The sequence below is a fragment of the Cellulomonas fengjieae genome, assembly GCF_018388465.1.
GTDB lineage: Bacteria > Actinomycetota > Actinomycetes > Actinomycetales > Cellulomonadaceae > Cellulomonas > Cellulomonas fengjieae.
Genome location: NZ_CP074404.1, coordinates 3206182 through 3263417 on the forward strand (window position 1 = coordinate 3206182; position 57236 = coordinate 3263417).

A 57236-nucleotide genomic window follows, 5' to 3' on the forward strand; every position below is an offset into this window, starting at 1 on the left:
CGAGCGCGAGGTCGTCGGGGCCGGATCGCGCTGCGTGCCAGGTCACCACCATCCCCGGGAGTACGGCCAGGGCCGCCACGGAGAGGACGTCCGGACGCCCCAGCCAGGACGTGCCGACGGACGCCACCGCCACCCCCGCGGCCGTGAGCACGACATGCCGCACGGTCGGGCCGACCAGGCGTCGGGCGGGCTGCGGAGGTCGGCCGGCGACCACCCTGCGCAGACGGAGCCGTGCGAGCACCGCGAGCAGGGCGCCGGTCAGGAGCGCGACGCCGAGCACGGCCGGCGGGGCGTGGGGGGCAGTCACCACCCCGGCGACGGCGAGCCCGAGCGTCAGCATCCCCGTGCTGCGCCGCGCGGTCAGCCGGTCGCGCATGATCCAGCCGAACATCAGCGAGTCGGCGGTGAGCTCCTCCTCCTCGTCAGGGACGAGGTGCTTGCGCGCGTGCTTGCGGCGCCAGCGAGGTCCGTGCAGGGCCATGCCGAGCACCGCCACCAGCAGGAAGACTGCGACGAGGTCCCACGGCACGGCGACCTCGTCGGCGCCGAGTGCCTGGACCACCAGGACCAGACCGACGCCCCACAGGGCCGCGAGGGCGGCCCGGAGGGAGAAGAGTGCGCCTTCGACGTCGTCGCGGACCCACCCGCGGTACCGCGCGGGCAGGCGTCGATCGGCGATCCGGTACGCCAGGAGCGCAGGCAGCGGCGGTCGCGTGCGCGCCCTGGTGCGCCACCCCGCGAGCACGAGCCCTGTGGCGGTCCGCGCATCCAGGCGCGTCGCACCGGGATCGGCCAGGTCGGCCAGCACGGCGGTGACCTCGTCGGCCCGCTGCGAGCGCCAGCGCCGCGGGTAGGCGCGGAGCCAGCACTGGACGGAGCGCTCGAAGCGGGGGTCGACGCTCATCGCGCCTCCTGGACCAGTGCCGGCACCAGCTCGGTGTCGTAGCGGTCGACCTCGACCGGTCGGCCCGTCCACGCGACGTGCCGCAGGTCGACGAAGGCGGTGTCGGGCGTCGCACGGGCCCACAGGACGACGGCGGACGGGAGCAGGACCAGGCACGCGGGCGCGGCGACCGCCGAGAGCGACAGGACCCACGCCCCGGTCGCCTCGGCGAGTGCCTCGGTGGCGATGAGGCCGGTCCACAGCGCGATGGCGACGCCGGCGCGGGGCGGCAGGCCGACCAGGTGGCGGGCGGGCTGGCCGGGCCTGTCCGGGAGCCGGCGGGCCAGGCGGCGCGCGACGGCGGCGGCGAGGATGACGCCGGCCAGGAGAGCGCCGGCGAGTACGGCAACCAGGAGCGTCGAGCTCTCCCGATCCTCGGCCACGAGCTCGAAGCACTGCCCCTGTCCCGGGCAGGGCACCACGCCCGTCCGACTGGGCGCGACGACTGCGGCCGCGGACCACGCCAGGGCACCGGCGGCCAGCAGGAGGACGAGAACGCGCGAGCCCGGCTCCGCGGCGATCCGCACGCGCGACGTCCGCACCCAGACGAACTCGCCCAGCGTCCGCGGCCCGCCCGGAGCGGGCCGTGCGTGGTGCTGCAACCTCCTGCGCTCCCCCGCGTCCGAACGGACGCTCAGGCTCATCGCCACGGCCATGACGCCGAATACCGTCCACATCGACAAGAACCCGCGCGGGTCCTGGGTGACCGCGGTGCTGTAGAGCGGCAGGAGAAGCAGCCACGCCCGGCCCATCAGGTTGCGGCGCACGTTTCCCGGCGAGCAGATGTCCCGCCGGACCCACTCGCGGTACTGGGCCGGGACGCGCAGGTCGAACAGCCGGTACGGAAGGTAGTACCGCAGGGGCGGAGTCTGCCGGCAGCGGGCCGCGATCCCGCCACGAAGCAGGCCCAGCGCCGTGCGGGCGTCCAGCCGACGGGCGCCGTCCGGTGCGAGGTCCAGCAGCAGTGCCGTGACCTCCGCACCGCGCTGCTCGCGCCAGGCCGGCGGGTACGCCCGCAGCCAGAAGGCGGCGGACCGTTCGAGACCGCGCATCAGGCGGGTCCGAGCGCTGCGCGCGGCGGCCGGGCGGCGAGCACACGCCTGGCCAGGGAGGCGAGGTCGGTCAGTCGGGCGGTCTCTGCGGCAAGGGCCGCCCGGCCGTCGGGGGTGAGGCGGTAGTAGCGGCGCAGCCGGCCGTCGACGACGAGCTCCCCGGACGCCTCGATGTAACCCGCCTCGACCAGGCGGTCGAGGATGCCGTAGAGCGTGCCCGCGCCGAGCCGGACGCGGCCGTCCGACATCGCCTTGACCGCCTGGACGACGCCGTAGCCGTGGCGGGGCTCCTCCGCGAGCGACAGCAGGACGAAGTACGCCTGCTCGCTCATCCCGAATGCCACTGCCGATATATATCGGCTGGCGACCTATCCGGGCAAGGGTCCCATCGATCTCACGTCCGAGGTCGACGTGCCTGGGCGGGCCAGCCTGTGCACAACCGGAACGCATGTCGGCCGTCGCTCGTACACTTGTTCGATACGACGCGGAGGTGGAACGGATGACGACGGTTCTCGAGCAGGTGCTCGACACGGCATCCCGCCCTGCCTCGCGCGATGCCCGCGACGCAGCGGTGCCGGCATGGCGCGACTCGGGCTGGCGGTCCCGCCCGGCTCGCTCGGACCTCCCCACCACGGTGCCCGATGACGTGCCGGGCGTCCGTGACGCGGTCGGTTCCCAGGACGTCGGCGTGGCGGGCCTGGCTGATCGTCCCGAGCGGTCGGTCGCTGGCGGGGATGTGGGCGTGCTGGCCACGATGCTGGGGTCGGTTCCTGTCGCGGACCTGTCGGACGTGGCGCTGGTCAACGCGGTCGCTGCCTGGGGGCAGGTGATCGCGATGGCGCAGGCGGCGCAGGCGGAGGTGGTTCGCGAGATCGAGGCTCGCACGGTCGATGCTCTGGCACGGGTTCCCGACGAGCTCGCGTGCGCGCTGGTGTGCACCCGCAGGGCCGCGCAGGACCTGTTCCTGCGCGCCTGGGGCGCCGGGCAGCATCCCGCTGTGGCCGACGCGTGGGCGGCCGGCGCCATCGACGCGCGCAAGGTCGACGTGATCCTGGCCGAGGCGGCTCAGGTCGAGGCGGGTGCCGTGCGCGCGGTGGTCGCGGACGCCGTCGAGCAGGCGGTCGAGCTCACCGCTGCCCAGCTGACCCGTCACCTGCGGGCGAGCGTCATCGGCAGCGACCCGGCCGCGGCGGAGAGGCGGCGGGTCACCGAGCGCGAGCGGCGCGGGGTGTTCCTGGACCTGGCCCCCGACGCGATGGCCCGCCTGATCGCCTACCTGCCCGCCGCCGAGGCCACCGCGGCGTTCACCGTGATCGACGCCCTGGCCGGGCACGGCGCCCCGGACGGTGACCCTCGCACGATCGACCAACGCCGCGCCGACGCGTTCGCCGACGTGTTCACCACGATCCTGGACCGCCAGGCCACGCTGGACGGCACCCCGCTGCCGCGCAAGCGTGGCCGCCGCGTGTCCATCCAAGTCACCGTCGCCGCATCGACCCTGGCCGGGGTCGACGAGCTGCCGGCCACGTTGGGGTCGTACGGCCCGATCCCGGCCCAGGTCGCCCGCGAGCTCGCCCAGGACGCCACCTGGCGCCGCGTCCTCACCGATCCCGCCGGACAGGTCTGCGCCGTGGGCACCACCGCCTACCGGCCCGGAGCGGACCTGACCCGCACCGTCATCGCCCGCGACGTCACCTGCACCTTCCCCGGCTGCCGCCAACCCGCCACCCGTTGCGAGCTCGACCACCGCATCCCCTACGACCACGCCCACTCCCAGGCCCGACGCGAGCACGACGCTGACCCGCAGACCTGCTTGGAGAACCTGCACGCGCTGTGCAAGCACCACCACCAGGCCAAGACCACGGGCTGGTGGCAGGTCACCTGGGACAAGAACACCGGCATCTCCACCTGGACCGACCGGCACGGCCTGACCTACGCCCGCCACCCCATCCCCGTACACACCACCCCCACCGCCCCCATCCACCGACCCCCACCACCCCCACCACCCGACCCCGGCGACCCACCCTTCTGACGGTCGGCTGCCCGAGTGCCGAATGCCATGGCATCCATCCACGACCCCGCAGTCGACGCAGCCCAGCCCGTCGCCGCAGCCCCGCCGCCCACCGAGTAAGCGCTCGGTCCGTGTCGGTAGTGGCGGGCATGATGCGCGCATGACTCCTCCCGGCTCGTCGACGCGCGGCTGGATCGGTTCGTACCTGCTGCTCGCGGTGCTGTGGGGGTGCAGCTTCCTGTTCATCGCGACGGCGTTGCAGTCGTTCGCGCCGACGCAGGTGGCGTTCGGTCGCATCGTGGTCGGGTTCGTGCTGCTCGCCGCGATCCTGCTGGTCCGGCGCGAGCGGGTCCGGGTGGAGCGGGCCCGGCTCGGTGACTTCGTGATCGTCGGCACGGTGATGACGGCGATCCCCTTCGTGCTGTTCGCGCTCGCGGAGCAGCGGGTGACGTCGGTCCTCGCGGGACTGGTGAACGCCACGACGCCCCTGTTCACCGCCGTGTTCGTCGCCCTCCTGCTCCCCAGCGAGCGGCCGGACCGCGTGCAGGTGGGCGGGCTGCTGATCGGCTTCGGCGGCATCGCGGTGCTGCTGGGCATCTGGAACTCGGGTGCCATCGACCTGGTGGGCGGGCTCATGCTGCTGGGTGCGACGTTCTGCTACGGCCTCGGCAACGCGTGGAGCCGCCGCCGGCTCACCGACACCGGCCTGACGAACGTGGCGCTGCCTGCCATCCAGCTCGCCGTGGGTGCGGTGGTCATCCTGCCTTTCGCCGTGTCGACCCCCCTGACCGGCGAGCTGGCCCCGGCGCCGGCGCTGGCACTGCTCGCGCTCGGGCTCGGCGGCACCGGGCTGGCGTACGTCCTGTTCTGGCGGGTCCTGGCGATCGCGGGCGCGACCGTCACGGCAAGCGTCACGTACGTGATCCCGCTGGTCTCGACGACGCTCGGCGTCGTCGTGCTCCACGAGGGCCTGCACTGGTACGAGCCTGTGGGCGGTGCGATCGTCCTGGCGGGCGTCGGGCTCACGCAGTGGGGCGCCGCCCGACGCCGGGCGGCGGACGCGGTGCGGGCAGCGGACGCTGCGAGCACCGAGCACGGCCCGACCCCGGTGCTGGCGTCCGGGGTCGACGACGCACCGGTCCCCGCACCGCCGGCCCGCGAGCCGACGACGGAGACGCACCGAGGATAGGGCGGCGTCAGAGGACGACGACCGTCATCCCCGGGCCGCTCGACCCATCGCCCAGTGTCGCGAGCGCGGCAGGGGCCTCGTCGAGCCCGATGGTCCGGCCCACCAGGCGCGACGGGTCGAGCTCGCCGGACGCGATGCGGGCCAGCATCGCCGGGTACTCGTGGGCGGCCATGCCGTGGCTCCCGTACACCTCGAGCTCCCACGCGATGACCCTGCCCATGGGGAGCGGCGGTGAGGTGTCGTCCCCGAGCAGCAGGCCGACCTGCACGTGCCGACCGCGGCGACGCAGCGACAGCACAGAGGCGGTCGCGGTGGCCCGGCTGCCCAGGGCGTCGAGCGACACCGCGGCGCCCCCGCCGGTCAGCTCGTGGACCCGCGCGGCGACGTCGCCGGACCCGTCGAGCACCGCGGTCGCCCCCATCGCGAGCGCCGCGTCCCGCGCGGCCAGGGAGACGTCGACCGCGACCACCCGCGCACCGGCGGCGACGGCGACCATCACCGCCGACAGGCCGACGCCGCCGCAGCCGTGCACCGCCACCCATTCGCCCGCGGCGGCCCGACCGTGCACGGTGACCGCCCGGTAGGCGGTGGCGAACCGGCAGCCCAGGCCCGCGGCGGTGACGGGTGACATGCCGGGCGGCAGCCGCACCAGGTTCACGTCGGCGTGGTGGATCGCGACGCGCTCGGCGAAGGACCCGTCGTCGGTGAACCCCGGCTGGCGCTGGCGCTCGCACACCTGCTGCTCCCCCGCGACGCAGGCGGAGCACGTGCCGCAGGCGCACACGAACGGCACGGTGACCGCGTCGCCCACGGCCCAGGACCGCACGAGGGGCCCCACCTCGGTGACGACGCCCGCCAGCTCGTGACCCGGGACGTGCGGCAGGTGGATGTCGTCGTCGTGCCCCTGCCAGCCGTGCCAGTCCGAGCGGCAGACGCCGGTGGCCGTGACCCGCAGGACCACCCCGTCGTCGGGACACGTCGGCGCGGGGACGTCCTGGACGGTCGGGAGGACGCCGAACGAGGAGATCACCACGGCACGCATGGCGCCCATCCTGGCGGACCGGCCTCAGAAGGTGCGATGCGTCCACCCGCCCGCGACCAGGGTGCCCGCCACGGGCATCCCACGCAGCGGGGCGGTCAGCGGGTCGGCGTCGAGCACGACGAGGTCCGCGGGCCCGTCGACGGTCACGCCGAGCCCGCGGCCGTCGACGGAGGACTCGAGCGCGACCCGGCGGTCGAGCGCCTGCTCGGGGTGCCACGGCTCGCGGCCGTCGCGGGACCGGGTGACCGCGGCGTCGGCGGCGACCCAGGGATCGAGCGGTGCCACGGGCGCGTCCGACCCGAGGGCCAGCCGCACGCCGGCCCGGTGCAGCGCGTCGAACGCGAAGGCGCGCTCCGTGCGTCCGGCCCAGTACTGGTCGGCGACGTCCCGGTCGTCCATCGCGTGCTCGGGCTGCACGCTCGCCACCACCCCGAGCTCCGCGAACCGTTCCACGTCGTCCCAGGTCACCAGCTGCGCGTGCTCGACCGACCCGGTCGCGCCGGACGAGGCGAAGGCGTCGAGGGCCAGGGCGTTCGCGGCGTCCCCGATCGCGTGGACCGCGCAGCGCAGGCCGTGCCGGGTGGCGTGCGCCATCAGGGGCACCAGCCGGGAGGGCGGCACGGTGAGCATGCCGCAGGCGCCGGCACCGGACACGCCGGCGTACGGCTCGTGGCAGTAGGCCGTCCTGGTGTTGAGCGATCCGTCGGTGATCACCTTCAGCGGACCCTGCTCGACCAGGGAGCCGGGGCCGCCCAGGCTGTCGCCCGTGTGCAGGTCCTCGCGCAGCACGCGGTCGAGGAAGTCCTCCCACACCCCGGCGCGCACGCGCAGCCGCGCCGGCGCCTGGGCGGTCCGCCGTCGCCACACCGCCAGGTTGTCGGCGATCTCGAGGTCCACCACACCGACCACGCCTCGCGCGGCGGCGGCGGCGCAGGCGTCGTCGACCAGCGCGTCCGCGATCGCGTCCGGCACCTGGTCGACCGCACCCTGCAGCGGCATCCACTCGGACTCGCGCAGCAGCCCCGTGGGGTGGTCGCCCACCCCGAGGAACCGCAGGCCCGCCGTCGAGGCCCAGGCGCAGTGCAGGTCGGCGGAGACGAGGACGACCGGCACGTCGCCCAGCGCGGCGTCCAGCAGTGCCGCGGTCGGGACGTCGGGCCAGAGCCCGTCGCGGAACCCGAAGCCGACGAGCGCGGTCCCGGCCGTCGGCGGCGGTGCGGCGGCGACGAGCGCGACGGCGTGCGCGGCGGACGTGGCCGCGGAGACGTCGAGCCGGCGCCGCGCGAGCGCCCACTGGGTCAGGTGGACGTGCGCGTCCCACAGGCCCGGCATCACCCAGCGGCCGTCGAGCGCCACCTGCGTGACGCGGTACGGGACACCGTCCGCGAGCCCGGGGCCCACGGCGGAGACCCGCCCGTCGCGCACCAGGATGTCGACAGGGGCGACGCCGTCGACCAGCCTGGCCTCGCGCAGCAGTACGGTCCGCATGTGAGCACCGTAGAGGCCGGGTACGACCCGGCGTTCCTCGGCCCGCCGGTCCCGCTGCCGGTGCCGGCACAGACCGTCCGCGAGCTGCCGTCGACGCACTTCACCGTGCTGCTCGACCCCGAACGCCGCCTCGCCGCGGCGACCGCCGTGAACATCGACGGCGCGCAGCTCGTGGACCTGGAGCGCGGCGACGACTGGCACCTGGACGACCGTGTCCCGGCCTCGGAGCAGGCCGGACCGGAGCTCTACGCGGCCAACGACCTCGACCGCGGGCACCTGGTGCGTCGTCGGGACCCGGTCTGGGGCGACCTCGCCGTCGCGCGGCGGGCCAACTTCGAGACGTTCGCGTACCCCAACGCCGCCCCGCAGGCCTCCGCGTTCAACCAGGGCGAGCTGCTCTGGGTCGGCCTCGAGGACCACGTGCTGGAGTACGCGCGGACGCTGGGCAACCGGCTCTCCGTGTTCACCGGGCCGGTGCTGGCCGACGACGACCCGCTCTACCGTGGCGTACGGATCCCGCGGATGTTCTGGAAGGTCGCCGCCTGGGCCTCGGGGGACGCGCTGCGGGCGACCGGGTTCGTCCTCGACCAGTCGGCCCTGGTCGCGGGGCTCCAGGCCGCCGACGAGGTCCCCGCGCTGGGCCCGTTCCGCACGTTCCAGGTACCGGTCGCGGACGTGGAGGAGCTCACCGGGCTGGACCTCGGCCCGCTGCGTGCCGCGGACGTGCTGGACCGCTGGGTTCCGCTGGCCAGCGTGCGGGACGTCCTTCTCTAGTGCCGGACGTGCGCGTCCCTGCGGGCGGGCACGACCATCGGCGTCCCGGTCTCGGGGTCCGGCACCACCCGACAGGTGAGCCCGAACACGTCCCGGACGCGGTCCTCGGTCACCACGTCGGCCGGGGGCCCCTGCGCGACGACCACGCCGTCCTTCATCGCGATCAGGTGGGTTGCGTACCGGGCGGCCTGGTTGAGGTCGTGCAGCACCGCGACCAGCGTGCGGCCCTCCTCGTGCAGCCGGGCGCACAGGTCCATGACCTCGAACTGGTGGGCGATGTCGAGGAACGTCGTCGGCTCGTCGAGCAGCAGCAGGTCGGTCTGCTGCGCCAGGGCCATGGCCAGCCAGACCCGCTGCCGCTGACCGCCGGACAGGTCGGACACATACCGGTCGCGCAGGTCCGCGACCTCGGTGGCGTCGAGAGCGTCCGCGACGGCGCGGGCGTCGGCGGCGGACCACTGCCGCAGCAGCCCCTGGTGCGGGTACCGTCCCCGCGCCACGAGATCGCCGACGGTGATGGACTCCGGCGCGATCGGGCTCTGCGGCAGGAGCGCGAGCCGCCGGGCCACGTCCTTGCTCTTCATCGAGGCGATGGGGGTGCCTTCCAGCAGCACCCGGCCCGCGCGCGGCTTGAGGGTGCGGCCGAGCGCGCGCAGCAGCGTCGACTTGCCGCAGCCGTTGGGTCCGATGATCACCGTGAAGGACGCCCGCGGGATCTGCACCGACAGGTCCCGGGCGACGACGAGCTGGTCGTAGGCCAGGGTGAGCCCCTCGGCCTGCAGCGGTGAACCGTTCACGCGGGACTCCTCCTCCACTCGCGGACCAGCAGGAACGCGAGGTAGATGCCGCCGAGCGCGGCGGTGACCACTCCCACGGGGTAGACGATGCCGGGGACTGCGTACTGCGCGACCAGGTCCGCGACGACGAGCACCGCGGCGCCGCAGCAGGCGGCGGCGACCATCCCCGGTCCGGTCGAGCGGGTCAGCCGGCGCGCGATCTGTGGCGCGGTGAGCGCCACGAAGGCGATCGGGCCGCTCACGGTCACGGCGGCGGCGGTCAGCAGCACGCCGACGACGACGGCCCATGTGCGGACGCGGTCCGCGTGCACGCCGACGGCGACCGCGACCTCGTCGCCCATCTCGACCAGCTGCAGCGGCCGGGTGAGCGCGAGCGCCGCGGGGAGCAGCACCGCGAGCGCCACGACGATCAGGAGCACCTCCGACCACGACCGCGCCGCCAGGCTGCCGTTGAGGTAGGCGGCGATGACCTGCGCGTCCTCCCGGGTGGCGCGCGCGAGCGCGAGCTGCACGAACGCGAGCGACATCGCACCGACGGCGATGCCGACGACGACCATGCGCAACGGCGCGCGGAAGCCCGCCCCCGAGCCGAGGTAGACCGCGCCGATGGCGATCCCGGCGCCGATCAGCGCACCCACCGGGACCGGCAGCGTGCCCGGCCAGACGAGCCCCGCCGCCGCGGCCCCCGCGGCTGCCCCCGCGCCCAGCCCGATGACGTCCGGACTGCCGAGGGGGTTGCGGGTGACCGACTGGAACATCGCCCCCGAGACGGCGAAGGCCGCCCCTGCGGCGGCGCCCACGAGCAGGCGCGGCAGGCGGTTGGTCCACAGGACCCAGTCCTGCGCCCGGGACCCGTTCCCGGCGACGACCGCCGGCAGCTCGGCGAGGGGGATGCCCAGCCGCCCGACGGTGAGCGTGACCAGCATGGCGCCGAGCGTGAGCGCGACCGCGGCCACGCAGACCACGACCGGGCGTCGGTGCCAGCGCACGACGACGCCGGGCCCGAGCGTCAGCACGGAGGTCACAGGCCCACCCGCCCCTGGCGCACGGCGAGGATGAGGAACGGCGCACCGACGAACGCCGTGACGGCGCCGACCGGGAGCTCACCGGGGCGCGCCACGACCCGGCCGAGGACGTCGGCCACCAGCAGCAGCACCGGGCCGAGCACGAGGCAGTAGGGCAGGAGCCAGCGGTGGTCGGCACCCGTGAACGAGCGCACGACGTGCGGGACGGCCAGGCCCACGAACGCGACCGGTCCGACGGCGGCCACGGCCGCGGCGCACAGCAGGGTCGCCCCGGCGGCACCGAGCAGGCGGGTCCGGCCGGCACGCAGCCCGAGCGAGACCGCGGCCTCGTCCCCGAGCGCCAGCGCGTTCAGCGGCCGGGCGAGGACCAGGCACAGCAGGAGGCCCACGACGACGAACGGCAGCACGGCGTCGACGGTCGACTCGGGCCGGCCCGCGAGCGACCCGACCACCCAGAACCGGTAGGTGTCGAACACGGTGGGGTTGGCCAGGGTGATGGCCTCGACGACCGCCACGAGGACCGCGGAGACGGCCGCGCCGGCGAGCACGAGCCGCACGGGCGTCGCCCGTCGCCCGCCGGAGCCGATGAGGTACACGGCGAAGGCGGCCACCAGGGCACCCGGCACCGCCGCCCACACGGAGCGCCCGGCGGCACCGCCGAGCACGGCGGCCGTGGCGACCAGCGACGCCGACGCCCCCGCGTTGACGCCCAGCAGGCCGGGATCACCCAGGGGGTTGCGGGTCAGCCCCTGGATCACGACCCCCGCGACGGCGAGCGCCGCCCCGACGAGCAGCCCGAGCTGGGTGCGCGGGATCCGCGACGCGACGACCGTCGAGACGTAGGACCCGTCGGGCTGCCGCCAGGCGGACCAGACCTCGCCGAGGGGGACCGGCTTGGCGCCGACGGCGATGCTCAGGCCGACCACGAGCGTCAGCAGCGCGACCGCACCGACGAGCCCCAGGCCGAGCGCGAGCGCGCGCGAGCCCCGCACCCGGGTGGTGTGCGGGGCTCGCGCGACGGCGACGCTCATGGACGGATCAGGCGTCTCAGCCCTGGACGTTCTGGGCGCCGGCCGTGATGAGCGGCAGGTACTCGTCGAGGGCCCACGGGACGCTCAGCGGGGTGGCCACGGAGACGGCCATGCCGAGCTTCGGGTCGAGCATCGGGACGTAGGCGCCGGACGCGAACGCGGGGATCTGGGCCCACAGCGGCTGCGCCTCGGTGGCGGCCTGCTCGTCCGCGTCGTTGAACCACGTGAACAGGAGCTGCGCGTCGTTCAGCTGGTCCGCGTTCTCCAGGCCGAGGGTCGCGACGAACGTCCCGGGCGAGGACGTCAGCGTCGACACCGACGGCGCCAGCTCCAGGCCGAGGCCCGTGAGCAGCTCGACCCGCGGGTCGCCGGGCAGGTACACCGACAGGGCACCCGGCTGGTCACCACCGAAGACGTAGGCGAAGGTCAGCCCCGCCAGCTCGGGGTTGGCGGCGGCGGCGTCGTCGATCGCGGCCTGGCGCTCGGCGAGCAGCAGCTCGGCCTTCTCGGGCACGCCCAGCGCCTCGGCCGCGAGGTTCACCTGGTCCTCGAGCGAGGTCTGCCACGGCTCACCGGGGTAGGCCACGACCGGGACGAAGGCGGCGAGCTGGTCGTACGTCGCCTGGTCGATCCCGGACTGCGGGGCGAGCACCAGGTCCGGCTCGAGCGCGACGACCGCGTCGACGTCGAGCTCGGGGTACATCGCGATGGTCTCGGGCAGCTCGTCGCCTGCGGCCTCGACGGCCTCCCGGAACCACGGCTGGTACCCCTCGGCGTCGCCGCCCCAGGTGTCCGACTCGATGCCGACCGGCGTCGTGCCCAGCGAGAACGCGATGTCGGCGGCGCCCCAGCCGAGCGCCACGACGCGCTCGGGCCTGGCGGGGATCTCCGCGGTGCCGAGAGCCGTCTCGATCGACACGGGGAAGGCGTCGGACGCCGCCGAGGTGTCGGCCGAGGGCTCCGTCGCGGTGTCGTCGGACGAGTCACCGCAGGCGGCGAGGGTGAGTGCGACTGCTGCGGCGGCTGCCACGGCTGTCACGCGACGGGCGATGCGCACGGTGGTGCTCCCATTCGGTCAGGGTGGAATGAGGCAAGCCTAACCTCTCCTCTCCGACGAGAAGCACGCCCCGAAGGGGCGACGCACGTCACACCGACAGGGTCGTCCCGGTGAGCCGCTCGTACGCGTCGAGATAGCGGTCGCGGGTGCGCGCCACGACGTCCGCGGGCAGGGACGGCGGGGTCGCGTCACCGGCCCGGTCCCACCCGGACGCCGGTGAGGTCAGCCAGTCGCGGAGCACCTGCTTGTCGACGCTCGGCTGGGCGCGTCCGGGCCGCCACTCGTCCGCCGGCCAGAACCGGGAGGAGTCCGGCGTCAGCACCTCGTCACCCAGGGTGATCGCCCCGGTCGCGGGGTCGGTGCCGAACTCGAGCTTGGTGTCCGCCAGGATCACGCCGCGCTCGCGCGCGATCGCCTCCGCGCGGCCGTAGACCGCGAGCGTGAGCGACCGCAGGGCCTCCGCGGTGTCGGCCCCGACCAGGGCGACCACCGAGTCGAACGGCACGTTCTCGTCGTGCGCCCCGAGCTCGGCCTTGGTCGCGGGGGTGAAGATCGGCTCGGGCAGCCGGGACCCGTCGACGAGCCCCGCCGGCAGGGCGATCCCGGTGACCGACCCGGACACCCGGTACTCGGCCAGGCCGGACCCGGTGAGGTAGCCGCGCGCGACGCACTCGACCGGGAACATCTCCAGCCGACGGCAGACCATCGCGCGACCGGCGACAGCGGCCGGGACTTCGGTCGACACCACGTGGTTGGGCACCAGGTCCGCCAGCTGCTCGAACCACCACAGGCTCAGCTGCGTGAGGACGACGCCCTTGCCGGGGATGCCCGGGGACAGCACGTGGTCGTAGGCCGACACCCGGTCGCTCGCGACGACGAGGACGACGTCACCGAGCCCGGCAGTCGACGCCGAGCCGTCCGGGACGTAGAGGTCGCGGACCTTTCCGGAGTAGGTGTGGGTCCAGCCCTCGAGCGGCGCGGCGGCAGTCACGGCCCCTAGTGTGCCGGGTCAGACGAGGTCGTCTCCACCGTCGAGCCCGTCGGGGACGGGCAGCCCGACCAGCCGGACGAGCCGCTGCACCGTCTCCTCGACGAACGTGTCCTCGGGCTCGTCGACGTGCTCCTCGGCCAGCAGCCGCCGCACGTGCTTGGCCTCCACGTCGACCGCACCGACCAGCAGCGCCCACTCGGCGAAGGCCTCGGCCTCGGCATCGAGGTCCACGGGGTCGCTCTCGGTCGGGTCGTCGAAGAAGTCCCGCGGCTGGAAGCCGAGGTAGAACCGACCTCGGCCCTCCGGCGCCGGGCGGTAGTCGACGGTGGCGATGTCGCCGTCCTGGACCTCGATGGCCAGGCTCGGGGTGACCGCGACGTCGCCGCCCCAGGTGCCGTCGCCGTACACGAACGTCGTGGTGCTCATCGCGCGATGTCCGATCGGTGGTGGGAGAACGGCAGCTCGATCTGCGCGACGCCCGCGTAGGCCGCGGCCCTGGCGGCGGCCAGGTCCGAGCCGACGCCGACGACCGACAGCACGCGGCCGCCCGCGGAGACGAGGTGCGCACCGTCGATCGCGTCGTCGTCGTCCCCTGCCGCGTTCAGCCGCAGCGCGGTGCCGGCGTGCAGGACGTGCACCCCGGGGAGCGCCTCGGCGTCCTCGATGCCGGTGATCGGGTCCCCCGAGCGGACGGCCCCCGGGTAGCCGCCGGACGCGACGACGACCGTGACGGCCGCGTCGTCGCGCCACTGCAGCGGCGGCAGCGAGCCGAGCGTGCCGGTCGCGCTCGCCAGCAGCACGCCCGCGAGCGGGGTGGCCAGCCGCGCGAGGACGACCTGCGTCTCGGGGTCGCCGAACCGGGCGTTGAACTCGACGACCTTCAGGCCGCCCGACGTGAGGGCGAGGCCGACGTACAGGACTCCCGCGAACGGCGTGCCGCGGCGGGCCATCTCCGCGATCGTCGGCCGCGCGACGCGCTCGACCACCTCGTCGACGAGGTCCGCGGGCGCCCACGGCAGCGGCGAGTACGCGCCCATGCCGCCGGTGTTCGGTCCCGCGTCGCCGTCGAGCGCGCGCTTGAAGTCCTGCGCGGGCACCAGCGGGACGACGTCCACGCCGTCCGACAGCACGAACAGGGAGATCTCGGGTCCGTCGAGGTAGTCCTCGATGACGACGCGCCCGTCGGGCTTGGCCAGGCACGCCCGCGCGTGGGCCAGCGCCTCGGTCCGGTCATCGGTGACGACGACGCCCTTGCCGGCGGCCAGACCGTCGTCCTTGACCACGTAGGGGGCACCGAACGCATCGAGTCCGGCGGCGGCCTCCTCGATCGTCGTCGCCACGCGCGGCTCGGCGGTCGGGACGCCCGCGGCGGCCATGACCTCCTTGGCGAACGCCTTCGAGCCCTCGAGCCGGGCGCCCGCCGCGGACGGACCGAAGGCGGGGATCCCCGCGGCGCGCACGGCGTCGGCGACACCGGCCACCAGCGGCGCCTCGGGGCCGACGACCACGAGGTCGGCGTCCAGGGCCGTGGCCAGCGCGGCGACCGCGGCACCGTCCAGCGGGTCGACCGCGTGCAACGTGGCCAGCCCTCCGATGCCGGGGTTGCCCGGCGCCGCGTGCAGGGCCGTCACCGCGGGGTCGAGGGACAGTGCGCGCACCAGGGCGTGCTCACGAGCGCCGGTGCCGACGACGAGGATCTTCACGGCTCGGGAGCCTACCGGGCGGCCTCCGCGGCCTGCAGACGGGTCCGGAGGGCGTCGAGCTGGTCGACCATCGCCAGCGGAAGCCGGTCGCCGAACTGCGCGAAGAACTCCTCGGTCAGGTCGCACTCGGCGAGCCACGCGGCGGGGTCGACCGCCAGCAGCTCGTCTCTCGCCGCGGGCGGCAGGTCCAGCCCGTCGAGGTCCAGCTCGCCCTCGGCGGGCAGGAGGCCGATCGGCGACTCGACGCCGGGCAGGGACCCGTCGAGCCGCTGCAGCGCCCAGGCCAGCACGCGGGCGTTCTCCCCGAACCCGGGCCACAGGTACGACCCGTCGGCACTCTTGCGGAACCAGTTGACGCCGAAGACCGCGGGCAGCGGGACGCCACGGGCGGCGAGCTGCGCACCGAGCCGGAGCCAGTGGCCCCAGTGGTCGGCCATGTTGTAGCCGCAGAAGGGGAGCATCGCGAACGGGTCGCGACGCAGGGTGCCGACGGGGCCCTCGGCGGCGGCCGTCTGCTCGGAGGCGATCGTCGCGCCGAGGAATACGCCGTGCGCCCAGTCCCTCGCCTGCACCACGAGCGGCACGTTCGTGGCCCGCCGCCCGCCGAACCAGATGGCGTCGATGGGCACACCCTCGGGCGAGTCCCACGCGTCGGCGATGGTGGGGCACTGGTCCGCGGCCACGGTGAACCGGCTGTTCGGGTGGGCCGCCGGCGTGCCCGACGTCGGCGTCCAGTCGTTGCCCTGCCAGTCGGTCAGGTGGTCGGGCGGCGTCTCGGTCAGCCCTTCCCACCACACGTCACCGTCGTCGGTGAGCGCGACGTTGGTGAAGATGACGTCGTGGGCGAGCATCTCGATCGCGGCGGGGTTGGTGCGGACGCCGGTGCCGGGTGCGACGCCGAAGAAGCCCGCCTCCGGGTTGATCGCACGCAGCCGTCCGTCGGTGCCCGGGCCGCCGGGGCGCAGCCAGGCGATGTCGTCACCGATCGTCTCGACCGTCCAGCCCGGGATCGCCGGCCGCAGCATCGCGAGGTTGGTCTTCCCGCACGCCGACGGGAACGCGGCGGCGACGTGCGACACGACGCCCGTCGGCGAGGTGACGCGCAGGACGAGCATGTGCTCGGCCAGCCAGCCCTCGTCGCGCGCCATGACCGACGCGATCCGCAGCGCGAAGCACTTCTTGCCGAGCAGGGCGTTGCCGCCGTAGCCCGAGCCGTACGACCAGATCTCGCGGGTCTCCGGGAAGTGCACGATGTACTTCGTCGGGTTGCACGGCCACGGGACGTCGGCCTGCCCGTCCTGCAGGGGCGCGCCGACCGAGTGGACCGCGGGTACGAAGTCGCCGTCGGCGCCCAGCAGCTCGAGCACCGGCGTGCCCACCCGCGTCATCACCCGCATGCTGACCACCACGTACGGCGAGTCGGTGACCTGTACTCCCAGCTGCGAGATCGGCCCCCCGAGCGGGCCCATCGAGAACGGGACCACGTACATGGTCCGGCCCCGCATCGACCCGGCGAAGACGTCCGCCAGCTCCGTGCGCATGGTGCGCGGCTCGCGCCAGTGGTTGGTGGGACCGGCGTCGTCCGGGTCCGCCGAGCAGATGAACGTCCGGTCCTCGACCCGCGCCACGTCGGACGGGTCGGACCGCGCCAGGTAGGAGCCGGGCCGCAGCTCCTCGTCGAGCCGCAGCAGGGTGCCGGCCTCGACCATGCCCTCGACCAGCGCGTCAGCCTGCTGCGCCGAGCCGTCGACCCAGACGATGTCGTCGGGCTCGGTGAGCGCGGCCACCTCCCGCACCCATGCCAGCAGCGCGCGGTGCGGACCGCGGTCGGACGGGTAGGTGGACGGGTAGCGCAGGGGGTCCAGCTGGGCGAGCGTCATCACGACCTCCGGGAAGGAACCTGTTCCTTCCACCGTGGCCCTCATCGCGCCCGCATTCCATCACCCGGGACCGGAAAGATCCTGGATTCTTGTCATCCCCGCAACTCAGGCGCCATCCAGGGGCAGGGGCAGGGCGTCGAAGTAGATGCGGACGCGTCGACGGCCCTCGGTGTCGCCGGCGGCCTTGCGCTCCTTGGCCCGCCTGACGGCCCCGTCGATGATCGCCTGGACCCCGTGCACCACCTCGCGCATCTCGTCGAGAGTGAGGTCGGCGGTGGACCTGTCGTTCAGCGACGCCTCCTCCCACTGCGGGGTGTCGCCCTCCGCCATCCACCGGCCGAGCACCTGGGCACGCTCGGCGACCACGCCCTGGAGCAGCGCGCTGGCAGCCTCGGCGGTCCGGGGGTCGCGGAGCATGTCCCCGCCGTCGACGCTGTACCCGACCGCACGCCACCACCGGTCCCGTCCGCGCTGGTGGGCGGGGTCGTCCTCGACGAAGCCGTGCTTCTCCAGCTGGCGCAGGTGGTAGCTGGTCTGGCCGCTGCTCTCCCCCAGGTGCCGGGCGAGCTGGCTGGCGGTCGCCGACCCGTGCTCGGCCAGGTAGTCGTACATGGCCATGCGCAGGGGGTGTGCCAGCGCCTTCAGCTCCTCCGGCCCGATCGCGCGGGCCCGGAACGACAGGGGGTTGCTCTCGGACATTCGCAGAGATACCTTTGCAGAGTTGTCTTTGCAGAGTTTCCTCTTTGATCCTACCCGGGAGTGCCCATGCGCGAGCAGGCCGCCACGCGCGAACCGCTCGGCCGCCGGTTCACCGCGCACCTGACGGCGACGGGCCTCGCCAACCTCGGGGACGGCATCGTGCAGATGGGCGTCCCGCTGTACGCGCTGACGCTCACGCGCTCGCCCAGCCAGATCGCCCTGCTCACCGCCGCGGCGTGGCTCCCCTGGCTGGTGCTCGGGTTGGCCGCCGGGGTGGTCGTCGACCGGCGCGACCGCAAGTACACCCAGGTGGTCGGCCTCGCCGCCCGCGCGCTCCTGCTCGGCGCAGCCGTCTGGCTGGTCACCACGGGGCAGATGACGATGGTCGCGCTCACCGTGATCGTGCTCCTGTACGGGGTCACCGACGTCTTCGTCGACCTCGCCGGCTCCGCGCTCGTGCCGGACCTCGTGCCCCGCTCCCGCCTCGAGGCCGCGAACGGCCGCACGCTCGCCGCGCAGCAGGTCATGGCCACGTTCGTCGGCGGACCCGTCGCCGGCGCGATGCTCGCGCTCGGTACGGGCTGGGTGTTCGGCGTGCCGGCCGGTCTCGGCGTGCTCGCCCTCCTGCTCATCGCGACCCGGATCCCGGGCAGCTACCGGCACGCGGCGGCACAGAAGCGCTCGGCGACCAGCGAGATCCGCGAGGGCGTCGGCTTCCTGGTCCACCACCCCGTGCTCCGCCCTCTCCTGGTGGCCAGCAGCGTGATGAACATGGCCAGCACCGGCTACTTCGCGGTGTTCGTGCTCTGGATGGTCGGCCCCGGGTCCCGCGTCGGCCTCGAGCCCGAGCACTACCCGCTGCTCACCGCGGTCCTGGCGGTCGGCGCGGTGGTGGGCTCGATCGCCGCCGAGCCGCTGGGGCGCCGCATCCCCGAGGTGCGGCTGCTGCTGGGCTGCTGGCTCATCGACGCCCTGCTCATGGCGGTCCCGGTCCTGGTGCCCACCGTGCCCGCCATCGCGGTGTCGATGTTCTTCCTGGGGTTCCTCAACACCAACGGCAACGTGATCTCGCAGTCGATGCGCCAGCGGATGGTCGCACCGGGGATGCTCGGTCGCGTGGGCGGTGCCAGCCGGACCCTCGGCTACGGGCTCATGCCGCTCGGCGCGCTGCTCGGCGGCCTCGTGGCGGAGCAGTGGGGCCTGGCCGCGGTCTTCCTCGGCGCGACAGCCGTGTGCGTCGTGGCGGCCGGCTACCCGATCGCGGTGGTCCGCCAGCGCATGCTCGCCGAGCTCGAGCTCCCCGCCCCCGCGCCCGCGCCGAGCCCCGCGTCGGCATACTGACCGCGTGCCCCGGCTGACCCCGCCCGCGATCACCCCCGGAACCCTGCGCGACCTGGACCAGCCGGTGCTGCGCGCCGACGGGGTGGTGCTGCGCCCGTGGCAGGCCGACGACGCCGCCACGGTGGCCACCGCCTACGACGACCCGGGCATCCGGCGCTGGCACGACCGCGCCATGAGCGCGGACGAGGCGGACGCGTGGGTGGCCTCGTGGGCCGGCCGGTGGCGCGACGAGACCGGCGGCGGCTGGGCGATCACGACGGCCGAGGAGGTCGTGGGCCAGATCAGCCTCCGGTCGCTCGACCACGGCGACGGCCGCTCCGACGTCTCCTACTGGGTCCTGCCGGGGGCGCGCGGTCGCGGGGTCGCGACGACCGCGCTGCGCACCGTGGGCACCTGGGCGTTCGGCGTGCTCGGGCTGCACCGGATCGAGGTCGACCACTCGGTCGACAACCCGGCGTCGTGCGCGGTCGCCACCCGCGCCGGCTATCGCCTCGAGGGCACCAAGCGGGGCGACGCCCTGCACGCGGACGGCTGGCACGACATGCACCTGCACGCCCGCGTGGCGGGGGACACCGAGGTCAGCTGAGCAGCTCGTGCCGGACGATCGTGGCCTCGCGGCCGGGGCCGACACCGACCGACGAGATGCGCACGCCCGAGATCTCCTCGAGGCGCAGCAGGTACCGCTGCGCCGCGGCCGGCAGGTCGTCGAACTCCCGGGCCCCGGAGATGTCCTCGGTCCAGCCGTCCAGGTACTCGTAGACCGGCGTCGCGTGGTGGAAGTCCGACTGGTCGTACGGCATCTCGTCGAACCGGCGGCCCTTGACGTCGTACGCCACGGCGACGGGGATCTTGTCCCGGCCGGTGAGCACGTCGAGCTTGGTGACCACCAGGTCGGTGAGGCCGTTGACACGGCTGGCGTACCGGACCACGACGGCGTCGTACCAGCCGGTGCGGCGCGGGCGGCCGGTCGTGGTGCCGAACTCGCCACCGGTCTGACGCAGCCACTCGCCGTCGTCGTCGAGGAGCTCGGTGGGGAACGGGCCCTCGCCGACGCGCGTGGTGTACGCCTTGGCGACGGCGACGACGCGGTCGATCCTCGTCGGCCCGACCCCGGAGCCGGTGCAGGCGCCGCCGGCGGTGGCCGACGAGGACGTGACGAACGGGTAGGTGCCGTGGTCGACGTCGAGCATCGTGGCCTGGCCGGCCTCGAACACGAGCGTCTTGCCCTGGTCGAGGGCCGTGTTCAGCAGCAGCGGCGTGTCCGCGACCATCGGGTGCAGGCGCTCGGCGTGCCGCAGCAGGTCCTCGACCGTCTCGTCGACCGTGATGGCCCGGCGGTTGTAGACCTTCACCAGCAGGTGGTTCTTCTGGTCGAGGGCGCCCTCGACCTTCTCGCGCAGGATCTTCTCGTCGAACAGGTCCTGGACGCGGATGCCGACGCGGTTGATCTTGTCGGCGTAGGCGGGGCCGATGCCGCGGCCGGTGGTGCCGATCCGTCGCTTGCCCAGGAACCGCTCGGTGACCTTGTCGAGCGTGCGGTTGTAGGGCGCGATCACGTGCGCGGCCGAGGAGACCTTGAGGGCGGAGGTGTCCACGCCGCGCGCCTCGAGCGCGTCGATCTCCTCGAACAGCACCTCGATGTCCACCACGACACCGTTGCCGATGACCGGGACGACACCGGGCGACAGGATCCCGGAGGGCAGCAGGTGCAGGGCGTACTTCTCCCCGCCCACGACGACCGTGTGGCCCGCGTTGTTGCCGCCGTTGAACTTCACGACGTAGTCGGTCCGCGAGCCGAGCTGGTCGGTCGCCTTGCCCTTGCCCTCATCGCCCCACTGAGCACCGAGCACCACGACGGCCGGCATCGAGATCACCACTCCCACTCTGCCTACGGTGCGGACCCGTGTACCGGGGCCGAGCACCGGGCGGCAGCGACCCAGTACCTCCGAGAGGGTACCGGATCGTCAAGAAAGGGTCATGTCAGCGCAGGTCGGCGACCTCTTCGGCCGACGTGCCGCTGTCCACGAGGAACGTCTGGCAGCGCTGCACCTCCTCGGTCTCCCCGATCGCCTCGGCGGCCTCGGCGAGTGCGAGCAGGGCCCGCAGGAAGCCCTGGTTGGGGCCGTGGTCGGCCGGGATGGGTCCCCGGCCGTGCCACCCGGCGCGGCGCAACGCGTCCAGACCGCGGTGGTAGCCCGTGCGTGCGTACGCGTACGCCGCCACCGGGTCACCCTCCTCGGAGAGCGCGTGCTCCGCGAGGAGCGCCCACAGCAGGGACGAGGCCGGTGCAGCCGGCACGGCCTCGCGCGGCGACGATCCGCTGCTGAGCGCGTCGCGCGCGTCGGCCTCGGGGCCGTCGGTGGGCAGCAGGGTCGGGGCGGGGCCGTCCAGGAGGTTCTCGTGGCTCATGGGCCCAGTGTGCACGGCGCAGGATGCGCGGCTACAGTCGTGGCGCCGACCTGGACCGATGTTCGGTGCGCACCGCCCCCCATCCAGACAGGGTGCTCCATGATCGAGATCTCCACGTCGTCCACGACGACGACCCTGACGATCGCGGGCGACCTGGACCTGGCTGAGCGGGACCAGTTCCCGGAGATCGCCGCGCGCGTCGTGGGCCTGCGCCGCCAGCTCGTGGTCATCGACATGTGCCAGGTCACCTTCATGGACTCGACCGGTGCCGCGTTCCTCATCTCGCTGGCCGACTCCGGCCGCAAGCGCGGCGGCGCCACGGTGCTGCGTGGCGCGGACCCGCGGGACCTGTTCGTCATCGAGATCTGCGGCGCGCTCGACCTGTTCCGGATCGACACGGAGCACCGCTGCGAGACGGACGTCGGCCCGTCGGACTTCCGCCGCCCCGACGGCGCCCCGGCTCCCGCCTAGCGTCCGCTGGGCGGCAGCGACCCCGGTCGCACCTTCGCCCACACGAGCTTGCCGCCCCGGGACTGCCGCCAGCCCCAGTCCGCGAGCCGCTCGACGATCTGCATGCCGAAACCACCCACCCGGCCGGGGTGGCCGTCCGTGGTGACCGGCGGCGCGGGGTTGCCGTCCTCGACCTCGATGCGCAGGCCGTCGCCCGTGTCGTAGAGCTGCAGCGAGACGTGGCCGAAGCCGTGCAGGACGGCGTTCGCCACCAGCTCGGAGACCACGAGCTCCGCGTTCGCGGCGTCCTCGATCCCCCACGCGTGGCAGGTCCGCAGCACCGCGTGTCGTGCCCGCCCGATGGAGGCTGCCTCGCTCGGCAGGGACCACCGCCGGCGGCGCGGGCTGCGCGCCCGCTCCACCTGGTCCAGCGGTGACGGCACGCGCACGACCACCACGGCGACGTCGTCCTCCGGGTGGTCCGCGAGCCGGGACAACAGCTCCTCACCGACTCCCGCGGCGTCCCGGGCGGTGACGGCGGCGGCGACCGCGCACAGGGCGTCCAGGCCGTCGCGCAGGCCACGGTCCCGCCGCTCGATCAAGCCGTCGGTGTAGTAGACGAGCACGTCGCCCGGCTGCAGGTCGATCGCGCCCGTGGCCCGGGGGCCGCCGCCGAAGCCGATCAGCGGGCCGCCCGCCGCGTCGAGCTGGGTGACGGCGCCGGCCCGGACCAGCAGCACCGGCAGGTGCCCGGCCCGCGAGTACTCCAGCCGCCAGGCGTCGTCACGGCGCGTCAGGGTGGACAGGACCAGCCCGGCGGGACGCGGTACGCGCATGCCCGCGATCAGCTGGTCCACGCGCTCCAGGACGGGTCCCGGGGTGGTCAGGTCGAAGATGTACGAGCGGACCACCGAGCGCAGCTGACCCATCGACGCCGCGGCCTCGACGTCGTGGCCGACGACGTCACCGATCACCACGCCCACCACGTCCGGGCTGACCTGCAGGACGTCGTACCAGTCCCCGCCGACCTGGGCGTTGTCCGAGTTGGGTGCGTAGTAGGTCCACACGTCGAGCCCGTCGACCTCGGCCTGCTCGGGGAGCATCGCGCGCTGCAGCGCCTCGGCCAGCCGGTGCTCGCGGTCGTAGAGACGCGCGTTGTCGATCACCATGCCGACGCGGCGGGCGGTGAGCTCGAGCACGGTGCGCACGGACGGCTCCAGCGCGTGCAGCCCGGCGCCCTCCGGTCCCTGGACGGCGAGGACACCCAGCACCCGGCGCCGACCGGGCAGGGGGAACACCAGCACGCGCTGACCCTCGGCGACGCCCGGCACGGCCGCGGCGTGGTGCGTCAGCCAGGCAGACGCACTCCCGCCGCCGTAGGACCCGGTCAGGTCGAGCTCCACGGGTCGGTCGAGCTCGGCGTCCAGCAGCTGCTGGACCGCGTCGTGCCCCGGGACACCGGCTCCCCGGACGTCGCCGTGCCGCGTGCCCTTGCCGGTCGGGGGGTGCCCACCGTCGATCCCGTCGGCCACCCGCAGGCCACCGTCGTTGAGGTAGAAGGCCGCCCAGCTCACCACGGACCGCCGCAGCAGCGCCGCGATCTCCCGCAGGGCGTGCGGGTCGTCGACGTCCATGAGCAGGTCCGACACCTGGGCGATGAGGTTCAGGCTGCGCCGCTCGCGCCGCTCCGACTCCACGGCAGCCGCCCCGTCCTGGTGCGAGCCCGCCGCGCCGGGATCCTGCAGGGCGGCCACCCAGTGCGTGACCGCACCGTCCGTGCCCGCGCGCACCGGCGACAGGTACGCCCGGAACGTGACGCTCGTCCCGTCGGCGAGGGGAAGCTCGACGGACTGCACGACGTCCTGCCGGGCGGGTGACAGACCGGTGTCGGCAAAGATCTCGCGATAGCGGTCCCGCGCGCCGTCGAGGCCGTACCCTGTGACGTTCTGGAAGGCGTCGTTCACCCACACGACGGGCAGGTCCGACGCCGTCGCATCCAGGAGGGCGATCGGCACGGAAGTCGCCCCGAGAGCACGGTCACGGATCTCGGCGAGCTGCGGTTCGGCTGAGCCGGGAGCGTGAGAGTTGACCGCCACCACCTCCGATCGTCTAGCGTGCTGAACAGGCACGTCGTCGAGAACCAGGCGCTGCCTGTTGGATGTCACTGAAAGGAACGCCGTGCGCGACGGTAACAGCACGATCCCCGACGAGCCTGCCGACGTCTCGCAGGTCGACCCCACCGTCGGGGTCGTCGGCGAGCCAGGAGCAGTTCAGGTCATCGTCGGCACCGACGCCACGCGGATCGTGCTATCGGGCGAGGTCGACGCCGACCTCGGTGCCGAGCTGCAGGAAGCCACGGCAGAGGCCGAGCAGGTCGGCCTGCCGATCGAGGTGGACGCCCACCACGTGACCTTCATGGACTCCTCCGGTGTCGCGTTCCTGGCCCGCCTGTCCATCCGGTCCCAGCACCGTGTGCGGCTCCTCCGGGTGCCGCCGACGGTGCGGTTCCTGCTCGAGGTCACCCGCATCGGGGAGCTCCTCGACGTCGTCGAGGGTGAGGACTCGCAGTTCCAGCCACTCGACGACACCACCAACTGAGAAAGGGCCCCGGACCGAAGTCCGGGGCCCTTCTCGTTGTCAGGCGTCAGGCGCCGAGCGTGTGCCCGGCAGAGCGGAGCTGCTGCGCGGCCTCGACGAGGCGCTTGGCCATGCCGGCCTCGGCGAGCTTGCCCCAGGCGCGCGGGTCGTAGGCCTTCTTGTTGCCCACCTCGCCGTCCACCTTGAGCACGCCGTCGTAGTTGGAGAACATGTGGCCGACGACGGGCCGCGTGAACGCGTACTGCGTGTCGGTGTCGATGTTCATCTTGATGACGCCGTTGTCGACGGCCTCGGAGATCTCGGCCTCGGTGGAGCCGGACCCGCCGTGGAACACCAGGTCGAACGGGTTCTCCTTGCCGATCGCGTCACCGACCGCCTTCTGGATGTCGGCGAGGATCGACGGGCGCAGCTTGACCGCACCGGGCTTGTAGACGCCGTGCACGTTGCCGAACGTCAGGGCCGTCAGGTAGCGGCCCTTCTCGCCCGCACCGAGCGCGCGGACCGTGGCCAGCCCGTCCTCGACGGTCGTGTACAGCTTGTCGTTGATCTCGGCCGTGTGGCCGTCCTCCTCGCCACCGACGACGCCGACCTCGATCTCGAGGATCGTGCGGGCCTGGCGGGAGAGCTCGAGGAGCTCCTCGGCGATGATCAGGTTCTCGTCCAGCGGGACCGACGAGCCGTCCCACATGTGCGACTGGAACGTGGGGAGCTTGCCCGCCTTGACCTGCTCGATCTCGAGCGCGAGCAGCGGCCGCACCCAGGAGTCGAGGTTCTGCTTGGCGCAGTGGTCGGTGTGCAGCGCAACGGTGATCGGGTAGCCCTTGGCCACCTCGGCCGCGTACGCCGCGAGGGCGAGCGAGCCGGCGACGCGGTCCTTGACGGTCGAGCCGGACGCGTACTCGGCACCGCCGACGGAAACCTGGATGATGCCGTCGGACTCCGCCTCGGCGAAGCCCTGCAGCGCTGCGGTGACGCTCTGGGACGACGTGACGTTGACGGCCGGGTAGGCGAACTTGCCCGCCTTCGCCCGGTCGATCATCTCGGCGTAGACCTCGGGGGTGGCGATGGCCATGTGCAAGCATCTCCTGCGTGTAGAGGGAGGGGTATCACAACGATTCTGGCACGCCCGCCTGGGTTCGCCCCCGGGACGTTCTACCCCTGGACACCCGCGTGCTGTGCGATCCAGGCGTGCATCGCGATCGCGGCGGCCGCGCCAGCGTTGATCGAGCGGGTGGAACCGAACTGAGCGATGTGCAGCACGTCGAGGGCCGCGGCGCGGGCGGCATCGGACAACCCGACCGACTCCTGGCCGAACAGCAGCACGCAGGAACGCGGCAGCGGGTACCCCTCGAGCGCCACGGATCCGGGCAGGTTGTCGACGCCGAGCACGGGCAGCCGGTGCTCCTCAGCCCAGGCCAGCAGGTCGTCGACCGTGGGGTGGTGACGCACGTGCTGGTAGCGGTCGGTGACCATGGCGCCCCGGCGGTTCCAGCGCCGGTTGCCGACGATGTGCACCTCGGCGGCGAGGAACGCGTTCGCCGTCCGGACCACCGAGCCGATGTTGAGGTCGTGCGCCCAGTTCTCGATCGCGACGTGGAAGGGGTGCCGACGGGTGTCGAGGTCGGCCACGATCGCCTCGAGGCTCCAGTACCGGTAGCGGTCCACGACGTTGCGCCGGTCACCCTCCGCCAGCAGCTGCGGGTCGTACTGCTCCCCCGTCGGCCAGTCGCCCACCCAGGGACCCACTCCGACCTGCTCGCGCTCCTCGTCCACGGGCGCCACGGTAACCGCCGGCCGGTGACCGGCTCACACGGGCACGGAGCCGTCAGGCGAGGGTGACCTCCAGCTCCACCACGGACCAGGACAGCGGGGGCAGCCGCAGGCTCACGGTCCCGTCCTCGGCGCGCACCCCGTCGAGGGGGGCGAGCCCGACCCGGTCCGGCGCGTCCTGCGTGTTGGTCGTGTGCCGGTCACCGCCCTCGGGCACGGCCAGCACCTCGGCGCGGGTCACCCGGCCGGCGGCCCAGCCGCGCAGGTCGACGCCGACCTCCGCCTCGTCGTCCAGGCCCCGGTGCGCGAGGAACAGGGCGACGCGGCCACGCTCCTCGTCCCATGTGGCGGAGACGTCGACGAGGTCCACGCCACCGAACCTGGCCGTGTCGTAGCGGTCGGAGGTGACGGCGGCGCGCAGCACCGTCCCCCGGGCGAGCGCCGCCGTGCGCGCGAACGGCCAGAAGATCGACTGCCGCCAGGCGGGACCTGCCTCCTCCGAGCGGATGGGTGCGATGACGTTGACCAGCTGCGCCTGGTTGGCGATCTTCACGCGGTCGCCGTGCCGCAGCAGCGAGTTGAGGAACGTGCCGACCACCACGGCGTCGGTGACCGAGTACTCGTCCTCGATGATCCGCGGGTGCTCGCGCCAGACGCCGGCCCGCTCGATCACGTGCGGCTGGTCGGGCGTGTTCTTGCCCGTGGCGTACCAGACGTTCCACTCGTCGAACGAGAGGTCGATGCGCTTCTTGTGCTTGCCCTTGGCCCGGACGGCGTCCGCCGTGGCCACCACCGACTCGATGAAGTAGTCCATGTCGGCCGCGCTGGCCAGGAAGCTCGCGTGGTCGCCGTCGTGCTCCTGGTAGTAGGCGTGCAGCGAGACGTAGTCGACCTCGTCGTAGGTGTGCCCGAGCACCGTCTGCTCCCATGCCCCGAACGTCGGCATCCCGGAGTTCGACGAGCCGCAGGCCACGAGCTCGATCGACGGGTCCACCAGGCGCATGGCCTTGGCCGCCTCGGCCGCCAGCCGCCCGTACTCGTCGGCCGTCTTGGCGCCCATCTGCCACGGGCCGTCCATCTCGTTGCCCAGGCACCACAGCCGGATGTCGAACGGCTCGTCGTGGCCGTTCTTGCGTCTGCGGTCGGAGAGCTCGGTGCCGCCGGGGTGGTTGGCGTACTCGACGAGCGCGCGGGCCTCCTGGACACCGCGGGTGCCCAGGTTCACCGCCTCCATGACCTCGACCCCGGCGAGGCGGGCCCAGTCGACGAACTCGTGCAGGCCGAACGCGTTGGTCTCGACCGTGTGCCAGGCGCCGTCCAGCCGCCGCGGGCGCTCCTGCCCGACGCCGTCCTCCCAGTCGTACCCGGACACGAAGTTGCCGCCGGGGTAGCGCACCACGGTCGCGCCCAGCTCCTTGACCAGGTCCAGCACGTCACCGCGGTAGCCCTGGGCGTCGGCCGTCGGATGGCCGGGCTCGTAGATACCGGTGTAGACGCACCGGCCCATGTGCTCGACGAACGAGCCGAAGATCCGGGGCGGGACCTCGCCGACGACGAAGTCCCGGTCGAGCGTGACTCGCGCGCGCGACATCACTGCCCTCCGAAGCCGGTCGTGGCGAAACCCTTGATGATCTGTCGCTGGAAGAACAGGAAGACGACCACCAGGGGCAGCGCGGCGAGCACCGCGGAGGCCATCACCTGCGCGTACTGCAGGCCGTAGGCGCTCTTCACGGTCTGCAGCCCCACGGGCAGGGTCATGAGCGACGAGTCGCTGGTGGCGATGAACGGCCACAGGAAGTTGTTCCACGCCGCGATGAACACGAAGATCGCGACGGCGGCCATGATCGGCCGCGACAGGGGCAGCACGATCGACCAGAACACCCGCAGGCGCCCGGCGCCGTCGATGCGTGCCGCGTCCTCGAGCTCGACCGGGACCTGGTCGAAGAACTTCTTGAGGATGAACACCATCGCCGGGTGGACCACCTGCGGCAGGATCACGGCCCAGTACGTGTCGACGAGGTTGAGCGTGAGCATCTCGTAGAACAGCGGCACGATGAGCACCTGCGGCGGGATGATGATCGAGGCGATGATCGCCCAGAACAGCCAGCGCCGGCCCGTGAAGTCCAGCCGGGAGAACGCGTAGGCCGCCAGCGCGGTCACCGCGAGGGTGATCACCGTGATCGCGACGGACGTGATGAGGCTGTTCCACGTCCACAGCGGGATGTTCCCCTCGCGCAGCACGTTCGCGTACGCGTCGGTGGTGAAGCCGTCGGGCGGCAGCCAGGACACGGGGGTCGCGGCGGCGGCCGTCTCGGACTTGAACGAGGTGACGACCGCCCACAGGAAGGGCAGCAGCCAGAACACGGCGAGCACCACCAGGGCGACGATGGCACCGATCCGGCTGGGGCTGACGAACCGCTCGCCGGTGCGCAGGCCCGCCTTCGCGGCGAACCAGCCCCGCGCCGGCCGGCCGGCCGCGGCGGCGTTGGGCTGCGGTGCGACTGTCGTGGTCATGAGGCACCCCTCCGGGTCGTCAGCCGCATCTGTGCGATCGAGATGATCACGATGATGGCGAAGAAGATGTAGGCGATCGCCGAGGCGTAGCCGAAGCGGTAGCCCGTGAAGCCCGTCTCGAAGACGTACTGGACGACCGGGCGCGTCACGCCGCCGGGGCCACCCTGCGTCATGATGTAGATCTGGTCGAAGATCTTCAGCGAGGCCAGGATCTGCAGGATCACGATGAGCACCGTCGTCGGTCCCAGCTGCGGGACCGTGATCGAGCGCAGCTGCCGCCAGCGTCCGGCGCCGTCGAGCGCGGAGGCCTCGTACTGCTGCTCGGGGATGTTCTGCAGCGCCGTCAGGTACAGCAGGAAGTTGAAGCCGACCGTCCACCACAGCGTCATGAGGACGACCGCGAACATCGCCCACGTCGGGTCCTGCAGCCAGGCCACCGGGTCGACACCGACCGCGCCGAGCAGGTAGTTCACGAGCCCGAGCTGCGGGTTGTACATCCAGATCCAGAACTGGGCGGCGACGGTGGACGCCAGCAGGAACGGCATGAAGAAGGACAGCCGCCACAGCCACTGCCCGGGCAGGCCCTGGTGCACGAGGAGCGCCAGCACCAGCGCGACGATCACCAGCGGCACGGTCGACAGCACCGTGAACCACAGGGTGTTGAGCAGGGAGCGCCACATGATCGGGTCGTTCAGCGCCTCGACGTAGTTGTCGAACCCGAGGAGCTCGCCCCCGGCTCCGGTGATGCTCTCCCCGGTGAAGCTGAGGTAGAAGCCGTGCACGAGCGGCCAGATGAGGAACATCAGGAAGACGACCATGAACGGGGCGACGAAGGCCCAGCCGATCCGGTTGTCGCGCGAGCGCCGTTCGCGCTCACCGCGGCGGATCTGCTCGGCGGACGTGGTGCGCGGCGGAGCGCCGGTGACAGAGACGTCGAGAGCTGCAGAGGACACGGTCAACTCCTTCCGGTCACACCGGGTTCGGCTTGGCGAGCTGGACGTTGACGCGACGGACGAAGGCGTCGAAGCCCTCCGCCGGGTCGGAGCCGTTCAGGTAGACGTCCTGCACTGTCTCCAGGAAGTAGTTCTGGAAGTCGCTGCCGGACCCGGTGAACCACGCCTCCGGGTCGTAGTTGAGGATCTCGGCGGCCGGCGCGTAGTGCGACTGCGGCACCAGCGCCTGGTACTCGCTGCTCTGCACCACGGGCTGGAAGCCGGGGACGTGCCCCGCCTCCGCCCAGCCGAACGAGTTCTGCAGCAGGTCGGCGACGAACTGGTAGGAGGCCCGCCGCTGCTCCGGGTCGGGGCTCGACTGGTGCGGCAGGGTGAATGCGTGCGAGTCGGCGTACGCCGCCGGCGTGCCGAACAGCGTCGGGATGGGCTGCGCGTCGAACGCGAGCCCCGAGCTCTTGGCCGTCGGCAGCTCCCACACGCCCGTGAAGAACAGGCCGCTCTCCCCGGACATGAACTCGGAGACCGCGGTGCCGTAGTCGCCGCTCGCGGTGGCGACGGTGCCGTCCAGCAGCTGCTGGATGAACTGCAGCGAGGAGACCGCCGCGTCGCGGTCGACCACGGCGGTGTTCCCGGACAGGTCGAAGTCCGCGTCGTGCTGCTTGTAGAACGTGTAGAAGAGCCGCCACATCTGGGCGCCGTCACCCAGGTAGCCGTACGACAGCCCGTGCTTGCCGGTGACCGCCTGCATGGCCCGCGCGACCTCGAGGAACTGCTCGGGGCTCTCGATCGGCGCCAGCTGGCCGTCCGGTCCGAGCACCCCGGCCTGCTCGGCGACGTCGAGGTTGTACATCATCACGAAAGGGTGCGAGTCGAGGGCGATCGAGAACTGCTGGCCCTCGAGCCTACCCTTGGCCCAGACCCGCTCGAGGAAGTCCGACTCCCGCACGCCGAGCTCCGCGAGCAGGTCGAGGTCCCACGGGTCCAGCAGGCCACCCGGCGCGTACCCCGCCACGCGCGACGCGTGCATGATCGCGACGTCGGGCGAGCGCCCACCGACGCTCGCCATGGCCAGCTTGGTGTAGTACGGCGCGCCCCAGGCCAGCACGGTCTGGGTGGCCTCGTAGCCGTTGCCCATGCCGTTCACCTGGTCCACCAGCCCCGCCATGGTGACGCCGTCGCCGCCGCTGAGCAGGTGCCAGTAGGCCAGCTCCCGCGCGCCGCTCGCCGAGGCCGCCGGCGCGCAGCCGGCCAGCGCGGAGGCGGCGGCGACGCCCCCGACGGTCGCCAGCGAGCCGAGCAGCATCTGTCGACGGGTGAGTCCCTGGCCCGGCGGGGAGACCGGCGCGGGGGGCGTCCGCCGGTGCGCGAAGCGGTGCAGTTCCATGCCCTCACTCCTTCGTGAGACACGTCCGACGTCGTCGTCGATGCGCGGGCGTCGGCGTCGTCGTCGTGCCCGATTTGCATCATTACATCGTGAGAACTTGGTCGCAAGATGCCCGTGGAGCAGCGGAAACGTCAGCCCCCTGGCGCGGACCACCACGCGATCCGCACGGCGACGCTGTTCACCACGGCGGCCCACACGGTCCGCACATCGCGCCCACGGGCCGCCCCCACCTCGCCCCGTACTCTGGGGTACATGCTGATGACGACCGCACTCACGGCCGCCGGACCGATCGCGGCTCTCGGGCCCGACTTCCTCAACGCCGACCACCTGATCGAGTCGTTCGGGGCCGCGGCCCTCATCGGCATCGCCCTCGTCATCTTCGTCGAGACCGGGTTGCTGTTCCCCATCCTCCCGGGGGACTCGCTGCTGTTCACCGCAGGCGCCCTGGTGGCGCAGGACACGCTGGACATCAACATCTGGGTGCTCTGCCTGGTCCTGTTCCTGGCCGCCTTCCTCGGCGACCAGACCGGCTTCCTCATCGGCCGCACGCTCGGGCCCAAGGTGTTCAACAAGCCGGACTCGCGCTTCTTCAAGAAGAAGTACATCGACCAGACGTACGCCTACTTCGACAAGTACGGCGGCCGCACGATCATCGTGGCTCGGTTCGTGCCCATCGTGCGCACGTACGCCCCCGTCGCCGCGGGCGTCGGCAACATGCGTTACCGCCACTTCGTCAGCTACAACGTGATCGGTGCTCTGCTGTGGGCCGTCGGCGTGACCCTGCTGGGCTACGCGCTCGGGAACGTCACGTTCATCAAGGAGAACATCGAGGCGCTGCTGATCGCCGTCGTGCTCGTGTCGGTCATCCCCATCGGCGTCGAGCTGCTCAAGGCGCGCCGCAAGGGCGGCGAACCCGAGGAGCGCGACGAGCGCTACGACGAGCAGTCGGAGCGCGACGAGGTCGAGCGCAAGGCGTTCGGCGCATGACCCAGCACGGCCCGCGGGAGATCCGCTCCTGGTTGTCCGACATGGACGGCGTGCTCGTGCACGAGGGCACCGCCCTGCCCGGAGCCGCGGAGTTCGTCCGGGCGCTGCGGGACGGCGAGCGCCCGTTCCTCATCCTCACCAACAACTCGATCTTCACCACACGGGACCTGCGGGCACGGCTCGCGTCCGCGGGGATCGACGTGCCGGAGGATGCCATCTGGACCTCCGCGCTCGCGACCGGGCAGTTCCTGGCCGACCAGATGCCCGGCGGCTCGGCGTACGTCATCGGCGAGGCGGGGCTGACGACCGCGCTGTACGAGGTCGGCTACACGCTGACCGACACGCAGCCGGACTTCGTCGTGCTCGGCGAGACGCGCACCTACTCCTTCGAGGCGATCACGCAGGCGATCCGCCTCGTCCAGGGCGGCGCCCGCTTCATCGCCACCAACCCGGACGTCACCGGTCCGTCGGCACAGGGCGACCTGCCGGCCACCGGCGCCGTCGCGGCCATGATCAGTGCCGCGACGGGCCGGCAGCCGTACTTCGTCGGCAAGCCGAACCCCATGATGATCCGCTCGGCGCTCAACCGGATCGACGCCCACTCCGAGACCACGGTGATGGTCGGCGACCGGATGGACACCGACATCGTCGCGGGCATCGAGGCCGGCCTGCGCACGTTCCTGGTGCTGTCCGGCTCGACGCGGCTGGGCGAGGTCGAGCGGTTCCCGTTCCGGCCGACCGAGGTCCTCGACTCCGTGCAGGACCTGGTCGAGCGGGTCTAGCTAGCTCAGAAGCTGACCTCGGGAGCCGCGCGCACGCTCGGCTCCTCGACCTCGAAGTACTCGGCGCGCTCGAAGTGGAACATGCCGGCGATGACGTTCGACGGGAACGACTCCACCTTGGTGTTCAGCTCACGGACGTTCGCGTTGTAGAACCGGCGACCGGCGGCGATGCGGTCCTCGGTGTTGGTGAGCTCGAGCTGCAGCTGCTGGAAGTTCTCGCTGGCGCGCAGCACCGGGTAGGCCTCGGCGACGGCGAACAGGCGACCGAGAGCCTGCGTCAGCTGGTTCTCCTGAGCGGCCTGCTCGGCGGGGCCGGAGGCGGGTCCCGCGGCGGCGGCGCGGGCCTGGGCGACCTCGTCGAAGACACCGCGCTCGTGGGCCGCGTAGCCCTTGACCGTCTCCACCAGGTTGGGGATCAGGTCGTGCCGTCGGTGCAGCTCGACGTCGATCTGGCGCCACGCCTCCTGCACGAGGTTCCGCAGCCGGACGAAGCCGTTGTACGTGGTGACGGCCCAGATGAGGGCGACCAGGACGATCGCGGCGACGACGATCAGGACGATGACACCGGTGGACACAGGAGGGCCTCTCAGCGGTTGGGCAGGTCAGGCGATCGTAGCCGTGGTCTGGGGGTCGTGGCCGTGCTCGAGCCAGACGTGCCGCGGGACCGACCGCACGACCGCGGCGAGCAGGCCGAGACGCGGGGCCAGCCGGTCGACCTTGGTCTTGCCGGAGTCCCACGTCAGGATCCACGTGCCGTCGATGCGCCACGGGGTGCCGAGCGCGTCGGGCTGCAGCAGGCGCTCCATCAGTCGCGGGTGCACGATCGCGTGCCCGGTGCGCTCGTCGGGCGCCGCCACCCGGTAGGCGCGGTTGAAGGCGTCCGACTCGAACCCGATGTCCTGCATCCCGACCAGCTTGCCCAGCCGCGCGCCCAGTCCCTCGGGGGTCACCTCGACGGACGGCAGGGACGTGGGCAGCGCGAGGGCGATGACGTGCGCGTAGTGGGTCCTGCGGGTCTTCCCGGCGCCGGTGGTCCACTCGTACGTGAACGACAGTGCGGCGAGCGACTCGAACTGCCCGCGCAGGACCTCGCGCGCCGTCCGAGACCCACCCGCGCCGAACGGCTGGCCGTCCGAGAGGCGGGCCAGCCCCGGCTCGGACTCGGAGTAGCTCCACCCGTTGCGCCGCGCCCACGCACGGAACCGCTCGTTCCGCCTCTTGTCGACCCACCACCCGATGACACCGGCGCCGACGATGACGAGCAGCCAGCAACCGAAGAAGACGACGTCCGAGCTCACGCTCATCGGGTCAGGCCAGGCCGAGGTCGGTCAGGCTGAACAGGTAGTGGTACGGCACGCCGAGGGCCTCGATCTTGGCCTGGGCGCCGGTGGCGCGGTCGACGATGACGGCGACCCCCATCACCTGCGCCCCCGCCTCGCGCGCGGCCTCGATCGCCGCGATCGGCGAGCCGCCCGTGGTCGAGGTGTCCTCGAGGATGACGACCTTGCGGCCGGCGATGTCCGGCCCCTCGACGCGGCGCTGCATGCCGTGCGCCTTGGCCTCCTTGCGCACCACGAACGCGTCGAGGTCCTGGCCGCGCGACGCGGCGGCGTGCAGGAGCGCGGTCGCGACGGGGTCGGCGCCGAGCGTCAGCCCGCCGACGGCGTCGATCTCCGCGGTGCCGAGCCCGACCTCCTCCAGCCGGTCCAGCATCAGGTGCCCGATGAGCGGGGCCGCGCGGTGGTGCAGCGTGACGCGGCGCAGGTCGACGTAGTAGTCGGCCTCACGGCCCGACGACAGGGTCACCTTCCCGTGCACGACCGCGAGGGCCTTGATCAGGTCGAGCAGCTGCTCGCGGGGGGTGGGGGTCAGGTCGTGGCTCACGGCGGTCAGGGTACCGGGGGCGACGTCTCCTGCCCCTGGAACGCCCGGCGGTAGCGGCCGAACGAGCGCACGGCGCTGCGCGGGGCGAGGCGGGCGACGGCGGACAGGGTCCGGTAGCGCAGGCTCGGCGTCGAGATGACGGCGCCGCGGCGGACGTCGGCGAGGGCCGTGGCCACCACGTCCTCGGGGCTCAGCCACACGATCTCGGGGTAGGCCGTCATGTCGATCCGGCCCCGCTCGTGGAACTCGGTGTGCACGAAGCCCGGGTTAAGCGCGGTCGCCGTGACCCCGGTGCCGCTCAGCTCGACCGCGAGGCTCTCGGTGAACACGCGCACCCAGGCCTTGTGCGCCGAGTAGGTGCCGGAGGTCAGCAGGGCGGCGACGGAGGCGACGTTGAGGATCGCGCCGCGCCCGCGCGCGACCATCGCGCCGGCGGCGGCGTGCGAGAGCACCATGACCGCGGTGACCATGACCGCGAGCGCCGACTCCTCGGCGTCGAGGTCGCCGGTCACGAAGCGCTGGTTGAGCCCCATGCCGGCGTTGTTCACCAGCAGGCCGACCGGTCGCTCGGTGTCGCGGAGGCGGTCGGCCACCCGCTCGACATCGGCGCGGTCCGACAGGTCCGCCACCAGGACCTCGGCGCGGATGCCGGCGGCGGCCTCCAGCTGGGCGGCGAGGCGCGTCAGGCGTTCCTCGTTGCGAGCGACCAGGACGACGTCGTGCCTGGCCGTGGCGAGCTGCCAGGCGAACTCCAGGCCGAGACCGGCGGACGCGCCGGTGATGAGTGCGGTTGCCATGCGCCCACCCTACGGACGGCGCCGCGAAATCGTGCGTCAGTGGCGGCACGTAGGGTGGCCCGCGTGACTGACGGGTGGGGTGGCGACGAACCGGACTGGCCTCTCGACGAGGAGCCGCCGTTCGACCCGACCTACGACGCCGCCCCGCCGGAGCACCAGACCGTTCCCGCCCGCGCGCCGAGGCCGGACCTCCCCCGTGACGTGACCCGGGAGCTCGATCCCGAGGCAGCGCTGGCCGCCGCGGCGGACGTGCTGCACACGGTGTGGGGCTACGACGCGTTCCGCGGCGAGCAGGCGGAGATCATCGACACCGTGGTGCGCGGGGGCGACGCCCTCGTGCTCATGCCCACCGGTGGCGGCAAGTCGCTGTGCTACCAGGTCCCCGCGCTGGTCCGGCAGGGCACCGGGGTCGTCGTCTCCCCGCTGATCGCGCTCATGCAGGACCAGGTCGACGCCCTGTCCGCGCTCGGCGTGCGCGCCGGGTTCCTCAACTCGACGCAGGAGTCGCACCAGCGCCGCGCGGTCGAGGACGCGTACCTGGCCGGCGAGCTGGACCTGCTGTACCTGGCGCCCGAGCGCCTGCGCGTCCGGGAGACCGTCGAGCTGCTCGACCGCGGCACCATCGCGCTGTTCGCCATCGACGAGGCGCACTGCGTGTCCCAGTGGGGGCACGACTTCCGGCCGGACTACCTGCAGCTGTCGATGCTGCACGAGCGCTGGCCCGAGGTCCCCCGGATCGCCCTGACGGCCACCGCCACCGAGCACACGCGCGCGGAGATCGCCCAGCGGCTGCAGCTCGGCGACGCCAGGCACTTCGTCGCCAGCTTCGACCGGCCCAACATCCAGTACCGCATCGCGCCCAAGGACAAGCCGCGCGACCAGCTGCTCAACCTCCTGCGCACCGAGCACGAGGGCGACGCCGGCATCGTCTACTGCCTGTCGCGCAACTCGGTCGAGCAGACCGCACAGTTCCTGGTGCAGCACGGCGTGACCGCGCTGCCGTACCACGCGGGTCTCGACCGGCACGTGCGCGCGCGGAACCAGTCGAGGTTCCTGCGCGAGGACGGCATCGTGATGGTGGCGACCATCGCGTTCGGGATGGGCATCGACAAGCCGGACGTCCGGTTCGTCGCCCACCTGGACCTGCCCAAGTCGGTCGAGGGGTACTACCAGGAGACCGGCCGCGCCGGCCGCGACGGTCTGCCGTCCACCGCGTGGCTCGCGTACGGGCTGGCGGACGTGGTCCAGCAGCGCCGGATGATCGACACGTCCGAGGGCGACGCAGCGCACAAGCGTCGGCTGACCGCGCACCTGGACGCGATGCTCGCGCTCTGCGAGACCGTGTCGTGCCGCCGCGTGCAGCTGCTCAACTACTTCGGGCAGGCGTCCCAGCCGTGCGGCAACTGCGACACGTGCCTGACCCCGCCGGAGTCGTGGGACGGGACGGTGGCGGCCCAGAAGCTGCTCTCGACCGTCGTCCGCCTCGAGCAGCGCGGGCAGCGGTACGGCGCGGGGCACCTGGTCGACATCCTGCGCGGCAAGGTCACGCCCCGGATCACCCAGCTGGGTCACCAGGACCTGAGCACGTTCGGCGTGGGCCAGGACCTGTCCGACGGGGAGTGGCGCGGCGTCGTGCGGCAGCTGCTGGCCCTGGAGCTGCTCGGCGTCGACTCCGACGGGTACGGCACCCTGCGGCTCGCGGCCGACAGCGCCGACGTGCTGCGCGGCGAGCGCGAGGTCCGGCTGCGGCGGGAGACCGAGAAGGCCGTGCGGACGCGCGGATCGCGCAGCGGCAAGCCCGCAGCCGCGGCGGACCTGTCGGACGACGCCCTGGAGCTCTTCGAGGCGCTGCGGGCCTGGCGCGCGGGGGTCGCCAAGGAGCAGGGTGTCCCGGCCTACGTGGTGTTCCACGACGCGACGCTGCGCGAGGTGGTCACCCGGCGGCCGACGTCGCTGGCGGAGCTCGGCGCGATCAGCGGGATCGGTGCCACCAAGCTGGAGCGGCACGGTCCCGGGCTGCTGGCGGCGCTGTCCGGGGTGGGTCAGCCCGCCTGACCGTGGTCAGGCCCCGAACCGGCGGCGCTGGAGCTCGCGGACCTTCTCGGCGAGCTCGAGGACCGGGCCCTCGACCAGGAGGTCGGGGGCGACGGCGTTGATGGGCAGCGTGGCCACCGGCCCGGGTGGGACGCCCCACTGCGCGAGCCATGTGCCGGTCTGCGCCGACGACGTCGCGTAGACGATCCGGCCCAGGCCGACCCACGCGTGGGCGGCCGCGCACATCGGGCAGTGCTCGCCGGAGGTGTAGACCGTGGCGGCGGCGCGCTCGTCGGGTGTCAGGTGGTTCGCGGACCAGCGGGCGATCTCGAACTCGGGGTGCCGGGTCTGGTCGCCGTCCTTGACGCGGTTGCGGTCCTCGAAGCGGACCCGCCCGGCGGCGTCGACGAGCACGGAGCCGTACGGCTCGTCACCGTCGTCGAGGGCCTCGCGGGCGAGCTCGACGGCACGGCTCAGGTGGGCCCGATCGACTTGCGTGATCGTCATCGGCCCACCCTGTCACCTCACGACGCGCAGCGGGGCGGTGCCGGTGGAGCCGCGGATCACCAGGTGCGTGGGCAGCTCGACCGTGACGGTCCCGCCGGGATGCGTGGGGTCGAGGCGGGCCAGCAGGAGGTCGGCGGCCGCGTGGCCGGCGCGCTCGAGCGGGGCCGCGATCGTCGTGAGGCCGGGGCGGACCAGGTCCGCGCCGAAGACGTCGTCGCAGCCGACGACGCTCATGGCGCCGGGCACGTCGACGCCCCGCTCGGCCAACCGGTCGAGGATGCCGAAGGCCAGCAGGTCGTCGAAGGCCAGCACCGCGGTGACGCCCGCGTGCAGGGCGGCGTCGGCCGCGGCCGCCCCGTCCTCGCGGCGGGGCACGAACGGACCGATGGCGACGACCTCGACGTCGAGGCGCTTGGCGGCGGTGCGCAGGACCGCCCGCCGACGGCGATCCGACCACGAGGCGCGCGGGCCTCCCGCGTACGCGACCCGCCGGTGGCCGAGCGAGGCCAGGTGCGCGAGCGCCTGCCCGGTGCCGCCCGCGGTGTCGACCAGGACGCCGGACTGGTCCGGGACCGGACGGTTCACCGTGACCATCGGGAACTCGTGCGACCAGGCGGTCAACCGGTCGTCGTCCAGGCGCGAGGCCGCCAGCACGGCCCCGTCGACCGTCGGACGCAGCGCACGCAGCGCGCGCTCCTCCGCCTCGACCGACTCCTCCGCGTCGACCAGCACGTGCACGTAGCCGTCGGCCCGCAGGCGCGCCGCGGTGCCCCGCACGATCCCGAAGAAGTAGGGGTTGGTGACGTCCGGGACGACGAGCGCGACCATGCCGGTGCGGCCGGAGCTGAGGGCACGTCCCGACAGGCTGGGTGAGTAGCCCAGCTCGCGGGCCGCCTCCCGCACGCGGGTCGCGGTGCGTTCGTTGACCCGCCCCGGCTTGGTGAGCGCGCGCGAGGCGGTCGAGATGGCCACGCCGCTGGCGGCCGCGACGTCGCGGAGGGTGGGTGGCCTGGTCATCGGTCCTCGTCGCACGCTGGGAGTTGCCCGGGCCCGGCGGCCCAGCCGGTCCCATGGTGGCGGGCGAGCGCAGTTCTGGCAACCATCGGCAAACGTTTGTCCCAGGCGCCCCGCACCCCTACGGTGGGACGCGGACGCAGGACCGGAGCAACGTCGACGGCGCCGTCGACGGATCGGAGCAGGCATGCCCACCCACGACCCGTCCCCGAGCGACCTCGGCCCCGCCGCCTCCGGGAGCGCCATCCGGTCGGCCGAGGTGCTCGTCACGAGCCCGGACCGCAACTTCGTCACGCTGCGGCTGACCACCGAGGACGGCGTGGTGGGGCTCGGGGACGCGACGCTCAACGGCCGCGAGCTGTCCGTGGCCTCCTACCTGTCCGACCACGTGGTGCCGCTGCTGCTCGGGCGGGACGCGCACCGGATCGAGGACACCTGGCAGTTCCTCTACCGGTCGGCGTACTGGCGGCGGGGTCCCGTGACCATGGCCGCCATCGCCGCGGTGGACGTGGCGCTGTGGGACATCAAGGCCAAGGTCGCCGGGCTGCCGCTGTACCAGCTGCTCGGCGGCGCCAGCCGGACCGGGATCATGGCGTACGGCCACGCGAGCGGCCGGGACCTGCCGGAGCTGTTCGACTCCATCCGGCACCACCAGGAGCAGGGCTTCCGCTCGATCCGCGTGCAGACCTCGGTCCCGGGCATCGACGCGGTCTACGGCGTGGCGGCCCAGCCGTCGTCGTCCGGGCGCTACGACTACGAGCCCGCCCAGCGCGCTCCCCTGCCGGCCGAGGAGGACTGGGACACCCGGGCCTACCTGCGGCACATCCCCGCGGTCTTCGAGGCCGTGCGCGGCGAGTTCGGGCCGGAGCTGCCGCTGCTGCACGACGGGCACCACCGGATGACCCCCATCCAGGCCGCGCGCCTGGGCAAGGACCTCGAGCCCTACGACCTGTTCTGGCTGGAGGACTGCACCCCGGCCGAGAACCAGGAGGCGCTGCGGCTGGTCCGCCAGCACACCACCACGCCGCTGGCCATCGGCGAGGTGTTCAACACCGTGTGGGACTACCAGACGCTGGTCCGGGAGCAGCTGATCGACTACGTGCGCTCGGCCGTGACGCACACCGGCGGGATCAGCGCGCTGCGCAGGATCCTCGACTTCGCGGCGCAGTACCAGATCAAGTCCGGCATCCACGGGCCGACCGACATCTCCCCCGTCGGCATGGCCGCGGCGCTGCACCTCGACCTGGCCATCCACAACTTCGGCATCCAGGAGTACATGCAGCACGGGGCGCGCACCGACGAGGTGTTCCGGCAGACGTTCACGTTCACCGACGGGTACCTGCACCCGGGCGAGCAGCCCGGCCTCGGCGTCACCTACGACGACGACGCGGCCGCGCGCTACCCGTACCAGGCGGCGTACCTGCCGTTCAACCGGCTCAAGGACGGCACGGTGCACGACTGGTGAGCGCACGACTGGTGAGCGCGCACCCGATGTGGCTGCCCGACGAGGCGTTCCGCCCGCTCGGCTCGCGGCGCGTGCTGGTGGCGGTCGGCCCGGACGACGGGCCGGTCGCGGAGACGGTGGTCGCCGAGGTCGCGGCGGCGACGGAGCGGTTCGGCGGTTCGCTGGTGACCAGCCCGGTGACCGTCGACGAGGCTCTCGCCTGCGACGTGGTGCTCGCGATCGTCGGCAGCGCGGGGACCGTCGGGACGGCGTCGGCCACCATGCCGCCGCCGCCCGGCCACCCACCACGGACCGATCCGTACCTCCGGGCCGTGCAGGCGGTGGTCGAGGACCTGCTCGCGTTGGGCAGCAGCGTGCTCAGTCCTGGCATGTTCGGCCTCGGGCGGCATCGCGGCCGCACGGTCGTGGTGGCAGCCGACGCCGCCGGGCTGCTGTACGGGCTGCACGCCATGGTCCGGCGCGGAGAGGCCGCGCTGAGCGGGCTCGACGACTTCGTCTGGGACCTTCCGGTCTCCTCCGTCCGCATGCTCGACCACTGGGACAACACCGTCGTGCACCCGGTCATGGGCCAGGTGGAGCGCGGGTACGCCGGTGGCTCGATCTTCTGGTCCGAGGGTCGGGTCCGCGACGACCTGTCCCGGGTGGCGCAGTACGCGCGGCTGCTCGGCTCGGTCGGCATCAACGCGGTCGGCCTGAACAACGTCAACGTGCACGCCGCCGAGGCACGGCTCCTCACCGACCACGTCGACGACGTCGCGCGACTGGCGGACGCGTTCCGGCCGCACGGGATCCGCGTGTACCTGTCGGTGAGCTTCGCGGCGCCGATCACCCTGGGTGGCCTGGAGACGGCGGACCCGCTGGACCCGGCCGTGCAGGACTGGTGGGCGTCGGCGTTCCGGCGGGTCTACGAGGCGATCCCCGACTTCGGCGGCGTCGTCGTCAAGGCCGACTCCGAGGGCCAGCCCGGTCCGTTCGCCTACGGCCGCGACCACGCCGACGGCGCCAACCTGCTGGCCCGGGCGCTGCGCCCGTTCGGCGGCACGGTGTTCTGGCGGGCCTTCGTCTACGACCACCACCAGGACTGGCGCGACCGCAGCACCGACCGTGCGCGGGCGGCGTACGACCACTTCACGCCGCTGGACGGCCGGTTCGACGACAACGTCGTGCTCCAGGTGAAGTACGGCCCGATGGACTTCCAGACGCGCGAGCCGGTCTCCCCCGTCATCGCCGCGATGCCGCGGACCCGGCTGGCCGTCGAGCTGCAGGTGACCCAGGAGTACACGGGTCAGCAGCAGCACGCCTGCTACCTGGGGCCGCAGTGGGCCGAGGTGCTGGAGTTCCCGCTGGCGGAGGACGGGCGGTCGGTCGCGTACATCGCAGCCGGGTTGTCCGAGGGCGACGGCCAGCCCACTCCGGCCGGTGGCATCGTCGGGGTCTCCAACGTCGGTACCGACGAGTTCTGGACGGGGCACCCCCTCGCCCAGGCGAACCTCTACGCGTTCGCGCGGCTGGCCTGGGGCGAGGAGGACCCGGTCGCGGTCCTCGACGAGTGGATCGGGCTCACGTTCGGCGACGACCCGGTGGTGCGGTCCGCGGTGCACGCCGTGCTCGACGACTCCTGGCACACCTACGAGAGCTACACCGCCCCGCTCAGCGTCGGCTTCATGGTCCGGCCGGGGCACCACTACGGTCCCGACGTCGACGGCTACGAGTACACCGCCTGGGGCACGTACCACTACGCCGACCGCGACGGCATCGGCGTGGACCGCACCCGCGCGACCGGAACCGGGTTCACCGGTCAGTACCCATCGCCGTGGCGGGATGTCTACGAGTCTGTCGAGACCTGTCCCGACGAGCTGCTGCTGTTCTTCCACCACGTCCCGTACACGCACGTGCTGCACAGCGGGTCGACGGTCATCCAGCACATCTACGACACGCACGCCGACGGGTACGACGAGGTCGTCCGGATGGGCGGGACGTGGGAGTCGCTGCGCGGCCGGGTGCCCGACGCGTTCTTCGACCGGGTCAGCGAGCGGCTGGCGGAGCAGGAGCGCAGTGCCCGCGAGTGGCGCGACCACGTGCGCAGCGCGTTCTTCCGCCGCTCGGGCATCCCGGACGCGACAGGGCGCACGATCTACTGACCGTTCGCGGAGCACCGCGCCTCGCCGCGCACGCTGCTCCACACCCGAGCAGGATCGACGCATGCCCACCAGCACGCAGGTCCAGCTCGTCCGCCGGCCGCAGGGATGGCCGGTGCCCGAGGACTTCCGCACCGTCACGGTCGACCTGCCGGACCTCGGGCCCGACCAGGTGCGCGTCGCGAACGCCTTCCTGTCGGTGGACCCGTACATGCGGGGCCGGATGAACGACGCCGAGTCGTACGTCGCGCCGTTCGCGCTGGACGCCACGATGACCGGCGGCGCCGTCGGCCGGGTGGTGGAGTCGACGTCGGCGGACGTGCCGGTCGGCGCCGCCGTGACGCACGACCTCGGGTGGCGCGACGTCGCGCAGGGTGATGCCGCGCGCTTCCGGGTGGTGGACGACGACCTACCGCTGTCGGCGTACCTCGGCGTGCTGGGCATGACCGCGTTCACGGCACACGTCGGACTGCTGCAGATCGCGCAGATGAAGCCGGGCGAGGTCGTGTTCGTCTCCGGTGCGGCCGGCGCGGTCGGCTCGATGGCCGGGCAGATCGCGAGGCTCAAGGGCGCGTCGCGGGTCATCGGCTCCGCAGGCTCCCCGGCGAAGGTGGCGCTGGTGCGGGAGCGGTACGGGTTCGACGCAGCGTTCGACTACAAGGACGGTCACGTCTACCGCCAGCTGCGCGCGGCCGCGCCCGACGGGATCGACGTGTACTTCGACAATGTCGGCGGCGTGCACCTCGAGGCAGCCATCGGCACCCTCAACCGCGACGGACGGGTCGCGCTGTGCGGCGCGATCTCGGGGTACAACGACGAGCGGGCGAGCCCGGGCCGCGCAACATGGCCCGGATCATCCAGCAGGGCCTGACCCTGCGCGGGTTCACCGTCGGGTTCCACACGCAGCACTACCCCGCGTTCGTCGCGGACATGCGCGAGTGGGTCGCCACCGGCCAGATCGCGTACGACGAGACGGTCATCGACGGCCTGGACCACGCGGTCGACGCGTTCCTCGCGATGATGCGCGGCGAGACCACCGGCAAGACGCTGGTCAGGCTGTGAACTGCGCCTCCGCCGCTGCCACGACGGGTACGACCGTGCGCGCGTAGAGGTAGGTCAGCGGGGCCGCGAGCAGGACGAGCAGCCAGTCCGTCACGAACGCCGCCGCGACCGTGAGCACCAGCACCGACGCGATGCCCAGCGAGACCAGGGGCTTGGCCGCGAGGAAGTAGGCGCCGAGGCGGGCGACGTCGCGAGTGCGGAAGCTGAACAGCGCGCTGAGGACGAGCGCGTGCCCGGACCAGATCACCAGCAGCAGGGCGACCGCCCCGAGGGCGACCCCGAGGGCGGACGGCAGGCCCGCCGCGGCCAGGTGCGCGAGGTTGATGCCGATGACGGCGAGCACGGCGAGCGTCGGCACCCACCAGCGCAGCACGTCGAGGACATCGAGCCGGTAGCCGCGCCAGAAGTGCCGCGCCGGGGACAGGTCCCGGTCCCGGGTGAACACACGCCACGCGAACAGCGCGGCCGCGACCGAGGGAGCGAACGGGACGCACGCCAGGGCGACGAGCGGGATGTTGCTGGCGTCCCGGTCGAGCAGCTGCAGCAGCACGAGACCCGGTGCGGAGGTGAGGACCAGCATCACCTCGACCACCAGGAACCAGTAGACGGTCGCCGACCAGCGCGGGAGCGCGCCGGTGCCGATCTCGTCGCGCTTCATCGCCATGGCGGTCATCCCATCACGTCCTGGCCGAGCAGCCGGGCGTCGTCGAGCCCGGGGTGCTCGTCGGGCGTCACGGGCAGCAGCTCGACCAGCGTGATCTCGTGCCGACCGAGCACCAGGTCGAGGTCGACGTGCCCGTCGGCGGCCGGCAGCGACCAGTGCCGGACCGCGGGCAGCGACGCGTCGCGCAGCAGGTCGAGCACGCGCTCCGACGGGTTCCGGGGGCGGCCGAGCTCGCGCCACGCCGTCCAGGCGTTGCCGTCGGTCTCGTTCACGCTGCGCCGCAGGACCGCCACGTCCGACGGGACGGGGATGCGCAGCCGGACGTCGTGGGTCGGGGGCGCGGAGCCGTACGGGCCGTCGTCGGAGCCCCCGAGCGGCTGCCACGCGAGGACCGTCACGCGACCGTCGTCGTCCCGGCACACCAGGTGGTCCGCGCCGCGGGCCAGCACCGAGGCGCCCATGCGGGCCATGAACGCGTACAGGTGGTAGGTCGGCTTGCGGATCTGCCGGTGGGTCAGCAGGCCGAAGCCGCCGTGGAACAGCGACGTCGGGATGTCCGCCTCCTCGAACACGTCGCAGAACGTCCAGTAGGAGAAGGAGCCGACCAGGTCGCCGCCGCCGGCCAGCACGGGCGCGAGGTAGGCGGCGTTCCAGGCGGTGTCGTGGATCGGGTTGTCCGGCCGGTAGGACGTGTTGAACTCGCTGATGTGCACGGGCAGGCCCGCGAGCGCGGTGTCCCGCAGGTGCCGGCGGGGCGCGTCGAACTGGTCGAGCAGCGTCTGCGGCGGCTCGAACGTCTGGTAGACGCCGAACGGGACGTGCTGGGCCGGACCCGACGAGTACGCGTGACGGCTCACGAAGTCCACCGGCACGTCCCGGGCGGCGACGAAGTCCGCGAACGGCGCCCACCACTCGTCGGACCCCGGGGAGAGCACCGGCCCGCCCACCTGCAGGGAGGCGTCGACGTCCTTGACCGCACGCGCGGTCGCCTCGTACAGCCGGAAGTAGGCGGCCTGGTCGGCGTCCTGCCAGAACACGGTCAGGTTCGGCTCGTTCCACACCTCGATCGGCCAGGTGCGGACCTCCTCGAGCCCGTACCGGTCGATGAGGTGCCGCAGCACCGCACGGACCAGGGCGGCCCAGTCCTCGTGCGACCGCGGCGGGGTGACGTTGCCCTTCCACCAGAAGACGGTCTGCTCCCCCGACGCCAGCGCCGAGGGCATGAAGCCCAGCTCGAGGAACGGCTTGAGGCCCAGCCGCAGGTAGGAGTCGACCACCTGGTCCACGTAGGTGAAGGAGTAGCGGGTGACGCCCTCCGACTCGCGCAGCACGCCCATGTCGTCGGACAGCAGCCCGTGGCCACGGATGTACCGGAAGCCGATCTCGCGCTGCACCAGCGCGGCCGACTCCTGGTAGTCGGCGCGCAGGGCGAGGTTGAGCCGGCCGGTGCCGACGCACTCGCGCCATGCCGAGGGCCGGAGGCCGGAGGGCTGGGCGGAGACGTGGACGCGGTTCATGGACGAGCACCTCGGTCGGGCAGACGGTCAAGGGCAAGGCCGGCCCCGCGGAGCGCGGGGCCGGCCATCACGACGTGCTCAGCCCTTGGCGGCCAGAGCGGTGTTGAAGGTGTCGACGTACTGCTCGACGTTGAGGCCCTTGAGCTCGGTCTGCCAGGCCTCCCACTCGGACATCGGGCGCTGACCGAGGATGAACGCGGCCGTGTTCTGCGTGACCGAGTCGTTCAGGGCGGCCTGCCAGAGCGTGATCTGCTCCTGCTGCATCTCGTCCAGCGGGGCGGTCGGGGTCAGCGGGAGCTCGGTCTTGTCCGCCATGGCGTCGATGAACTGGTTCGTGGCGTCGGTGTTCAGGCCGCGGATCAGCTCGTCCGTCGTGCCGTTGGCCAGCATCCACACGCCGTTGCTGAACCCGAAGTCGGCGTTCAGCTTCTTGGTGCCCGTGGGGTTCACGCCGTTCCAGTCGACGTCGGCCGCGAGTGCACGCGTCCCGCCGTCCTCGGTGAACGTGGTGCCCTCGACGCCGTACTTGGAGAACGCCAGACCGCTGTCGGAGTAGTACAGCCAGTCCACGAACTGCAGGAGCGCGAGGAAGTTCGGCTTCTCGGCCGCCTCCGACGAGATCATGAAGCCCGACGCGACCCTGCTGCCCGACGCGACGTTGTCACCCGCGGGGCCCTCGGGCACGCGGATCAGGTGCACCTTGGCGTCGGTGTTGCCGGCGTCGGTGAACGTCTTGGCGTAGCTGGTGATCTCCTGGGTGTTGCCCGAGATGGCCAGCGACTGGCCGCTGCCGAACTTCTGCTTCGCCGTGTCGTCGTCCTGCGTGACGGACTCGGGGTCGAGCAGGCCCTCCTCGACCAGCGACGCGAAGTAGGAGATCAGCTCCTTGTACTCGTCGGTCGACGGGGCGTAGGAGAACGTCTCGGACTCCTCGTCGAACACCAGGCCGTTGCCGAAGCCCCAGCCGGCGATCGTGCCGAAGTTCGGGGCTGCGACGTTCAGCGTCGCGCCGAGCGGGCTGTTGTTCGTCGTGGACCAGCGGTCCGACATCGGCCACACGCCCGGGTTCGCCTCCTTGAGCGTCGCCAGGTCGTCCTTCAGGTCGTCCCAGGTCTCGGGGTCGTCCGTGATCCCGGCCTTCTCCCACAGGTCCTGCCGGATCGCGATGGAGTACTGCGGCTGGGCCGACTCGTACAGGCCGGGGAGCATGTAGTACTTGCCGTCCGCCTGCACCAGGTTGTCGATGTAGGGCTCCAGCTCCCAGTCCGCGATCCGCTTCTGGAAGTTCGGCATGTACTGCACGTAGTCGCTGATCGGCAGCAGCGCGCCGCCCGAGACGAACTGCGTCTCCTGGCCGGGGTACGTGACGGGGATGAGGTCCGGGGCGTCACCCGCGCTGATGATGAGCGACTTCTTGGCGTCCCAGTCGGACAGCGGCGCGCTGGTGAGGTCGAAGCTGACCTTGTTGGTGTCCTTCAGGTGGGAGAAGAACAGCCAGTCCTTGTTCAGCGGGTAGTTCGGGTGGTCCCGGTACAGGACGCTGAACGTCACCGGCTCGGTCGCCACGAACTCGGTGCCGACGGCGAAGTCCTCCATGGCCCCGACGCTCTGGGCGTCGGGGATGCCGCTGCTGGTGGCCGACGGCTCCTCGGCCGCGTCGTCCGACGAGCAGGCGGCGGTGAGCGTGAGCGCGAGCACCGCGACCGACGCGGCGACAGCGGCGCGCTTTCTGGTGGTCCTCATGATTCTCCTTGGGAAGGGGTGGGGCGGTGGGGTTACTGCTTGACTGCGCCGAGCATCACGCCGGACACGAAGTACCTCTGCAGGAACGGGTAGAGGCAGATGATGGGCAGGACCGTGAGGAGCATCGTCACGGACTGCACGTTGGCGCCGATCTGGGTGAGGTTGTCCGTGCCGCCACCCTGGATCGAGGTGCCGCCGGTGACCCCGGCCATGAGGTTGCGCAGGTAGACGGTCACCGGGTACAGGTTCGGGTCGTCCATGTAGAGGAAGGCGCCGAACCAGCCGTTCCAGAACGAGACCGCGTAGAACAGCAGCATCGTCGCCACCACGGCCTTGCTCAGCGGGAGCACCACCTTGAAGAACACCCCGTAGGTGCTCATGCCGTCGATCGAGGCGGCCTCCTCGAGCTCGCTCGGGAAGTTCTCGAAGAACGACTTCATCACCAGCAGGTTGAACACGCTGATCGCGTTGGGCAGGACGATCGCCCACAGGGTGTTCCGGAAGCCGAGCTGGCTGATGAGGATGTAGTTCGGGATCAGCCCGCCGTTGAAGAACATGGTGGCGACGGCCACGCCGATGAAGAACTTGCGGCCCTTGAGGTGATGCTTGGACAGGGCGTACGCGTACGTCGTCGTCAGGACCATCGCGATGGCCGTGGCGACCACCGTGTAGACGACCGTGTTGCGGTAGTTGCGCCAGAACATGTCGTCGCCGAACACGACCTCGAAGGTGGTGAGGTTGAACCCGCGCGGGATCAGGTTCACCTGTCCCGAGTTGATGTAGCCCTCGGAGCTGAACGCCTGGGCGACGATGTTGATGAACGGGTACAGCACGAGGGCCGCGACGACGATGAGGATCGCGCCGTTGACCAGGCGGAAGGCCCGCAGGCCACGGGTGTCCCGGACACCCGTCGACCTCGTCCGGGCGACGTCGGGGAGGTTCTCGGTGGTCACCACAGGCTTGCTCCCACCGTCTTCTTGGAGATCGCGTTCGCCGACAGGATCAGGGCGACGCCGATGAGGGCCTCGAACAGGCCGATCGCGGTGGCGTAGCTGATGCTGTTCGAGACGATGCCGACCCGGTACAGGTACGTGGAGATGACGTCGGCCGTCGAGTAGATCAGCGGGTTGGACAGCAGCAGGATCTTCTCGAAGCCGACCGCCATGAACGTGCCGATGTTCAGGATGAGCAGCACGATCATCGTGGGGCGGATGCCGGGCAGGGTGATGTGCCACGTCTGCTGCCACCGGTTGGCGCCGTCGATCCGCGACGCCTCGTAGAGCTGGTCGTCGATCGTCGTCAGCGCCGCGAGGTAGAGGATCGTGCCCCACCCGACCGTCTGCCAGACCTCCGACGTCAGGTAGATCGTGCGGAACCACGACGGCTCCTGCATGAACGTGATCGCGGATCCGCCGGTCGCCTCGATGATCTGGTTCACCGTGCCGTTGACGGAGGTCAGCTGGAAGACGATGCCCGCCACGATGACGATGGACATGAAGTGCGGCAGGTACGACAGCGTCTGGATGGTGCGCTTGAACGTCCTCGACCGGACCTCGTTCAGCATGAGCGCCAGGATGATCGGCAGCGGGAACACGATCAGGAGCGTCAGGAGCCCCAGGACCACGGTGTTGCTGAAGGCGTGCCAGAACTGCTGGTCGTTGATGAACATCTTGACGTAGTAGAGGCCCACCCACTCGTCGCCGAACATGCTCCCGCCCGGCCGGAACCGGCGGAACGCGACCACGTTCCCGAGGATGGGCACGTACCGGAAGATGAGCAGGAAGATCAGCGGCAGCACCAGGAACGAGTAGAGCCGCCAGTCCTTGCGCAGCGCCGTGCGCCAGGTCTGGTGGACGGCGGGGATGACGGTGCCGTCGTGCGCGACCCACGACTCTCGTCGCGGTCGCCGCTTCTTCTTCGGACCGGTGATCGCCGGCGCGATGGGCGCGAGCGGCGAGACGGGGTCCGCGACGGCCGGCTCCTGCAGGCTCATGCGTTCGTCACCTCCATCGGGTGCAGCGCGGTGACCGAGACCCCGGTGGTCAGCCGCCGGGTATGGTCGACGGTCCGCAGCGACCCGGTGAGCCGCAGGGCGAGCGCATCGCCGGTGTCGGCGCTGGAGTGCGCGACGCGCAGCTCGACGTCCCCGGGCTCGACCACGCGCTCGCCGGCCAGGCCGGTGAACGCCGTGACGTCGGCGGGCACGGTGAACGTCACGAGGGCCGACTCCGCCGGGCCCAGCTGCACGCGCGCGTAGCCGACCAGGCGCACGACGGGCCGGGTCACCTGCGCCACCGGGTCGTGCAGGTACAGCTGCACGACGTCGGCACCGGCACGCTCGCCGGTGTTGGTGACCAGGACCTCGACGGTCGCGTCGCCGTCGACCGCCCACTCGTCGCTGGTCGCCCGGGCCGACCACGAGAAGTCGGTGTAGGACAGGCCGTGCCCGAAGGGGAACGCCGCGGTGGGGTCGACCGACGACACACCCGAGCGCCGGCCCAGCGGCGCCGACAGGTACGTGCCCGGCTGCCCGGAGGCGTCCGCGGGAATGCTCACGGGCAGGCGGCCCGACGGCGAGATCGCGCCGGTGAGCACATCGGCGATGGCCTGCCCGCCCAGCTGCCCGGGGAAGAACGTCTGCACCACCGCGGCCGCCTCTGCCGCGAGCGGACCCACCGCGTACGGCCGGCCGGTGAGCAGCAGCACGACGACCGGCGTCCCCGTCGCCAGCAGCGCGCGGACGAGGTCTGCCTCGACGCCGGGGAGCTCGAGGTCCGTGGCGTCGCACCCCTCGCCGGAGGTGCCGCGGCCGAACAGGCCGGCCCGGTCCCCCACCGCGACGACGCACACGTCGGCGTCCCGGGCCGCGGCCACGGCCTCGTCGAAGCCGTCGCGTCGCGGGTCGGTGACGTCGCAGCCGCGGGTGTAGGTGACGGTGCCGTGCGCACCGCGCAGCGCGTCGAGAACCGTCGGGATCTCGATGCCGAGCCCGCGCTCCGGGTGGTGCACGCCCACGTGCGCGGGGAACGAGTAGCAGCCGAGCATCGCCAGCGGGTCGTCGGCGAGGGGGCCGACCAGGGCGACCGTCGTCCCCGGCCGCAGCGGCAGGACGTCCGCGGGGTTCGTCAGCAGGACGACGGCCTCCCGCGCGAGGCGTAGCGCCAGGTCCTGGCTGCCGGCGTCGTCCAGGACGGGGTCCGCGGCGGCCCGCGGGGACCAGTCCGCGTCCAGCAGGCCCAGGTCGGCCTTCTGCAGCAGGACCCGCCGCACCGCCCGGTCCACCAGCGCCTCGTCGACGTCGCCGCGAGCGAGCGCACCGCGCAGCGGCTCGCCGTAGCAGTGCACGCTGGGCAGCTCGACGTCGACACCCGCCGCGAGCGCCAGCGCGGCCGCCTCCGCCTCCGACCCCGCGACGCCGTGCAGGGTCTGCAGGAACCGGATGCCGAAGTAGTCCGCGACGACGGTGCCGGTGAAGCCCCACCGGTCGCGCAGGAGCGTGGTGAGCAGCGAGACGTCGGCCGCCGACGGCACGCCGTCGAGCTCGGCGTAGGAGTGCATGACCGACCGGGCGCCGCCGTCGAGGACGGCCATCTCGAACGGGGGCAGGATCACGTCGGCGAGCTCGCGCGCACCGATGGACACCGGCGCGAGGTTCCGGCCCGACCTGCTGGCCGAGTAGCCCGCGAAGTGCTTCAGGGTCGCGACGACGCCCGCCGCCTCGAGGCCGCGGACGTAGGCGGTCCCGACGGTGCCGACGAGGTAGGGGTCCTCCCCGATCGTCTCCTCGGTGCGGCCCCAGCGGTAGTCCCGCGTGACGTCGAGCACCGGCGCGAGCCCCTGGTGCACGCCGGCCGCACGCATGGACGCCCCGATCCGGAGGGCCATCTCCTCGACGAGCTCGGGGTCGAAGCTGGCGCCCCAGGACAGCGGCACCGGGTACGCCGTCGCGCCCCACGCGGCGAAGCCGGCCAGGCACTCCTCGTGGACGAGGGCGGGGATGCCCCAGCGGTTCGCGGCGACGATCTCGGCCTGCGAGGCAGCCAGCGACGCGGCACCGGCGGCCGGGTCCACGGGGGCCGAGCCGTACGGGCGGGTGAGCTGGCCGAGGCCGTCGCGGATGACCTCGGACCAGCCGAGCCCGTCGGCGGTCATCTCGGACTGGTGGGGGGCCACGCCGGCGCCGGTGGCGTCGGCGCCGACCCACAGGCCGACGAGCTGCGAGAGCTTCTCCTCGAGGGACATCCGGGTGATCAGGTCGTCGACCACGGCCTGTCGGTTCGTGGGTTCCGCGTGCGGTGTCATCTGACCTGTCACCTCCCGTCTCACGGCCCTGTGAGAGTCGAAAGTATCGACCGCTGTGTCGATATCTGCCGGTCTCGGACGTTAGGCGCCTCGGGACGCTGTGGCAATCCTGATGGGAACTTTGGCAAACGTTTCTCATCGAGGCCCGGTCCGGTGCCCGCGATCCGGCCAGCCCTCGCACGGTCAGTGCTACGTTCGGCCCGATAGTTGCGACGAGCAGACCAGGACGTCCTCCATGACCACCACCAGCGCCGACGGCGCCGCCCCTCCCGACGACCACGTCGCCGTGCCGGAAGGCAGCGGGTCCACGGCCACGATCGCCCTGATCGCGGCCGAGGCGGGGGTCTCCGTCCCGACCGTCTCCAAGGTGCTGAACGGCCGCACCGACGTCGCCGCGGTCACCCGGGCCCGCGTCGAGGCAGTGATCGACCGCCACCAGTACCGTCGGCGCCGCGGCCGCGCGCAGGCCGGTCCGGGCCTCCTCGACCTCGTCGTCCACGAGCTCGACGCCGGGTGGGCCGTGCAGATCATCAAGGGCGTGGAGTCGGTGGCCGGCCCCGAGCGCATGGGCGTCGTGCTCTCCGAGCTCGGTGGCGCGCACCGCCCCCGCCAGGAGTGGCTCGATGACGTCCTCGCCCGCCGGCCGCGCGGCGTCATCCTCGTCCTGTCCGACCTCGACCCCGCGCAGCGGCGGCAGCTGGAGACCCGGTCGATCCCGTTCGTCGTCGTCGACACCGCGGGCGAGCAGCCCGCGGGCGTCCCCACCGTCGGCTCCGCCAACTGGGCCGGCGGCCTGGCGGCGACCCGGCACCTGCTCGGACTCGGCCATCGCAAGATCGCCGTCATCTCCGGCCCCGTCGACGTGCTGTGCAGCCGCGCCCGGATCGACGGGTACCGCACGGCGCTCGACGAGGTCGGCGTCGCTGTGGACCCGGCGCTGGTGCGGTACGGCGACTTCTTCGTCGGTGGGGGCTACAGCCACGGGCTGGACCTGCTGGACCGGCCCGACCGGCCGACGGCGATCTTCGCCGGGTCCGACTTCCAGGCCCTGGGCGTCATGCGCGCGGCGCGCGAGCTCAACCTGCGCATCCCCGAGGACCTGTCGATCGTCGGCTACGACGACCTGCCCGTCACCGAGTGGATCGGCCCCCCGCTGACCACCATCCACCAGCCCCTGCAGGAGATGGCCGCCACCGCGACCAGGATGGTGCTGGCCCTGGCGCGCGGCGAGGTCCCCGCCAACCCGCGCATCGATCTGGCCACGGAGCTCGTCATCCGCGAGAGCACCGCGCCGCCCTCCCGGCTGGCACCCCCACCCTGACGGGCTGCTCTCACCGGCTGGCCCGCCCGCCGGCCGGCCTGCGGCGGCGCCCGCTCCGGCGGTCCGCCCGCGAGATCGTGGGTTCGGGCCGAGATCGTGGGTTCGGGCCGAGATCGTGGGTTCGAACTGACGATCTCGTGCCGAACCCACGATCTCCTCGGCGTCGGGCGGCCGGCGGCGGGGCCGGCGAGGCGGCGAGGCGGCGGGGTGGCGGGGTGGCGGGGTGGCGGGGGGGGCTGCTTAGCGGCCCGTGCCGTCGACCGCCAGGGGGTCGATGGCCGCGATCTCGTCCTCGGTGAGGGCCGGGGCGCTGAGCGCGGCCACGTTGTCCTCCAGCTGGGCGACCGAGCTGGCGCCGATCAGGGCCGACGTGATGCGGTCGTCGCGCAGCACCCACGTCAGGGCCAGCTGGGCGAGTGACTGCCCGCGGTCGGCGGCGATCTCGTTCAGGGCCCGCGCGCGGGACAGGTAGGTCTCGGAGATGGCGGCGGGCGTGAGGAAGTGACCGACCGACGCGCGCGACCCCGCAGGGACCTCGCCGGACAGGTAGCGGCCGGTGAGCAGCCCCTGCGCGAGCGGGGAGAACACGATGGTGCCGATGCCCAGGTCGCCGACGACGTCCAGCAGGTTCTCGGTCTGGCCGTCGGCGACCTTCTCGATGTGCCGGTTGAACATCGAGTAGCTGGGCTGGTGGATCAGCAGCGGGGTGCCCAGGTCGGCGAGCACCTGGTGTGCGATGCGCGTCTGGGCCGGGGAGTAGTTGGAGATGCCGGCGTAGAGCGCCTTGCCGCTGGTCACCGCGGTGTGCAGCGCGCCCATCGTCTCCTCGATCGGCACGGACGGGTCCGGGCGGTGCGAGTAGAAGACGTCCACGTAGTCCACGCCGATGCGCGCCAGGGACTGGTCCAGCGAGGACAGCAGGTACTTGCGCGAGCCGCCGTCGCCGTACGGGCCGGGCCACATGTCGTAGCCCGCCTTGGAGGAGATGACCAGCTCGTCGCGGTACGGGCGCAGGTCGGACGCCAGGATCCGGCCGAAGTTCTCCTCGGCGGAGCCGTACGGCGGGCCGTAGTTGTTGGCCAGGTCGATGTGCGTGATGCCGAGGTCGAACGCCCGCCGCAGCACCGCGCGCTGGGTCTCCAGCGGCGTGGTGTCCCCGAAGTTGTGCCACAGGCCCAGCGACAGCGCGGGCAGGTCCAGCCCGCTGCGGCCGGTCCGGCGGTAGGTCATGGAGTCGTAGCGGGTGGCGTCGGCCACGAAAGGCTCAGGGAACGGCATGAGAGAACGCTATCCGTAGGATCGGCGCGTGCTGCACGTCGCGTTCTTCGAGCCCCGCATCCCCGGCAACACCGGTAGCGCCATCCGGCTGGCGGCCGGGACCGGTTCCACCCTGCACCTCGTGGAGCCCCTGGGCTTCGACCTGTCGGAGGCCAAGCTGCGCCGCGCGGGGCTGGACTACCACGACCTCGCGCACGTCGTGGTGCACCCGTCGCTGGAGGACCTGCTGGCCGCGGTCCCGGGACGGGTCTTCGCCTTCACCACCCACGCGACGCAGCACCACACCGACCTCGCCTACCGCGCGGACGACGTGCTCCTGTTCGGGCCCGAGCCCACCGGGCTGCCCGAGGCGGTCCTCGAGCACCCCCGCATCACGGCCCAGGTGCGCATCCCCATGCTGCCCGGACGCCGGTCGATGAACCTCTCGAACGCCGCAGCCGTCGCCACGTACGAGGCGTGGCGACAGCTGGGCTTCGAGGGCGGCGTCTAGCCGAGGCGCCACCGCTGCGCGGCGGAGCCGTTGCAGTCCCAGATCTGGACCTGCGTGCCCGCGGCGGTCGACGCCGCGGGGTTGTCGAGGCACCGGTTCGAGGCCGGGTTGTAGTAGCCGCCGTCCCGCGGGATCCAGACCTGGGCGCCCGTGCTGTTGCAGTCGTAGAGCTGGACCTTGGTGCCGTTGGCGGTGCCGCCGCCCGCGACGTCCAGGCACTTGCCCTGGACGCGCAGCGTGGTGCCGGCCTCCACGAAGGTCCACCGCTGGGCGACCGTGCCGTTGCAGCCCCAGATCTGGACCTTGTTGCCGTTGGCGGTGGACTGGGCGTTGTTGTCCAGGCACATGCCGTTGGCGTTGACCAGCGCGCCGCCGCTGCCCGTGGGCGGCGGGGTCGTCGTGCCACCGCCGGTGAACGGCTGGATGATCAGGCCCGCCGCGGTCGGCGAGCCGTCGTGCACGAGGGACTCGAAGGCGCCGACGTCGTCGAACGCGAACGCGTAGGCCTTGCCGTCCGCCATGTTGGCGTGCACGACGCGCGCGTACTGGTTGGTGGGGTTGCTCCGGTAGAACGCCGAGGCGTCGGTGCTGGGCTGGGTGTCGACCGTCCCGAGGGTGCCGCGGTTCAGGGCCGCGCACAGGGTGCGGGCGATGGGGCCGACGACGAGGTCGTTGGGGGCGTGCAGCGCGCCGTCGCAGCCCCACACGTCCGCGCTGCTGGGCCGGTTGAACGAGGCCACCTGCTGACCCGCAGCGTTGGTGAACCGCATCACGGTGCCCGAGGTGCGGCCGGAGTACCGCACGTTCGGCTGGTCGCCGAACGGCACGACGGTCAGCGTCTTGCCGGTGTAGGCGTTCCACGCCGAGGCGATGTACGAGTCGAGGTACGTGGCGCTCAGCAGGCCGGCGCCCGCCGCCTTGCCGGGGGCGAGCACCCGCAGGACGGTGCCGTCGGCGCGGCGGACGACCGTGCTCCCCCAGCCGGGCTGGGCGGCGAGCTGGTTGACGATGTTGTCCCGACCGTTCGCCACGAGGTCGCCGGACCGCTTCGTCCCGGAGGCCCCGGTCACGGTCACCGTGTGCGGGACGGCGAACATGTCCACCTGCGAGCTGTTCAGCCACAGCCCGGCGTCGTTGTACGTGAACTCGCTCCAGTCGAACAGGATGTCGTGGTTGGGGTCACCGCTCGCCCAGGGTGCGGGCTGCACCAGCCCACCCGGCGCGAGGAAGAACCGGAGCTTCTGGCCGAGCGAGAAGTAGACGCGCCCGGAGATGCCGCGCGGCACCTGGACCGTGGTGCTGCCGCCGTTGGCCGGGCCGGTGATCGCGACGTCCGGGGCCGGTGACGGCGGGTTGGACCCCGCGGGCCACGCCGTGAACGTGCCGCCCGCGCCCACGTAGCCGAGGCGGCCGGTGGCGAGGTCCGTGCCCAGCACGTACACGTAGACGGCCTCACCGCGGCCGCTCGAGTTCGTGATGGTCAGCGGCAGCCGGTCCGGGCCTGCCGCCTGTGCTCCTGCTGCTCCCGCGACCATCGTCGTCACCGCGACCGCGAGCGCGCCCAGCGCCCCGATCAGCCTCCTGCTGGTCCCCATCGACCTGCTCCTCACGTCAGTGTTGACACGTGTCAACCACAGTCGCAGGACCCTATGACCGATTCGCCCGGCTCCGCAAGGGTCCGGGACGCGCCGGTGGGAACGGTGGGGCAGGATCGATCGATGTTCACCACGCGCCCCGAGCTCAGCGGCACCGTCGGCATGGTCGCCTCGACGCACTGGCTGGCGTCGGCCGTCGGCATGCGGACGCTGGAGGCCGGCGGCAACGCGTTCGACGCCGCGGCCGCGGCCGGGTTCACGCTCAGCGTCGTCGAGCCCCACCTGAACGGGCCGGGCGGCGACGCCCCGATCCTGGGCCACCGGGCGCAGGACGCCCACGACTTCGTGATCTGCGGGCAGGGCACCGCCCCGGCCGCCGCGACGATCGAGGCCTACCGCGACCTGGGCCTGGACCTGGTGCCCGGCACGGGCCACCTGGCCGCTGTCGTGCCCGGCGCATTCGGCGCCTGGCTCGACCTGCTCGCGCGGTACGGCACGCTCCCCCTGGCCGACGTGCTCGGACCCGCCATCGGCTACGCGCGCGACGGCTACCCG

The 57236-nt window shown here is 72.6% G+C and carries 52 protein-coding genes and 1 pseudogene (2 of these 53 only partly in view); 16 read left to right on the plus strand and 37 right to left on the minus strand.

Going from position 1 to position 57236, the window contains the following annotated elements; translation table 11 throughout:
• The 3 genes in view from KG102_RS14840 to KG102_RS14850 are tightly spaced (each overlapping or abutting the next) and all read right to left on the minus strand, a layout consistent with a single transcriptional unit that may run on beyond the window.
• On the minus strand, positions 1-904 hold the 5' portion of the coding sequence (locus tag KG102_RS14840; RefSeq protein WP_208288248.1) for a hypothetical protein. Its footprint begins 92 nt before the window's first position; the window shows 904 of its 996 coding nt (coding positions 1-904); its start codon is at positions 902-904; its stop codon lies beyond the left edge, outside the window.
• Positions 901-1995 carry a hypothetical protein gene (locus tag KG102_RS14845; protein WP_208288247.1) on the minus strand — a complete coding sequence of 365 codons (1095 nt, stop codon included), beginning with the start codon at positions 1993-1995 and terminating at the stop codon, positions 901-903. Before KG102_RS14845 ends, KG102_RS14840 begins: the two co-directional genes overlap by 4 nt.
• Positions 1995-2327 carry a PadR family transcriptional regulator gene (locus KG102_RS14850; RefSeq protein ID WP_243883888.1) on the minus strand — a complete coding sequence of 111 codons (333 nt, stop codon included), beginning with the start codon at positions 2325-2327 and terminating at the stop codon, positions 1995-1997. Before KG102_RS14850 ends, KG102_RS14845 begins: the two co-directional genes overlap by 1 nt.
• Before the next feature lie 167 nt (positions 2328-2494).
• On the opposite strand from KG102_RS14850, the gene KG102_RS14855 reads away from it, so the two are divergent.
• Complete coding sequence (locus KG102_RS14855) at positions 2495-4027, plus strand: HNH endonuclease signature motif containing protein (protein ID WP_213362996.1); 1533 nt, start codon at positions 2495-2497, stop codon at positions 4025-4027.
• A gap of 139 nt (positions 4028-4166) precedes the next feature.
• Entirely contained in the window at positions 4167-5195 is a 1029-nt protein-coding gene (locus tag KG102_RS14860; RefSeq protein ID WP_208288244.1) for a DMT family transporter, read from the plus strand.
• Positions 5196-5202: 7 nt separating this feature from the next.
• On the opposite strand, the gene KG102_RS14865 is transcribed toward KG102_RS14860, so the two are convergent.
• Together KG102_RS14865 and KG102_RS14870 are read right to left on the minus strand one after the other, a co-directional pair.
• On the minus strand, positions 5203-6237 hold the full coding sequence (locus KG102_RS14865; RefSeq protein WP_208288243.1) for a zinc-dependent alcohol dehydrogenase family protein: 1035 nt from the start codon (positions 6235-6237) through the stop codon (positions 5203-5205).
• A gap of 24 nt (positions 6238-6261) precedes the next feature.
• The gene (locus tag KG102_RS14870; protein WP_208288242.1) at positions 6262-7725 is read right to left on the minus strand and encodes an amidohydrolase; all 1464 of its coding nucleotides are present in this window, start codon (positions 7723-7725) and stop codon (positions 6262-6264) included.
• On the opposite strand from KG102_RS14870, the gene KG102_RS14875 reads away from it, so the two are divergent.
• Positions 7726-8499, plus strand: coding sequence for a DNA/RNA non-specific endonuclease (locus KG102_RS14875; RefSeq protein WP_208288241.1), 774 nt, complete (start codon positions 7726-7728; stop codon positions 8497-8499).
• Here the strand turns inward: KG102_RS14875 and KG102_RS14880 are convergent.
• The 9 genes from KG102_RS14880 to KG102_RS14920 form a co-directional block, all read right to left on the minus strand.
• Positions 8496-9296, minus strand: a complete 801-nt coding sequence (locus KG102_RS14880; protein ID WP_208212710.1) for an ABC transporter ATP-binding protein — start codon at positions 9294-9296, stop codon at positions 8496-8498. The two genes, KG102_RS14875 and KG102_RS14880, sit on opposite strands and share 4 nt — an antisense overlap.
• Positions 9293-10321 carry a FecCD family ABC transporter permease gene (locus KG102_RS14885; RefSeq protein ID WP_249667345.1) on the minus strand — a complete coding sequence of 343 codons (1029 nt, stop codon included), beginning with the start codon at positions 10319-10321 and terminating at the stop codon, positions 9293-9295. Before KG102_RS14885 ends, KG102_RS14880 begins: the two co-directional genes overlap by 4 nt.
• Positions 10318-11352 carry a FecCD family ABC transporter permease gene (locus KG102_RS14890; protein ID WP_208288240.1) on the minus strand — a complete coding sequence of 345 codons (1035 nt, stop codon included), beginning with the start codon at positions 11350-11352 and terminating at the stop codon, positions 10318-10320. Before KG102_RS14890 ends, KG102_RS14885 begins: the two co-directional genes overlap by 4 nt.
• A gap of 16 nt (positions 11353-11368) precedes the next feature.
• The gene (locus KG102_RS14895; RefSeq protein WP_249667346.1) at positions 11369-12391 is read right to left on the minus strand and encodes an ABC transporter substrate-binding protein; all 1023 of its coding nucleotides are present in this window, start codon (positions 12389-12391) and stop codon (positions 11369-11371) included.
• Between the two features lie 106 nt (positions 12392-12497).
• A complete protein-coding gene (locus KG102_RS14900; protein WP_208288238.1) occupies positions 12498-13400 on the minus strand; it encodes a phosphoribosylaminoimidazolesuccinocarboxamide synthase in 903 nt (300 codons plus the stop codon).
• Between the two features lie 18 nt (positions 13401-13418).
• Entirely contained in the window at positions 13419-13826 is a 408-nt protein-coding gene (locus tag KG102_RS14905) for a hypothetical protein (protein ID WP_208212714.1), read from the minus strand.
• The gene (gene purD / locus KG102_RS14910) at positions 13823-15103 is read right to left on the minus strand and encodes a phosphoribosylamine--glycine ligase (protein WP_208212715.1); all 1281 of its coding nucleotides are present in this window, start codon (positions 15101-15103) and stop codon (positions 13823-13825) included. Before purD ends, KG102_RS14905 begins: the two co-directional genes overlap by 4 nt.
• A gap of 11 nt (positions 15104-15114) precedes the next feature.
• Positions 15115-16983, minus strand: a complete 1869-nt coding sequence (locus KG102_RS14915) for a phosphoenolpyruvate carboxykinase (GTP) (RefSeq protein ID WP_208288237.1) — start codon at positions 16981-16983, stop codon at positions 15115-15117.
• A 105-nt stretch (positions 16984-17088) separates the two neighbouring features.
• The gene (locus KG102_RS14920) at positions 17089-17682 is read right to left on the minus strand and encodes a winged helix-turn-helix domain-containing protein (protein WP_208288236.1); all 594 of its coding nucleotides are present in this window, start codon (positions 17680-17682) and stop codon (positions 17089-17091) included.
• A 66-nt stretch (positions 17683-17748) separates the two neighbouring features.
• Between KG102_RS14920 and KG102_RS14925 the strand changes: the two genes are divergently transcribed.
• Entirely contained in the window at positions 17749-19023 is a 1275-nt protein-coding gene (locus tag KG102_RS14925) for an MFS transporter (RefSeq protein WP_208288235.1), read from the plus strand.
• 4 nt (positions 19024-19027) lie between these two features.
• Positions 19028-19609 carry a GNAT family N-acetyltransferase gene (locus KG102_RS14930; protein WP_249667347.1) on the plus strand — a complete coding sequence of 194 codons (582 nt, stop codon included), beginning with the start codon at positions 19028-19030 and terminating at the stop codon, positions 19607-19609.
• Here KG102_RS14930 and KG102_RS14935 read toward each other — a convergent pair.
• Both KG102_RS14935 and KG102_RS14940 read right to left on the minus strand, forming a co-directional pair.
• Positions 19602-20888 (minus strand): adenylosuccinate synthase, encoded by a 1287-nt coding sequence (locus KG102_RS14935; RefSeq protein WP_208213212.1) that lies wholly within the window; start codon positions 20886-20888, stop codon positions 19602-19604. The two genes, KG102_RS14930 and KG102_RS14935, sit on opposite strands and share 8 nt — an antisense overlap.
• Positions 20889-21003: 115 nt before the next feature.
• A complete protein-coding gene (locus KG102_RS14940) occupies positions 21004-21432 on the minus strand; it encodes a DUF3151 domain-containing protein (protein ID WP_208288234.1) in 429 nt (142 codons plus the stop codon).
• A 99-nt stretch (positions 21433-21531) separates the two neighbouring features.
• On the opposite strand from KG102_RS14940, the gene KG102_RS14945 reads away from it, so the two are divergent.
• The gene (locus KG102_RS14945; RefSeq protein WP_208212720.1) at positions 21532-21903 is read left to right on the plus strand and encodes an STAS domain-containing protein; all 372 of its coding nucleotides are present in this window, start codon (positions 21532-21534) and stop codon (positions 21901-21903) included.
• On the opposite strand, the gene KG102_RS14950 is transcribed toward KG102_RS14945, so the two are convergent.
• Positions 21900-23897 carry a SpoIIE family protein phosphatase gene (locus KG102_RS14950; RefSeq protein ID WP_249667348.1) on the minus strand — a complete coding sequence of 666 codons (1998 nt, stop codon included), beginning with the start codon at positions 23895-23897 and terminating at the stop codon, positions 21900-21902. The genes KG102_RS14945 and KG102_RS14950 overlap by 4 nt on opposite strands.
• A gap of 163 nt (positions 23898-24060) precedes the next feature.
• Between KG102_RS14950 and KG102_RS14955 the strand changes: the two genes are divergently transcribed.
• The gene (locus KG102_RS14955; RefSeq protein ID WP_208212722.1) at positions 24061-24480 is read left to right on the plus strand and encodes an STAS domain-containing protein; all 420 of its coding nucleotides are present in this window, start codon (positions 24061-24063) and stop codon (positions 24478-24480) included.
• A 46-nt stretch (positions 24481-24526) separates the two neighbouring features.
• On the opposite strand, the gene fbaA is transcribed toward KG102_RS14955, so the two are convergent.
• From fbaA to KG102_RS14985, 6 genes are all read right to left on the minus strand, one after another.
• Positions 24527-25552, minus strand: coding sequence for a class II fructose-bisphosphate aldolase (gene fbaA, locus KG102_RS14960; RefSeq protein WP_208212723.1), 1026 nt, complete (start codon positions 25550-25552; stop codon positions 24527-24529).
• Between the two features lie 80 nt (positions 25553-25632).
• Positions 25633-26253 (minus strand): TrmH family RNA methyltransferase, encoded by a 621-nt coding sequence (locus tag KG102_RS14965; protein WP_249667349.1) that lies wholly within the window; start codon positions 26251-26253, stop codon positions 25633-25635.
• A gap of 52 nt (positions 26254-26305) precedes the next feature.
• On the minus strand, positions 26306-27841 hold the full coding sequence (gene arfA / locus KG102_RS14970) for an arabinosylfuranosidase ArfA (RefSeq protein WP_208212725.1): 1536 nt from the start codon (positions 27839-27841) through the stop codon (positions 26306-26308).
• Positions 27841-28764, minus strand: coding sequence for a carbohydrate ABC transporter permease (locus KG102_RS14975; protein ID WP_208288233.1), 924 nt, complete (start codon positions 28762-28764; stop codon positions 27841-27843). Before KG102_RS14975 ends, arfA begins: the two co-directional genes overlap by 1 nt.
• Positions 28761-29717 carry a carbohydrate ABC transporter permease gene (locus KG102_RS14980; RefSeq protein WP_372438149.1) on the minus strand — a complete coding sequence of 319 codons (957 nt, stop codon included), beginning with the start codon at positions 29715-29717 and terminating at the stop codon, positions 28761-28763. Before KG102_RS14980 ends, KG102_RS14975 begins: the two co-directional genes overlap by 4 nt.
• A 16-nt stretch (positions 29718-29733) precedes the next feature.
• Positions 29734-31101 carry an extracellular solute-binding protein gene (locus KG102_RS14985; protein WP_208288232.1) on the minus strand — a complete coding sequence of 456 codons (1368 nt, stop codon included), beginning with the start codon at positions 31099-31101 and terminating at the stop codon, positions 29734-29736.
• 252 nt (positions 31102-31353) lie between these two features.
• Here KG102_RS14985 and KG102_RS14990 point away from each other — a divergent pair, with 252 nt between their 5' ends.
• Both KG102_RS14990 and KG102_RS14995 read left to right on the plus strand, forming a co-directional pair.
• A complete protein-coding gene (locus KG102_RS14990) occupies positions 31354-32088 on the plus strand; it encodes a VTT domain-containing protein (RefSeq protein ID WP_208212728.1) in 735 nt (244 codons plus the stop codon).
• A complete protein-coding gene (locus tag KG102_RS14995; protein WP_208212729.1) occupies positions 32085-32870 on the plus strand; it encodes an HAD-IIA family hydrolase in 786 nt (261 codons plus the stop codon). The genes KG102_RS14990 and KG102_RS14995 overlap by 4 nt, the downstream gene beginning before the upstream one ends.
• 5 nt (positions 32871-32875) lie before the next feature.
• Here KG102_RS14995 and KG102_RS15000 read toward each other — a convergent pair whose 3' ends face one another.
• Genes KG102_RS15000 through KG102_RS15015 form a run of 4 tightly spaced genes read right to left on the minus strand, consistent with a single transcriptional unit; the run spans position 32876 to position 35551 of the window.
• Positions 32876-33445 carry a LemA family protein gene (locus KG102_RS15000; protein WP_208288231.1) on the minus strand — a complete coding sequence of 190 codons (570 nt, stop codon included), beginning with the start codon at positions 33443-33445 and terminating at the stop codon, positions 32876-32878.
• 27 nt (positions 33446-33472) lie between these two features.
• Positions 33473-34174, minus strand: coding sequence for a hypothetical protein (locus KG102_RS15005; RefSeq protein ID WP_208288230.1), 702 nt, complete (start codon positions 34172-34174; stop codon positions 33473-33475).
• Positions 34175-34178: 4 nt separating this feature from the next.
• Positions 34179-34754, minus strand: coding sequence for an orotate phosphoribosyltransferase (pyrE, locus tag KG102_RS15010; protein WP_208288229.1), 576 nt, complete (start codon positions 34752-34754; stop codon positions 34179-34181).
• A gap of 5 nt (positions 34755-34759) precedes the next feature.
• The gene (locus KG102_RS15015) at positions 34760-35551 is read right to left on the minus strand and encodes an SDR family NAD(P)-dependent oxidoreductase (RefSeq protein ID WP_208212733.1); all 792 of its coding nucleotides are present in this window, start codon (positions 35549-35551) and stop codon (positions 34760-34762) included.
• 54 nt (positions 35552-35605) lie between these two features.
• Between KG102_RS15015 and recQ the strand changes: the two genes are divergently transcribed.
• A complete protein-coding gene (gene recQ / locus KG102_RS15020) occupies positions 35606-37606 on the plus strand; it encodes a DNA helicase RecQ (RefSeq protein ID WP_372438148.1) in 2001 nt (666 codons plus the stop codon).
• A gap of 6 nt (positions 37607-37612) precedes the next feature.
• Here recQ and KG102_RS15025 read toward each other — a convergent pair whose 3' ends face one another.
• Entirely contained in the window at positions 37613-38092 is a 480-nt protein-coding gene (locus tag KG102_RS15025) for a nucleoside deaminase (protein WP_208212735.1), read from the minus strand.
• A gap of 12 nt (positions 38093-38104) precedes the next feature.
• Positions 38105-39109: a LacI family DNA-binding transcriptional regulator gene (locus tag KG102_RS15030; protein ID WP_208212736.1), complete on the minus strand. Its 1005-nt coding sequence runs from the start codon at positions 39107-39109 to the stop codon at positions 38105-38107.
• A gap of 184 nt (positions 39110-39293) precedes the next feature.
• Between KG102_RS15030 and manD the strand changes: the two genes are divergently transcribed.
• The 3 genes and pseudogenes from manD (at position 39294) to KG102_RS15045 (ending at position 43771) form a co-directional block, all read left to right on the plus strand.
• A complete protein-coding gene (manD, locus tag KG102_RS15035) occupies positions 39294-40571 on the plus strand; it encodes a D-mannonate dehydratase ManD (RefSeq protein ID WP_243883887.1) in 1278 nt (425 codons plus the stop codon).
• Positions 40572-40597: 26 nt separating this feature from the next.
• Positions 40598-42712, plus strand: a complete 2115-nt coding sequence (locus KG102_RS15040; protein WP_208288985.1) for an alpha-glucuronidase — start codon at positions 40598-40600, stop codon at positions 42710-42712.
• Between the two features lie 61 nt (positions 42713-42773).
• Positions 42774-43771: pseudogene (locus KG102_RS15045) on the plus strand (NADP-dependent oxidoreductase).
• Here the strand turns inward: KG102_RS15045 and KG102_RS15050 are convergent.
• The 6 genes from KG102_RS15050 to KG102_RS15075 all read right to left on the minus strand — a co-directional run bounded on the left by KG102_RS15050 (position 43761) and on the right by KG102_RS15075 (position 51997).
• Complete coding sequence (locus KG102_RS15050; protein ID WP_208288227.1) at positions 43761-44444, minus strand: DUF624 domain-containing protein; 684 nt, start codon at positions 44442-44444, stop codon at positions 43761-43763. The pseudogene KG102_RS15045 and the gene KG102_RS15050 overlap by 11 nt on opposite strands.
• Entirely contained in the window at positions 44441-45952 is a 1512-nt protein-coding gene (locus KG102_RS15055; protein WP_208288226.1) for a GH39 family glycosyl hydrolase, read from the minus strand. Before KG102_RS15055 ends, KG102_RS15050 begins: the two co-directional genes overlap by 4 nt.
• A gap of 78 nt (positions 45953-46030) precedes the next feature.
• The gene (locus KG102_RS15060) at positions 46031-47695 is read right to left on the minus strand and encodes an ABC transporter substrate-binding protein (RefSeq protein WP_208212740.1); all 1665 of its coding nucleotides are present in this window, start codon (positions 47693-47695) and stop codon (positions 46031-46033) included.
• Between the two features lie 32 nt (positions 47696-47727).
• Complete coding sequence (locus KG102_RS15065) at positions 47728-48648, minus strand: carbohydrate ABC transporter permease (RefSeq protein ID WP_372438147.1); 921 nt, start codon at positions 48646-48648, stop codon at positions 47728-47730.
• Positions 48645-49688, minus strand: coding sequence for an ABC transporter permease (locus KG102_RS15070; RefSeq protein ID WP_208288225.1), 1044 nt, complete (start codon positions 49686-49688; stop codon positions 48645-48647). The genes KG102_RS15065 and KG102_RS15070 overlap by 4 nt, the downstream gene beginning before the upstream one ends.
• Positions 49685-51997, minus strand: coding sequence for a beta-xylosidase/alpha-l-arabinosidase (locus KG102_RS15075; protein ID WP_208288224.1), 2313 nt, complete (start codon positions 51995-51997; stop codon positions 49685-49687). Before KG102_RS15075 ends, KG102_RS15070 begins: the two co-directional genes overlap by 4 nt.
• A gap of 235 nt (positions 51998-52232) precedes the next feature.
• Between KG102_RS15075 and KG102_RS15080 the strand changes: the two genes are divergently transcribed.
• A complete protein-coding gene (locus KG102_RS15080) occupies positions 52233-53318 on the plus strand; it encodes a LacI family DNA-binding transcriptional regulator (protein WP_208288223.1) in 1086 nt (361 codons plus the stop codon).
• 240 nt (positions 53319-53558) lie between these two features.
• Here KG102_RS15080 and mgrA read toward each other — a convergent pair whose 3' ends face one another.
• On the minus strand, positions 53559-54596 hold the full coding sequence (gene mgrA, locus KG102_RS15085; protein WP_208212745.1) for an L-glyceraldehyde 3-phosphate reductase: 1038 nt from the start codon (positions 54594-54596) through the stop codon (positions 53559-53561).
• A 28-nt stretch (positions 54597-54624) separates the two neighbouring features.
• Between mgrA and KG102_RS15090 the strand changes: the two genes are divergently transcribed.
• Entirely contained in the window at positions 54625-55086 is a 462-nt protein-coding gene (locus KG102_RS15090) for a tRNA (cytidine(34)-2'-O)-methyltransferase (protein ID WP_208212746.1), read from the plus strand.
• On the opposite strand, the gene KG102_RS15095 is transcribed toward KG102_RS15090, so the two are convergent.
• Positions 55083-56681, minus strand: a complete 1599-nt coding sequence (locus KG102_RS15095) for a glycoside hydrolase family 64 protein (protein WP_208288222.1) — start codon at positions 56679-56681, stop codon at positions 55083-55085. The two genes, KG102_RS15090 and KG102_RS15095, sit on opposite strands and share 4 nt — an antisense overlap.
• A 123-nt stretch (positions 56682-56804) precedes the next feature.
• Between KG102_RS15095 and KG102_RS15100 the strand changes: the two genes are divergently transcribed.
• Positions 56805-57236, plus strand: partial view of a gamma-glutamyltransferase family protein gene (locus tag KG102_RS15100; protein ID WP_208288221.1) — the beginning only. 1347 nt of this gene lie beyond the right edge of the window; 432 of the gene's 1779 nt are visible here — the first part of the coding sequence; it begins with the start codon at positions 56805-56807; its stop codon lies off the right edge, out of view.

Coding starts and splice junctions, on each gene's coding strand:
- KG102_RS14845 (WP_208288247.1), bottom strand. CDS start 1,995: ATGCGCGGTCTCGAACGGTCCGCCGCCTTCTGGCTGCGGGCGTACCCG.
- KG102_RS14850 (WP_243883888.1), bottom strand. CDS start 2,327: ATGAGCGAGCAGGCGTACTTCGTCCTGCTGTCGCTCGCGGAGGAGCCC.
- KG102_RS14855 (WP_213362996.1), top strand. CDS start 2,495: ATGACGACGGTTCTCGAGCAGGTGCTCGACACGGCATCCCGCCCTGCC.
- KG102_RS14860 (WP_208288244.1), top strand. CDS start 4,167: ATGACTCCTCCCGGCTCGTCGACGCGCGGCTGGATCGGTTCGTACCTG.
- KG102_RS14865 (WP_208288243.1), bottom strand. CDS start 6,237: ATGCGTGCCGTGGTGATCTCCTCGTTCGGCGTCCTCCCGACCGTCCAG.
- KG102_RS14870 (WP_208288242.1), bottom strand. CDS start 7,725: ATGCGGACCGTACTGCTGCGCGAGGCCAGGCTGGTCGACGGCGTCGCC.
- KG102_RS14890 (WP_208288240.1), bottom strand. CDS start 11,352: ATGAGCGTCGCCGTCGCGCGAGCCCCGCACACCACCCGGGTGCGGGGC.
- KG102_RS14905 (WP_208212714.1), bottom strand. CDS start 13,826: ATGAGCACCACGACGTTCGTGTACGGCGACGGCACCTGGGGCGGCGAC.
- KG102_RS14915 (WP_208288237.1), bottom strand. CDS start 16,983: ATGACGCTCGCCCAGCTGGACCCCCTGCGCTACCCGTCCACCTACCCG.
- KG102_RS14920 (WP_208288236.1), bottom strand. CDS start 17,682: ATGTCCGAGAGCAACCCCCTGTCGTTCCGGGCCCGCGCGATCGGGCCG.
- KG102_RS14925 (WP_208288235.1), top strand. CDS start 17,749: ATGCGCGAGCAGGCCGCCACGCGCGAACCGCTCGGCCGCCGGTTCACC.
- KG102_RS14935 (WP_208213212.1), bottom strand. CDS start 20,888: ATGCCGGCCGTCGTGGTGCTCGGTGCTCAGTGGGGCGATGAGGGCAAG.
- KG102_RS14940 (WP_208288234.1), bottom strand. CDS start 21,432: ATGAGCCACGAGAACCTCCTGGACGGCCCCGCCCCGACCCTGCTGCCC.
- KG102_RS14945 (WP_208212720.1), top strand. CDS start 21,532: ATGATCGAGATCTCCACGTCGTCCACGACGACGACCCTGACGATCGCG.
- fbaA (WP_208212723.1), bottom strand. CDS start 25,552: ATGGCCATCGCCACCCCCGAGGTCTACGCCGAGATGATCGACCGGGCG.
- arfA (WP_208212725.1), bottom strand. CDS start 27,841: ATGTCGCGCGCGCGAGTCACGCTCGACCGGGACTTCGTCGTCGGCGAG.
- KG102_RS14975 (WP_208288233.1), bottom strand. CDS start 28,764: ATGACCACGACAGTCGCACCGCAGCCCAACGCCGCCGCGGCCGGCCGG.
- KG102_RS14985 (WP_208288232.1), bottom strand. CDS start 31,101: ATGGAACTGCACCGCTTCGCGCACCGGCGGACGCCCCCCGCGCCGGTC.
- KG102_RS14990 (WP_208212728.1), top strand. CDS start 31,354: ATGCTGATGACGACCGCACTCACGGCCGCCGGACCGATCGCGGCTCTC.
- KG102_RS14995 (WP_208212729.1), top strand. CDS start 32,085: ATGACCCAGCACGGCCCGCGGGAGATCCGCTCCTGGTTGTCCGACATG.
- KG102_RS15005 (WP_208288230.1), bottom strand. CDS start 34,174: ATGAGCGTGAGCTCGGACGTCGTCTTCTTCGGTTGCTGGCTGCTCGTC.
- KG102_RS15015 (WP_208212733.1), bottom strand. CDS start 35,551: ATGGCAACCGCACTCATCACCGGCGCGTCCGCCGGTCTCGGCCTGGAG.
- KG102_RS15025 (WP_208212735.1), bottom strand. CDS start 38,092: ATGACGATCACGCAAGTCGATCGGGCCCACCTGAGCCGTGCCGTCGAG.
- KG102_RS15030 (WP_208212736.1), bottom strand. CDS start 39,109: ATGACCAGGCCACCCACCCTCCGCGACGTCGCGGCCGCCAGCGGCGTG.
- manD (WP_243883887.1), top strand. CDS start 39,294: ATGCCCACCCACGACCCGTCCCCGAGCGACCTCGGCCCCGCCGCCTCC.
- KG102_RS15040 (WP_208288985.1), top strand. CDS start 40,598: ATGTGGCTGCCCGACGAGGCGTTCCGCCCGCTCGGCTCGCGGCGCGTG.
- KG102_RS15050 (WP_208288227.1), bottom strand. CDS start 44,444: ATGACCGCCATGGCGATGAAGCGCGACGAGATCGGCACCGGCGCGCTC.
- KG102_RS15055 (WP_208288226.1), bottom strand. CDS start 45,952: ATGAACCGCGTCCACGTCTCCGCCCAGCCCTCCGGCCTCCGGCCCTCG.
- KG102_RS15060 (WP_208212740.1), bottom strand. CDS start 47,695: ATGAGGACCACCAGAAAGCGCGCCGCTGTCGCCGCGTCGGTCGCGGTG.
- KG102_RS15070 (WP_208288225.1), bottom strand. CDS start 49,688: ATGAGCCTGCAGGAGCCGGCCGTCGCGGACCCCGTCTCGCCGCTCGCG.
- KG102_RS15075 (WP_208288224.1), bottom strand. CDS start 51,997: ATGACACCGCACGCGGAACCCACGAACCGACAGGCCGTGGTCGACGAC.
- KG102_RS15080 (WP_208288223.1), top strand. CDS start 52,233: ATGACCACCACCAGCGCCGACGGCGCCGCCCCTCCCGACGACCACGTC.
- mgrA (WP_208212745.1), bottom strand. CDS start 54,596: ATGCCGTTCCCTGAGCCTTTCGTGGCCGACGCCACCCGCTACGACTCC.
- KG102_RS15095 (WP_208288222.1), bottom strand. CDS start 56,681: ATGGGGACCAGCAGGAGGCTGATCGGGGCGCTGGGCGCGCTCGCGGTC.